Genomic DNA, 57671 nt, shown 5'->3' on the forward strand with positions numbered 1-57671 from the left:
CGGTGGACCGCGCTCCTCACCCGCTCGCCGTCGTGCAGCCCTCCACCCCCGTGGTCAGCGTCGCGCAGGCCTTCGCCTCGTCCGCGGTCGCCACCGCGACCATCGGGGTGTACGCGTCCTTGTCGGCGTTCACCGTGCCCGTCTGGGGCTTGCCCTCGCCCTGGTCCGCCGCGATTTCCACCGTGTCGCCGGGCGCCGCGTCGGTGATACGCGCCCACGCCACCCCGCACGTCTGGCTGTAGCGGACCTCGACCACCGCCGTACCGACCGTCGCGGTCGTCGCGGTCTCGGCGAACTCGCCGCCGCAGCCCATGAGTTCGGGGTCCTCGCCCGTGCAGTCGTCGCCGGAGCACTTCACACCGGCGGGCAGTTCGGACGTACTGGCGGTCGGCTCCGGCGACGGGGACTGGGCGACCTTCCCCTTGCCGTCGCCGCCGCCGCCCAGATCGGTCAGCAGCACGGCCCCGGCTATCAGCGCCAGTGCGCCGACGAGGGCCGCCACGAATATCGTCGTACGGCGCCGGCCGCGCCCGCCGCCCCCGCCACCGCCCCCGCCACCGCGCCCGCCGCCGCGGCCGGGGGGCCGCACGGGCGCCGACGGCGGGAAGCCGGACGGAGGCCCTGCGGGGGCGCCTGCCGAAGGGCGGTTCGCGCCCGCGTACTCGGGGCCGTTCCAGCCCCCGGAACCCGCGCCCGTACCCGGGCCTGCGCCCGCGCCCGCCCCCGTACGGGAGTTGGGCCCCCTGCCCGCACCGGGGGGTGTCGCCGTACGTCCGCCGGGGCGGCTGCTCCCCGCACTGCCGGGACCGCCGACCGGGTCGCCGCCGAACTCGCCGAGCGCGTCCCGCGCCTGGGAGATCCGGATCGCTTCCATCGTCATGTCGTGACGCATCTCGGAACGGCTCCACGCCCGCTCCGACAGCTCCCACATCGTCGTCAGGTGCAGCGGATTGGTACCGGTCACCTCGGCGAGCGCCATGATCGCGCCCCTGGGCGGGAGCAGCCGGCCGTTGAGATACCGCTCCCACGACGTCTTGCTGTAGCCGGTGCGGTCGGAGACGGCGGCGATGCTCAGGCCACTCTTGTCCACCAGCCTGCGCAGCTGCGTCGCGAACTCTCTGACCTGTGGGTCGAGCTCCTCCGGTAGTGCCTTCCAACGAGGCATTGCTTCCCCCTTGTCCCCCCGCACGTTCCTGATGTGCTCCGCCCTGCCGCGCCCCCACGCCGACCGACGACTACCCCAAGGGATGCGCGGATCCGGGATGTCAGTTCCAGAAGTGGGAGTGCACCGGAGCATTCGGGACAGTCCCCGCGCCCCCTCGCGCGCCGCCGCCGATTCCGTCCCACAGTCTCCCACCCGTTGCCCGACGATCACACCATGGCGGAATGGTCACCTCCGTGCCACAGCCACCTGTCTGCCCTTGATCCCGTTTGGCGCGTCCATGACGCTAGCCACATGCCGACGGCGCCCGTCCTGACTCGGGGGAGGGGATGGGCGCCGTCTTGTCGATCCGTACGGGATGCGGCCGGGCCTACGGGACCGTGGAGTGGACGACATCCTCCAGGAAAGGGATCTCCAGCCACGGCTTCGGCTGCGTCATCAGCGACAACAGCACGATCGCGATGCCGAGCAGTCCGTACGTCACCATGTCCGTGAAGCGCGACCGTACGGCCAGCATGCCGACCGACGGCATGACCCGCCGCAGGACCGCGCCGGTGATCAACGCCACACCGATCAGGATCGTGCCGTAGCGGAACGACTCCTCGAACGGCGCGATCCCGACGATCAGCAGCCCGAGACCGGTCGCGCCCAGCACCGTGAGCAGCGGCCACTGACGGGCGGGCGCGGGAGCGTCACTGGGAGCCGCACGGCCGCCGCCCTCGGGGCGCGCGGTGTCCTGCGTGACGGTCGGGAAGCGCCTTGAGGTGCTGGGGGCCGCCGCCTCGGCGTCCCCCGCTCCGGCCGCCTCCGCGTCCGTCTCCTTCTCCCCCACGAACGCGGCCGTGCCCGGCCCGCCGTCCGCGTGCACGGGCTCACTCACCGCGCGGCCACCGTCGGCGCCGACGCCGTCACCGCCTCCGGGCTCGGCGGCCGCGGCCGCGTCGGCACCCGCACTCGTCCCAGCACCCATGGGTGCCCCTTTCACGTTCCGCTTCCGCTTCCGGCGCGCTCCGCCGCCTCGACGACGTTGACCAGCAGCTGCGCGCGCGTCATCGGGCCGACTCCACCGGGGTTCGGTGAGATCCAGCCTGCCACTCCCGCGACGTCCGGGTGGACGTCGCCCGCGATCTTCCCGTGCTCGTCGCGGCTGACGCCGACGTCGAGCACCGCCGCGCCCGGCTTCACGTCCTCGGCCTTGATGATGTGGCGCACACCGGCCGCCGACACGATGATGTCGGCCTGCCGCAGATGCGAGGAGAGATCACGCGTGCCGGTGTGGCACTGCGTCACCGTCGCGTTCTCGGACTTACGGGTGAGCAGCAGCGGGATCGAGCGGCCCACCGTGATCCCGCGACCGACGACCACGACATGCGCGCCCTTGATCTCGACACCGTGCGCGCGCAGCAGCTGGATGATCCCGTACGGGGTGCAGGGCAGCGGCCCCGTCTCGTTGAGCACCAGCCGGCCGAGGCTCATCGGGTGCAGCCCGTCGGCGTCCTTCTCCGGGTCCATCAGCTCCAGGACGCGATTGGTGTCGATGCCCTTGGGAAGCGGGAGTTGGACGATGTAGCCGGTGCACTCGGGGTTCGCGTTGAGTTCGCGTACGACGGCCTCGATCTCCCCCTGCGTCGCGGTGTCGGGCAGCTCACGCTGGATCGAGGCGATGCCGACCTCGGCACAGTCGCGGTGCTTGCCGTTCACGTACCAACGGCTTCCCGGGTCGTCCCCGACGAGCAGGGTCCCGAGTCCGGGGGTGATGCCCTGCGCCTTGAGGGCCGCCACGCGGGCGGTCAGGTCGGACTTGATCGCGGCTGCGGTGGCCTTGCCATCGAGAATTTGGGCGGTCATGGGCCCATCTTCGCGGATGACCCCACCGCTGTTCCAATCCGAGGCCGGCCACGAGGTCCGACGGGAGGTGGGACCGACGGCCGGCGCCGGCGCGGGAACCAAGATCAACCGCGTGTGTCCAGGTTGCACTTGCACAACACATACGGATACCGACTGGACAAAAAGTCAGCGCCAACCGCACGATGAGCCGCGCAGTGCGCGGGCAGTGTTGGGGGGCAAACCGCTCGGTTGTGTGATGTTTCCTCCTTCGGCTCCGCGATGTCCCCGCGTCACCAACGGAGGAAACCCGCCATGAGCTTTGGCGACCCGAACAACCCCTACGGACAGCAGGGCCAGGGCCAGCCCCAGGGCCAGCCGGGATACGGCTACCCCCAGCAGGGCCAGCCCCAGCAGCCCAACTACGGCTACCCGCAGGCGCCCCCGGTCCAGCCCTACGGCGGCTACCCGGGCGGCCCCATGGGCGGCGGCCCGCAGACGATGCCGGGCGGTGTGTCCGCGTCCCGTGTCTTCCTCTGGGTTCTCTCCGGGCTCAGCCTGATCGGCGCCGTGATCTTCCTCCTCGCCGCGATCGCGCTCAACGCGGCGAAGGACAGCGACGAGCTGGCCGACGACTCGCAGTTCCAGAGCCTGGTCGACCAGTCGAGCGGTGTCCTCTGGTTCATGACCTTCATCGCGGTCGTGTGGACCGTCGCGTCGATCGTCCTGGCGATCAAGATCAGCTCCGGCGGCAGCGGACTGCGCACCGTGCTGATCGTCTACGGCGCCCTGACCATAGTCCTGGGCATCTACCCCTTCGGCGGGATCGTGGGCATCGTCCACATCGTCCTCAGCATCCTGCTGATCGTCTTCGTGTCGAAGGCGGACGGCGCGGCGTGGTTCAAGCGCCCCCGTTACTGACCCGCACCACCGCCCCGCGACACCGACCCGAACAGGGCCGGCGCACGGCGCGTATGCCGGAAGGCCGTAACACCCGTCCTGTCGACGGGGTTTACGGCCTTCCGCCATGTCTCAGCTCATCCGGTGGCGGCGGCGGGCTCAGTGGAAGAAGTGCCGCGTCCCGGTGAAGTACATGGTCGCGCCTGCCTTCTTCGCGGCCTCGATCGTCAGCTCGTCCCGTACCGAACCACCCGGCTGCACCACGGCCTTGACGCCCGCGTCCAGCAGGATCTCCAGACCGTCGGGGAACGGGAAGAAGGCGTCCGAGGCCGCGTACGACCCACGGGCCCGCTCCTCGCCGGCGCGCTCCACGGCGAGCTTCGCCGAGTCCACGCGGTTGACCTGCCCCATGCCGACGCCGACGCTCGCGCCGTCCTTGGCGAGCAGGATCGCGTTGGACTTGACCGCGCGGCACGCCTTCCACGCGAAGGCCAGCTCGCGCAGCTCGGCGTCCGACAGGGCGTCACCGGTGGCGAGGGTCCAGGTCGACGGGTCGTCGCCGTCGGCCTGGAGACGGTCGGTGACCTGGAGCAGCGCGCCGCCGTCGATGGGCTTCACCTCGACGGGGGCCGAGGGGCCGCCCTCGCAGCGCAGCACCCGGATGTTCTTCTTGCGGGCCAGCACCTCGACGGCGCCGTCCTCGTAGCCGGGCGCGACGATGACCTCGGTGAAGATCTCGGCGACCTGCTCGGCCATCGCGACGGAGACCGGCCGGTTGACGGCGATCACGCCGCCGAACGCGGACAGCGGGTCGCACGCGTGGGCCTTGCGGTGCGCCTCGGCGACGTCGTCGGCGATCGCGATACCGCACGGGTTGGCGTGCTTGATGATCGCGACGCACGGCTCGGTGTGGTCGTACGCGGCCCGGCGCGCGGCGTCGGTGTCCGTGTAGTTGTTGTAGCTCATCTCCTTGCCGTGCAGCTGCTCGGCGTCCGCGAGGCCGCCGCCGGAGCCGCCGGTGTAGAGCGCGGCGGGCTGGTGCGGGTTCTCGCCGTAGCGCAGGACGTTCTTGCGCTCGTACGTCGCGCCCAGGAAGTCCGGGAGACCCGAGTCGTCCGGGGCGGCGTAGTCGTCCGCGAACCAGGAGGCCACGGCCACGTCGTAGGCGGCGGTGTGCTGGAACGCCTCGGCGGCGAGCCGCTTGCGGGTCGGCAGGTCGAACCCGCCGTCCTGTACGGCCGCGAGGACATCGCCGTACCTCGCCGGGCTGGTGACGATGGCGACCGACGGGTGGTTCTTGGCGGCGGCGCGGACCATGGACGGGCCGCCGATGTCGATCTGCTCGACGCACTCGTCGGGGGTGGCCCCGGACTCGACAGTCTCGCGGAAGGGGTAGAGGTTCGAGACGACCAGCTCGAAGGGCTCGATGCCGAGCTCGGCGAGCTGCTCGCGGTGCGAGTCGAGACGCTGGTCGGCCAGGATGCCGGCGTGGACGCGCGGGTGCAGCGTCTTGACGCGGCCGTCGAGGGTCTCGGGGAAACCGGTCAGCTCCTCGACCTTGGTGACGGGCACTCCGGCCGCGGCGATCCTCGCGGCCGTGGAGCCGGTCGACACGAGCGTGACACCGGCCGCGTGGAGGCCACGGGCCAGCTCTTCCAGGCCCGTCTTGTCGTAGACGCTGACCAGCGCGCGGCGGACGGGCCGCTTCGTACCCTCGGCGGCGGCCACTGCTTCGTCGGGCTTCTCGACGCTCACTGGATTGTTACCTTTCGTCCCTCAATGCGGTAGCCGTGCCGGGCGAGACGCCCCACGACATCGACGAGCAGCCGTCGCTCGACGTCCTTGATGCGCTCATGGAGAGCGACGCCACCGTCCTCGTGATCCTCGTCCCGCACCTCCACCACGCCTTGCGCGATGACCGGGCCGGTGTCGACGCCGTCGTCGACGAAGTGGACGGTGCAACCGGTGACCTTCGCGCCGTACGCGAGCGCGTCACGCACCCCGTGGGCACCGGGAAAACTGGGCAGCAGGGCGGGGTGGGTGTTGATGAACCGGCCGCCGAAGCGTGCGAGGAACCGCTTCCCGACGATCTTCATGAAGCCTGCCGAGACGACGAGATCGGGCTCGTACGCGGCGGTGGCCTCGGTCAGCGCGGCATCCCACTCCTCGCGCGTCGCGTGGTCCCTGACGCGGCAGACGAAGGTCGGCAGCCCGGCCCGCTCGGCACGTTCGAGTCCGGCGATGGAGTCGCGGTCGGCGCCGACGGCGACGATACGGGCGCCGTACCCCCGCGGGTCGGCGGCGACGGCGTCGAGCAGGGCCTGGAGGTTCGTACCGGAGCCGGAGACGAGGACGACGAGCCGGGCCGGGGAGCCGAATACGACCGGGGAGCCCGGTTCCGTCGGGGTGACCGGGTCGTCGGGGGCGGGCGGGGACGGCGGGGAGGCCACGGCGGAACGCCTTTCTGGAAGCGAGCACAGCCTCGCGGGTCGTGCGGGTCGTACGGCTTTGTGTGGTCGTAGATACGAATCGTGTCTCCCGTTTCGGGGAACTCTACGAAGGAGCCGACCGTCAGCAACGATACCGGCACACCGAACGGCCCCCGGGGGACGGGGGCGCGGGCGGGAGGTAGCGTCTGGGGACACGGACCTGTCTCCAGGACGGGCCATACGACACAAGACCCCTTGCGCCAAGGGTCTGAGGGGAAGACGTTCACCAGATGCCGGACCGACGACACCGCACGGCACTTCATGTCCCGCAGCCCACCGGGCCGGTGCTTCTGATGCGGGAACGCCAGTCCTCGTCCGCCGGGTCCTCGGGGCCGGAGGACTCTTCCGGGTCCTCGGGTTCCTCCGGGAGTCCGGGCAATTCGGGGAGTTCCGGGACGGGCGGCGATTCGGGGGCCTCCGGGTCGTCCGGCTCCTCCGGTTCGTCCGGCTCCTCGGGGTCCTCCGACGACAATCCGTTCGCGCCGCCGCCGGAGGACAGGCCCGACCAGCCGTGGCAGCCGCGCCATCCCCAGAACGGGGGCGGGACGCCGGACGACCAGTCGGGCGGTGACCGCTCGTCCTGGGGCAGCCAGTGGAGCAGCCGGCAGCCGGGGCGCTCGTCGGGCGGGTTCGGCGGAAGGCCGGGCGGCCAGAGTGGACCGGGCGGCGAGCGGAACGGCCAAGGTGGCCGCCAGGACGGTCCGGACGGCCAGCCCGGCGGCCGGGGCGGCCTGCGCTGGGACCCGACCGACCCGTTCCAGCGCCGTGCCCGGTACTCGCTGCTCTCCGGCATGTGGGCCTTCTTCTTCGCCCTCTTCGACTTCCCGGAGATCGCGCTGCTCCTCGGCGCGCTCGCGCTCTACTGGGGCATCAGCTCGCTGCGGGCCAAGGCGCCGCTGCCGCGTCCCTCGGGCGAGGGCCAGGCGGGGGCCCGCCGTTCGGACGTGGGTACGACCTCGGCCTCCGGTCCGGATTCGCCGTCCGACTCCGGTACGGCCTCTCCCGCGCCGACCACCACGGCGCCGCCCGCACCGGGTACGCCGCCGGGGGCCCCGGCGCAGGGCACGACGGCGCACAAGCCGCAGACGACCGCCGCGGTGAGCGGGATCGTCACGGCGGCGATCGCACTGCTGGTGGTGGCGGCGACGTTCACCGTGCAGTTGGTCTACCGCGACTACTACACGTGCGTGAACGACGCGCTGACGAAGACGGGCCAACTGGCCTGCAACGACAAGCTTCCCGACTCGCTGGTCCCCGTCTTCGGCGTCCAGAAGTAGCCGAGGGGCGCACACACCATATGACGGCGGCTTTCGGTTCGGGCTCGGCCTCGGACTCAGGCGCGGACGTGGTTTCGGGCCCAGGCGTGGGCTCGGGCTCGTGCGTGGAATCAGGCCCCGCCTCGGGCCCGGATTCAGGCCCGGATTCAGGCCCGGATTCAGGCTCAGTCTTGGTTTCGGGCTCAGTCTTGGTTTCGGGCTCAGTCTTGGTTTCGGGCTCGGACGCGGTCGGCGGGGACCCGGTCGTCAGGTCGCCGGACGCCTGCTTGACCGCCGACCCGCGTGCGTCCCGGGTATCCGGGTCGTGCCAGGCGCCCATCGGCAGGAAGTCGTACGTGTCGTCCACCTGTTCGGCCCCGTCCAGCGTGGGCAAATGGTCCTCCGCGCCCCCGGCCGCCCCATCGCCGTTCCCGTTGCCGGGCTCCCGCGGCCCTCCGTCCGCGCCCTTCCGCGTGGCCTCTCCGCGCCGCCACGGCATCCGTCGCGCCCAGGAGCCTTTCGACGGGGAGGCGTCGTCCGGGGCGTCCGGGGCGTCCGGCGGGACCGCCACCGACCCCGCCCCCTCCTCCACCGTCTCCGTCTCGCTCACCACGTCCGTCTCTCCCTCGTCGTCCGCCTCGTCCAACTCGTCGACCTCGTCGGTCTCGCGTCGCTCGCGCAGCCGCCAGAGCCGTACCACCAGCGCCGCCGGTACGCCGATGCCCACCGTCCAGACCAGCGCCGCCGCCCCGGTCAGCCACCACACCGGCCCGAACTCCACCAGCCGCCCGGTCCCCATCGGCCCGCCCGCGACGGCGGCCAGAGCCGCCATCAGCACCGCGCACCCGGCCCCGGCGAGCGCCGTCGCGAGTGCGGTGTCGCGAGCGCTCCAGGCCTCGTCCCGCTCGGCGTAGGGCGGGGCGGCGACCCGTAGCGTGAACCAGGCGACCGTCAGCCCGGCCGCCACAGGCACGACGCCCGCCGCCCAGGTCACGACCATTCCCGGCCCCTCGCCGGGGACGGCGGCCAGCAGCGGGAAGGGCGGCAGCGCGGGGCTTCCTGTGACCGCGAGCGGGGCGACCGTCGCCGACGTACCGAGCGCGAAGCCGGGGCCGAGGGCGTACGACGCGCCCCAGACCGCCGCGTTGGGGAGCAGCGCGATCGACAGCATCAGGACGGCGATCCGCCCGGACCAGCCCGCCGACAGATGCAGGAGCGATTCCTGTGCCGCGCCCGCGTGCCATGTCAGCGAGCAGGCGACCAGGAAGAACCCGCCGATCAGCAGGGCCGCCGCCCCGGCCGTCGCCGACCGCATCACCACGATGGCCCGGCGGCGCCTTCCGGCGGCCCCCGCGGCGGCCGCGGTGGCGTCCGTGTCCGAGGCGCCCCCTCCGGCGCCGTCCCCTTTCAGGCCGGGCAGCCGGTCGAGCAGCCTGGTGAGCGGCCGGCCGCTCCCCACCCACACTCCGGCGGCGGACGACAGCACCGGCACGAGGGGCAGCGTGAGCGCCGTGACGAACGAGTCGGTGGAGAGCGGTCCGCCCCGCGCGTAGATCACGACGGCGATGCCGACCAGCAGGTATCCGCCCGCGACCGTGCACAGCGCGCCGAGTGCCGTGAGCTGCGGCCGGCCCTCTTCCGGTTCCAGCGCGTCGCGCGAGGACCGGTAGACGAGCCACACCGGAAGCGCCACGACCAGCAGGGGTACGAGTCCGATGGGGGCGGGCACCCCTGACAGCGTGTCGGGCCGTACGAGCTCGGCGCCATGGGCCAGGAGCCAGAGCGCCGCCGCGATGTGCAGGGCTCCCCCGGCGCCGCTGTCGGGGTACGGCGAGCTGATCCATGCCGCGATGACCAGCACCGCGAGGCCGCCGAGGCCGAGGCCCGCGGCGAGCCCTCCCCGGAGGAACGCGGCGGTCAGCGCCGCGGCCCGGCCTCGCTCGGTGGCCGAGGCCGAGGACAACGTGGTGCTGCGCTCGCTCACTTGAGTCACGCCGCCATGCTGCCAACGACACGCGCTTAAACCGCGTAACGGGCGGATAGCCGCTGTGTCGCTCAATATACGTTTATGTACTTTTTCGGCCGGTACAGTGCCAGGGGGAGTTCTTCATGACCCAGAGCACCACTCGTACCTCCTCGGAGCCCCCGCTTCCCTCCCCCGGGGAACGGCGCAGGCTGCGCGAGGCGAAGGCCATGACCGAGAAGGAGATGGCGGCCGCGCTGGGAGTCACCAGGACGACTCTCAGATCCTGGGAGACCGGGCGCACGACCCCGCAGGGGCGTAAGCGCGAGGCGTACGCGCGGCTGCTCGCGCAGTACGCGGCGGAGCTCGACGCGAAGAAGCCCGCGAGGCGGGGGCGGCGGTCGAAGGAAGCGGGGGATGCCGTGGACGAGCGGCGGCCGGCGACGCGGCCACCGCTCACCGCGGCGGAGCCGGCGCGGGAGACCCCGGCTACCGACAGCGCCCCGCCCCCGGCGGCTCCCGCCGAGGAGCCCTCCCCGTCCCTCAAGAAGCCGCTCAACAGCCGTCCGGTCCGCACGGTCCAGGCCGACAGCCGGGCCCGGCAGAACGCCCAGCGGCGTATGGAGAAGGCCGAGGCCCTGGCGGGAGCGGCGGCCGCCGAGGCCGCGAAACTCACGCCCGCCCAGGCGTTCGACGAGCTGTACGCGCACTCCTCCCCCGCCCTCGTACGCCAGACGTATCTGCTCACCGGGCGCCGCACCCTCGCGCAGGAGTCCGTCGAGCGCGCCTTCCAGCTCGCCTGGCACCGGTGGCCCGAGGTCGCCGTCGACCGCGACCCCGCGGGCTGGGTACGGGCCGCGGCGTACGACTACGCGACCTCGCCCTGGCACCGGTTCCGCCGCGCCCACCGGCACCCGGACCCGGCCAACGGCGAACGCGACGGCCGGCCGCTGCGCCGGGCGCTGCTCGACCTGCCGCCGGTGTACCGCCGCGCGCTGCTCCTCTACGACGGTCTGGGCCTCGGCCTGCCCGACACGGCAGCCGAGACCGAGGCGACCACCGGGGCCGCCGCGAACCGGGTGCTGCACGCCCGCGAGGCGGTCGCCGAGCGGCTGCCCGACCTCGATGACCCGGAGGTCCTGCACGAGCAGCTGAGCGAACTGGCGGAGACCGTGTCCGCTCCCGCCGTCGCGTCCGCGTCCGCCGTGCGGATCGGCAGCGAGCGCCGCGCCAAGTTCTGGACGCGGGCCGTTATCGCCGTCACCGTCCTGATCATCGGGGCGACGGCCTTCACGGTCGTCACGGCGCCGACGCGGTACGAACCGACGCCCGCGCCGGGCCGGCGGGTCGGCGGTGTCCCCGCGCCGCACGGGCCGCAGAAGCTCAGCGAGCAGGACCTGAAGCTGCGTGCCGAGCTGCGCGCCGAACCTCTGAACGGGCCGGGGCGGCTCGTGCCCCGCATCCCCTGAACCGCCCCGCCGTCGCACGAGAACGCGCGTGGGCCCGCACCACCTGAAAGGTGCGGGCCCACGCGCGTTGTTCAGCAGGACAACTGCTGTACTCCGTAAGACCGTACAGCCAACAATCAGCCCGCGAGAATGGCCCGGGCGAGACCGGCCGTCTCGGTCGGCGTCTTGCCGACCTTGACGCCCGCGGCCTCAAGGGCTTCCTTCTTCGCGGCAGCGGTGCCCGACGAGCCGGAGACGATGGCGCCGGCGTGGCCCATCGTCTTGCCCTCGGGCGCCGTGAAGCCCGCGACGTAGCCGACGACCGGCTTGGTCACGTGCTTGGAGATGAAGTCGGCCGCGCGCTCCTCGGCGTCGCCGCCGATCTCGCCGATCATCACGATGAGGTCGGTGTCGGGGTCGGCCTCGAACGCCTTGAGGGCGTCGATGTGCGTCGTACCGATGACCGGGTCGCCGCCGATGCCGATGGCGGACGAGAAGCCGATGTCACGCAGCTCGTACATCATCTGGTAGGTGAGCGTGCCCGACTTGGACACGAGACCGATCCGGCCGGGCTTGGTGATGTCGCCCGGGATGATGCCGGCGTTGGACTGACCGGGCGTGATGAGACCGGGGCAGTTCGGGCCGATGATCCGGGTCTTGTTGCCCTTGCTCGACGCGTACGCCCAGAAGGCGGCGGAGTCGTGCACCGCGATGCCCTCGGTGATGACGACGGCGAGACCGATCTCGGCGTCGATCGCCTCGACGACGGCGGCCTTGGCGTGGGCCGGGGGCACGAAGAGGACGGAGACGTCGGCGCCGGTCTTCTCGATCGCCTCCTTGACGGAGCCGAAGACCGGGACGTCGGTGCCGTCGAAGTCGACGGACGTACCGGCCTTGCGCGGGTTGACTCCGCCGACGATGTTGGTGCCGTCAGCGAGCATGAGCTTGGTGTGCTTCATGCCGGTGGCACCGGTCATCCCCTGGACGATGACCTTGCTTTCCTTGGTCAGGAAAATAGCCATGGTGTTGGTGACCTTTACCTTTACTTCGCAGCCGCGAGCTCGGCGGCCTTGTCGGCCGCGCCGTCCATGGTGTCCACGCGCTGTACGAGCGGGTGGTTGGCGTCCGACAGGATCTTGCGACCCAGCTCCGCGTTGTTGCCGTCGAGGCGAACGACCAGGGGCTTGCTGACGGTCTCGCCCTTGGACTTGAGGAGCTCCAGGGCCTGCACGATGCCGTTGGCCACCTCGTCGCACGCGGTGATGCCGCCGAAGACGTTGACGAAGACAGACTTGACGTCCGGGTCGCCGAGGATGATCTCCAGGCCGTTCGCCATGACCTCGGCCGACGCGCCGCCGCCGATGTCGAGGAAGTTGGCGGGCTTCACGCCGCCGTGGGCCTCGCCCGCGTACGCGACGACGTCGAGGGTGCTCATGACGAGACCGGCGCCGTTGCCGATGATGCCGACCTCGCCGTCGAGCTTGACGTAGTTGAGGTTCTTGGCCTTGGCCGCGGCTTCGAGGGGGTTGGCCGCGGCCTTGTCCTCAAGTGCCTCGTGGTCGGGCTGGCGGAAGTCGGCGTTCTCGTCGAGCGAGACCTTGCCGTCCAGCGCGATGATCTTGCCGTCACCGGACTTGATCAGCGGGTTGACCTCGACGAGGAGGGCGTCCTCCTTGATGAAGACGGTCCACAGCTGCTGGAGGACGTCGGCGACCTGACCGGCGATGTCGGCCGGGAACTTGGCGGCGGCGACGATCTCGGCGGCCTTCTCGGGGGTGCAGCCCTCGTTGGCGTCGACCGCGATCTTGGCGAGCGCGTCGGGGTTCTCCTCGGCGACGACCTCGATCTCCACGCCGCCCTCGACGGAAGCCATGGCCAGGAAGGTGCGGTTGGTGCGGTCGAGGAGGAAGGAGACGTAGTACTCCTCCGCGATGTCGGCCGTCTGCGCCAGCATCACCTTGTGGACCGTGTGGCCCTTGATGTCCATGCCCAGAATGGCGTCGGCCTTGGCAACCGCGTCGGCCGGGTCGGAGGCCAGCTTCACGCCGCCGGCCTTGCCCCGGCCGCCGACCTTGACCTGCGCCTTGACGACAGCCTTGCCGCCGAGACGCTCGGTCACCTCGCGCGCCGCCTCAGGCGTTTCGATGACTTCACCGGCCAGCACCGGTACACCGTGCTTGGCGAAGAGGTCCCTCGCCTGGTACTCGAACAGGTCCACGCGCGTCCGTCCCTTGTCTGTCTTCTAAAATTCGCAGTATCGCGGTTCGTAATCTGCGTGGGCGTGCCGCGATGGGCAACGTGACTGCACTTGTCACAAGGAAGGCGCAGACGGAGTCCCGGAGCGCGGCATGTCCGTCTCGCAGGTTATCCCCGAGTGCCGTGGACCCCTAAATCACGGATCACCCCTGAGCGGTGATACCTGTCACAGACACCGAGTCCACGGGGCGCCGACTCCCTTCTAGGGGGTGTCCTGTCGATCAGGCGGGGTCCGGTATCGGCAGGGGGCGCTTCTCGATCGCCGCCGCCATCACCTCCGGGAAGAGGTCCGGGGTGCAGGCGAACGCCGGGGCGCCGAGGGCGGCGAGGGCCGCCGCGTGGTCGCGGTCGTAGGCGGGCGCGCCCTCGTCGGACAGCGCGAGGAGCGCCACGAACTGCACGCCCGACGCCTTCATCGCGGCGACGCGCTTCAGCATCTCGTCACGGATCCCGCCCTCGTAGAGATCACTGATCAGGACGACGACGGTGTCGGCGGGCCGGGTGATCTGCGACTGGCAATAGGCGAGGGCGCGGTTGATGTCCGTGCCGCCGCCGAGCTGTGTACCGAACAGGACGTCGACCGGGTCGTCCAACTGGTCGGTGAGGTCGACGACCGCGGTGTCGAAGACGACGAGCCTGGTGGAGAGGGAACGCATCGAGGCGAGAACGGCGCCGAAGACGGAGGCGTAGACGACGGACGCGGCCATCGACCCGGACTGGTCGATGCAGAGGACGACCTCCTTCTTCACGGACTGCGAGGCGCGCCCGTATCCGATGAGGCGTTCGGGGACGACCGTCCCGTACTCCGGCAGGTAGTTCTTGAGGTTCGCGCGGATCGTGCGGTCCCAGTCGATGTCCCGGTGGCGCGGCCTGCTGATGCGCGCGGAGCGGTCGAGTGCGCCGGTGAGCGTGGCTCTGGTACGGGTGGCGAGCCGCTTCTCGATGTCGGCGACGACCTTCCTCACGACGGCGCGCGCCGTCTCCTTGGTCGTCTCGGGCATGGCCTTGTTGAGCGACAGGAGAGTGCCCACGAGATGGACGTCCGCCTCGACGGCCTCCAGCATCTCCGGTTCGAGCAGGAGCGCGGAGAGTCCGAGCCGCTGGATCGCGTCGCGCTGCATGACCTGGACGACGGAGGTGGGGAAGTACGTCCGGATGTCGCCGAGCCAGCGGGCGACCGAGGGGGCGGAGGCGCCGAGCCCCGCGGAGCGGTTGCCCCCGCTCCTTCTGGACGTGCCGCCGCCTCCTGCGTACAGAGCGGTCAACGCGCCGTCCATCGCCGCGTCCTGGCCGGTGAGGGTGCGGCCGGTGCCGTCGGCGGAGTCGCCGCCGAGCACCAGCCGCCAGCGCCGCAGACGCTCGTCGGCCGCGTCGCCCGTCAGGTCGTCGCTCTGCCCGGCCGTGGTCATCGGGCCACCCCCGCGTGGTCGTTGTCGTTGTCGTTGTCGTTGTCGTGCCCAACCGGCGGCGGGCCGCCGAGAAGCAGCCGAAGCACCGGGAGCACGGCGTCCGCGCGGCTCTCGTCGATGCCGGTTCCGAAGCCGGGGATCCCCGCCTCGGGACGGTCGGGCCGCGGCCCGCCACCCGCCGGTCCGCGCCGGACCAACTCGCCGAGTGTGCGGCGCACTCCGGGCTCGTACGCGGAGAACGTACGGCGCAGAAGGGGCAGCACGTCCGTGAACGAACCGGCGGGCACCCCGGTCAGCCAGGTGTCCACGAGGGCGAGCAGCCGTTCGTCGTGGACCAGGAGCATTCCGCCGCCGGAGGCTCCTCCGACGAACCCCTCGATCCAGGCGGCCGCGTCGGCCGGCGGGGCGCCGGGCGACAGGGCGAGGCCCATGAGGCGCGCGGCCTCGTCCTCGGGGAGGCGCCCGTCGTCCAGGAGCAGCCGGGCGGACCGGCCCCGGATGACGCCGGGCACCGTGTCCCGCGCGGCCAGTTTGCGCAGCACCGCGCCCCAGCGCCCGGCCAGATCCCCGGCGGGGCGGTCGGGGGCGTCGGGCAGGAGGCCGATCGCGGCGTGGACGCCGTCGAGATGGCCCCTCATCTCGGCCGCGCCGTCCGCGTCCAGCGCGGCGCAGGCGGGCGGCAGTCCGACGCAGATCCGCTCGGCGAGCCCGGAGGCGACCTCGCCGAGCGCCGCCGTGTCGGTGGACCGTACGTCTCCGTAGCGCAGCGACCGCGCGAGTGCGGGCAGGGCCTGGGCGAGATGGCCGACGTCCGCGTCCAGTGCGGCGCGGTCCGCCAGGGCACTCATCACCACGGGCAGCGCGTCGGTCAGTTCGGCCAGGAGGCACTGCTCGGCCAGGGCCGTGACGTCGGAGAGCGCGGTCGCCGACACCGCGCGGGACTCGGCCTTGGCGGTCGCCGCCGAGTGGACCGTGGTGCCCCAGACCCCGGCCTCGGCGACCCGTACGTACAGCTCGGGCTCCCAGCGCAGCCGCCACGTCTCGCGGAACGTGCCCGTGCTGCCGCGGCCCGCCGACGCCTCGCCCCAGCCGATGCCGAGCAGCCTCAGCCGGTGCAGCATCCTGCCCCGTCCCGCGTCGGTCTCCTTACGGAGGTCGAGTTCCAGCTCGCGCTCCAGCGCTTCCGGCTTCAGCCGCAGCGAGCGCTGCAGCCGGGTCAGGTCGCGCTGGAGCGGTACGGCGGGCGCGGAGTCCGGGACCTCGCCCAGGACGTCCCCAACGATGAGCCGGTCCCTGATGAGCCCGAGCGGCACATCCGACCCGTCGCACATGACGGCACGGATCGCGTCGGTCGTCTCCGTCAGCCCGGCGAGCGGCCTGCCGCGCATGGTGGCCAGGGTCTCGGCGAGCCGGACGGCTTCGATGACATGGGCGGAGGAGATGGGCTGGTCCTCCTCGCGGAGCAGACCGGCGACCTTGGTCATCCAGCGCTCCACGGGCCGGTCGGGGGCGCCGAAGAGGTGTCCGTACCAACCGGGAGAGTCGATGCCCGCGCCGTATCCGCTGTGTCTGGCCAGCCGGTGGTGCGTCCACGGCACCCAGGTCATCTCGGACTTGACCTTGGGCAGTCCCTTGAGGAGCGCGCGGTCGGCGGTGGCCGTGGTCCGCGCCCCGAGCGCGGGCACATGCCAGGCACCGCAGACGACGGCGACCCGGTCGTCACCGAACTCCTTGCGGGCGGAACGGAGTTGGAGCCGCATGTACGCCTCGCGGACCAGGTCGCGGCGGTGTCCGCCGTCCCCGTACTCCTCGCGCAGGGCGCCCATCGCCTCGCCGACGGCGGCGAACGGCGCGAACGGGTCGTCGGCGGCGGCGCGGTGCTCCACGACGTCTTCCCACCAACGCTCGGCGTCGTCGTAGCCGGCGGCCTCGGCGAGAACGGCGAGCGGGTCGATCCGCAGGGCCTGGACACGGGCCTCGGGATCGAGATCCGTGCCGGCGCCTCCGTCGTCCGGGTCGGTCTCACCGTCCGGCCTGCCGTCCCCTTCCCCGTCCCCTTCTGTGAAGGCCAGGGAGTGCGTCGCGGGAAGGTCGATGAAGCGGACCGGGACGTCGTGCGCGAGCGCCCAGCGGATCGCGACCCACTCCGGGGAGAAGTCGGCCAGCGGCCAGAACGCCGCGCGCCCCGGATCGTCCACGGCGTGGGCGAGCAGCGCGACGGGCGGGCGCATCTGGGGATCGCCCGCGAGGGACACCAACGCGTCGCCCTCGGGCGGACCTTCGATCAGGACGGCCAGCGGCGACGCGGCGTCGAGCGCGGCCCGCACGGCGCGGGCGGACCCGGGCCCGTGGTGCCGGACGCCGAGAAACAACGGCCCGCTCCCCGCCGGCCACGCCGGGGCGGCGTCCTCGGCAGGGCTCGTCATGCGCCGACCTCTCGGCACGCGCGGTAGAAGTCCTTCCAGCCGTCCCGCTCCCGCACGACCGTCTCCACATACTCCTGCCAGATCACCCGGTCGGCCGCCGGGTCGCGGACGACGGCGCCGAGGATGCCGGACGCGACGTCGCCGGGGCGCAGCACACCGTCGCCGAAGTGCGCCGCGAGTGCCAGGCCGTTGGTGACGACGGAGATCGCCTCGGCCGTGGAGAGCGTCCCGGACGGGGACTTGATCTTCGTACGACCGTCGGCCGTGACGCCGTCGCGCAACTCGCGGAAGACCGTGACGACCCGCCGGATCTCGGCGATGCCTTCGAGACCGCCGGGCAGATCGAGCGAGCGTCCGATCTGGTCGACGCGCCGCGAGACGATGTCGACCTCCGCCTCGGCCGTGGCCGGCAACGGCAGGACAACGGTGTTGAACCGGCGGCGCAGGGCGCTCGACAGGTCGTTGATCCCCCGGTCGCGGTCGTTGGCGGTGGCGATCACGTTGAAGCCGCGGACGGCCTGGATCTCCTGTCCCAACTCCGGGACCGGCAGGGTCTTCTCGGACAGGATCGTGATGAGCGAGTCCTGCACGTCGGCCGGGATACGGGTGAGCTCCTCGACCCGGGCGGTCATGCCCTCGGCCATGGCCCGCATGACCGGGCTGGACACGAGCGCGTCCCGGCTGGGGCCGTGGGCGAGCAGCTGCGCGTAGTTCCACCCGTACCGGATGGCCTCCTCGGGCGTGCCCGCCGTCCCCTGCACCAGCAGCGTCGAGTCACCGCTGACGGCGGCGGCCAGATGCTCGGAGACCCAGGTCTTCGCGGTGCCGGGAACGCCGAGGAGCAGCAGCGCGCGGTCGGTGGCCAGGGTGGTGACGGCGACCTCGATGATCCTGCGCGGACCCACGTACTTCGGCGTGATGACCGTGCCGTCCGGGAGCGTGCCGCCGAGCAGATACGTCGCGACCGCCCAGGGCGACAGCCGCCACCTGGGCGGGCGGGGACGGTCGTCGGCGCCGGCCAGCGCCGCCAGTTCATCGGCGAAGGCGTCCTCGGCATGCGGTCGCAGGACCTCGGCACCGGCCGTCCCGCCGACGGTCCCGCCGACCGTCCCCGCGGTCGTCGCACTCGTTTCGGACATGGTCATGGCTCCCCCTCCAGATCGTTCGACCGGGTAGGGGACCACCGTGCACCATGCCACTGACAATCGACCGTTTCCGCAGGTCGGAGCCGATTGTCAGTGGGGCCGCCTAACGTCTTGGACATGGATAACGCGGGGGTGCGCTGGACGACGGAACAGGTGCTGGCCCTGGCACCTGACGATGCGTCACGCAAGGCCGGGGCCAGGCTGAGCGCGGCCGGGCCCTGGTCGGACGCGGGCAGCAGCGGCGAGGGGGCCGTGTGGGGGCTGTGCAAGGGAAGCGGGAAGAAGCCGTATCAGACGGTGATAGATACGAAAGGCCCCGCGTACAGGTGCAGTTGCCCGAGCCGGAAGTTCCCGTGCAAGCACGCGCTGGGGCTGCTGCTGCTCTGGGCGGGCGAGGGGACGTCCGCGGTCAGGACCGTCGTGGACGTGGGGGACGGGCCCGCGCCCGACTGGGCGGAGGAGTGGCTGGGGGGCCGCAGGAAGCGGAGCGGGGAGCAGGAGGAGAGAGCGAAGGCCGAGGCCGGCGGGGCGGCCGGGCAGGCCGATCCGGAGGGGGCCAGGCGCCGGGCGGAGCGACGGGCGGCGCGGATCACCGGCGGGGCGCAGGAGCTTGAGCAGCGGCTGACGGATCTGCTGCGCGGCGGGCTGGCGGCGGCCGAGCAGTCCGGTTACGGGCTGTGGGAGGAGACGGCCGCGCGCATGGTGGACGCGCAGGCGCCGGGACTGGCCGGGCGTGTGCGGGAGTTGGGCGCGATCCCGGGCTCGGGGGCGGGCTGGCCGGTGCGGCTGCTCGAAGAGTCGGCTCTCCTGCATCTGCTGGATCAGGGCTGGCTGGGGATCGACCGGCTGCCCGCGCCACTCGCGACGACGGTCCGTACGCGGGTCGGTCTGCCGTCGCCCGCCGACGGCCCGCCGGTCAAGGACCACTGGCTGGTCCTCGCGCAGTACGACACGTCGGACGGCAAGATCACCACGCGCCGGATCTGGCTGTACGGGCGGGAGTCGGGGCGTACGGCTCTGGTGCTGGGATTCGGCGCGGCGGGCCGTTCGCCGCAGCCGGCGCTGCCGGTGGGCCTGGTGATCGAGGCGGAGCTGACACCGCACGCGGGGGCGGGTCAGCTGCGTGCCGATCTCGGCGCGGAGGTGGACGTTCCCGAGCCGACCGGGACGCCACCGCCCGGCGGGACGACCACGGCGGCGGTGGAGGCGTACGGCTCGGCGCTGCGGGAGGATCCGTGGCTGGACTCCTGGCCCGTGACACTGACCGGCGTCATACCTGTCCCCGACGGAGGGGACGGGGGCGGGTGGCAACTGGCCGACGCCGACGGGAAGTCGGCCCTGCCGATCGCGCCGGCCGCGCTCTCGCGCCCGGGACTGTGGAAGCTCGTGGCGCTGTCCGGCGGCGGCCCGGTCACCGTCTTCGGCGAGTGCGGGCACCGCGGCTTCACCCCGCTCGCCGTCTGGTCGGCGGGCTCCTCGGAGACGGTCCAGCTGACATGACCCGAATCCGGACCTGAGACCGGCCGGCCTGCTCGGGCGGAGATGCCCGTCCGACCGTCCCTCGTCCCATCCAGCCCGTCCTCTATCTCTACGTCTCTATCCATACGTACGGAGGCATCCGATGACCGGCACCACCCTCCCCGTTGGCGCGAGCGCCGCGACCACCTCCTGGGAAGAGCTCGTCACATCGGCCCTGCTCGGCACGGACCGCCGCACACCGCCGGCGGATGTCATGGCTTCCGGCCAGGACGCGCCGGTCGCGCTGCTGGACGCCGCGGCGCTCCACACGCTCCGGCGCCGCGCGGGCCTGCTCCCGGCGCGCGCCGCCGCCCTGCCTGAGCCGGCGCCCGAGGACCACCGCCGCGAACTGCCGGAGCCCGCGCGCCGGCGCCTGTCGCAGTTGCTGGCCGACCGCTCGGCCCCGGCCGGTACGGGAGGCAGGCGCGGTACGACCCCCGACCTCACCGAGCTGCTGCCCCAGTGGCTCACCGCCGCCAACGACCACGGCTACCGCGCCCCCGCCGCCTCCCTGCCCGCGCTGCTGGACGCCGCGCGCGGGCGCAACGACCTGCGGCCGCACGCTCTCGCGTTCGCCGGGCCGCGTGGGCTCTGGCTCGCACGCTTCAACCCGGACTGGAAGTTCGCCCTGCGCGGCGCGTCCGGCGGCGCGGTCCTGCCGGGCGTCCAGGACTCCGATGCGGTACGGCAGTTGTGGGAGCAGGGACTGTTCGCCGAGCGGGTCGCGCTGCTCGCGGCCGTACGCGCGCGGGACGCGAACGCGGCGCGGGCGCTGCTGGGCACGACGTGGCCGACGGAGCGCGCCGAGGACCGGCTGATGTTCCTCGACTCGCTGCGCGCCGGGCTGTCCGACCTCGACGAGCCCTTCCTTGAGGAGGCGCTCTCCGACCGCAGCCGCAATGTCCGCGCGACCGCGGCCGAGTTGCTGTCCGCGCTGCCGAACTCCGCGCTGGCCGCACGGATGGCGGCGCGCGCGGCGACGTGCGTGAGCCTTGACCGCGCGGGCGGCCCCACGGGTCCGACAGTCATCGTCGAAGCGCCGCACGAGTGCGACGCGGACATGCAGCGGGACGGGGTGAGCCCGACACCGCCCAGCGGCCGGGGCGAACGGTCCTGGTGGCTGGGGCAGTTGGTGGAGGCGTCACCGCTGTCGATCTGGCCGGAGCGGCTCGGGGGGCATACGCCCGAGGAGATCGTGACGCTGCCGGTCCTGGACGACTGGACGGACGAACTGCACGCCGCCTGGTGCCGGGCAGCCGTCCGGCAGCGCGACGCCCGCTGGGCCCGCGCCCTGCTCGGCCCGCCCGCCGTGTCCCCGGCCGCCGGGCCGGGAGCGTCGTCCCTCGCGGAGCGCGCGAAGCTGCTCGGCACCCTGCCGGTGGCGGAACGGGCTTCCTGGGTGGCCGAGTTCATAGCCGCGCACGGTCTCTCGGAGGCGTTCCAGTTGCTCGGCGTCTGCGCGGTGCCCTGGTCCGGGCCGCTGGGCCGGGCGGTCGTCGACGCGCTCGACATCGCGCGGGACGGCGGGAGTTACCCGTGGAGCTTCAGCGGTGTGATGGGCCTCGCCGAACGCTGCCTGGACCCGGCGGAAGCCCCCCACCTGGAAATACTCACCGCCACCCCGGACGAAGCGGAGGGCGCGTCACCGGGAGCGGGTGGCTACTGGTCGGAGGCGTTCCAGCGGCTCGTCTCCACGCTGCGGCTGCGCGCCGCGATGATGTCGGAGCTGGCGGGTGCCCCGGGCCCTCAAGCGCCGGACGAGCGGTCGAGCCCCGCGCAGGCGCCCGCGCCCGTGGACACCACCCCGGCCGAGGACTGAGGACACCTGCCGCCCCGCGGGTGGGCGGCTACGCGCCCGCCGGCTGGGACACGTTCGCGTTCACCCATTCCACGATCGACGTCGTCGTCGCCCCCGGCGTGAAGATCTCCGCCACGCCCAGCTCCTTCAGCGGCGCGATGTCCGCCTCCGGGATGATGCCGCCGCCGAAGACCTTGATGTCGAGCGCGTCGTGCTGGGCCAGCAGATCGATGACCTTCGCGAAGAGCGTGTTGTGCGCGCCGGAGAGGATCGAGAGACCGATCGCGTCGGCGTCCTCCTGGATCGCGGTGTCCACGATCTGCTCGGGCGTCTGGTGCAGCCCGGTGTAGATGACCTCCATACCAGCATCCCGCAACGCTCGCGCGATGACCTTGGCCCCGCGATCGTGGCCGTCGAGACCCGGTTTCGCCACCACCACACGGATCGGACCGGTCACACCCATCACTGCCTCCACATACCGACTTCGTCGTCATTGGCACGGGTCCCCGTACCGGCGAGGGACGGAGAGTGAACGAACGTTATCTCCAGCATCTCGCACGCCGCTGTTTCGCGGCGGCCGGGGAGGGGGAAATCACACGTGGGGATATGTTCACTCTGCTTCGTGTCGGCCCCACCCGGCACGGGAGCCGCAAGGGAATCGCTTCCCGTGCGGCGTAGGGAGGTAGGTCAATGAAGATCCCGCCTTTCTCCGAGCTCTTCTCGCCGTTCCCGTCTGTCGTACGGCGGCCGGCGGCCTGGGAACTGCCCGTGACGCTGCTGCGGGCCTCAGTCCTCGAGATGGCCATCCTCGCGGGACACATGGTCCTCTATCCGGGTGGCATCGCCAATGAGCGTCCGGCACCCGACCTGCCGCCCGAGGCCGAAACACTGCCCACGGAGGGCCGATCCCGGCCCCCGGTCCTGCTGCTGCACGGTTTCGTGGACAATCGCTCCGTCTTCGTGCTGCTGCGCCGCTCCCTGGCCCGACATGGCTGGACCCACCTCGAATCGCTCAATTTCTCCCCGCTGACCTGCGACATCCGGCTGGCCGCCGAAGTGCTCGGCCGCCACATCGAAGAGGTCTGTGCCCGTACGGGGCACCGCGAGGTCGACATCGTCGGCCACAGCCTCGGTGGCCTGATCGCCCGGTATTACGTACAGCGACTGGGCGGAGACGTACGGGTACGGACTTTGGTCACCATGGGCACACCCCATGCGGGTACCGGCGCCATCCCGTTCGCCAGCGCGCACCCGGTCGTCCGGCAGATGCGACCCGGCTCGGACCTGATCGAAGAGCTGCGGGAGCCGGCGCCCGGCTGCCGGACCCGGTTCGTCAGCTTCTGGAGCGATCTCGACCAGGTCATGTCACCGGTGGAGGCCGCTCGTGTCGAGCACCCGGACCTCGTCGCGCAGAACGTGGGCGTGACCGGTATCGGCCACCTCGCCCTGCCGGTGCACCCGGCCGTCGCCGCGGGCATCCGTTACGTCCTGGAGCACGACGACAGCGAGGAGCTCGCGAAGCTCATCGAGTCGGCCGAGTGGGCGGGAAGCGCCGCGCAGCGGGCCGAGGATCAGGCCGACGGGGCGATATCGGTGGCCTGAGGGTCCCAAGGCAGTCCAAACGCAGGCGGCGGAAACTGGTTGCGGCCAGAGTCGATTCGATGTCGCTTCGACACCTCACCGAGACTCTTGAAATCGAACGAATATCGAACGTACGGCCAAAGGTGTGCCCACAGTCCGCCGAAAGACGGCCGAATGCCCGTTTCCCGAGCGCCCGGAAGCCGCCGAAGATTGTCGCCGTCGCATACCGCCGGGTACAGTCGCGGCCACTGCTTTCCCTTCTGGGTCCCTCCGTTCGTCAAGGCGGCCCCAGGAACCTGGTCCTGCTGCCGAGGCGAGAGAGAAGTTGGTGAACGACCAGCACCCCCACGCCGGATATGCCACTCACGACGGCTACTCCTCAGGCAGTTTCGACAGTGACCCGCTCTTCGGGGCGCTTCCGGGCACGAGCCCGGTGGGCACGGTCACTTACGACGCGGATCAGAGCGGCCAGTACGACTCGGCCCAGTGGAACGCGGGTTACGACCCCTACGCGACGCACGCGCCGCAGGCACCCCAGGTTCAGTACGAGGCGTACGACGCGTACGCCGCACAGCCCCAGCAGCCTCAACAGCCCCAGCAGTCGTACGACGCGACTGGTCAGTGGGACGCGAACGCCTGGAACGAGGCGAACCAGGCGGCGAGTTACGGCTACGACCAGACCGGTCAGGGCGTCCAGGCCGACCAGTGGGCGGCGCCCGTCGCCGACACCGGCGCCTACGACGCGACCGCCTGGAACTCGGGCGCGCCCGCCGCGGGGCCTGACGTACCTCTCCAGGCCGAGGCCCCGTACTACGGCGACAACGCGACGTACGAGTCCTACGAGTCGGCGCCGTACGAGCCCGCCGGCTACGAACCGGCGGCGTACGAGCCCGAGACCGAGCACCAGCACGAAACCGACTACGCGCAGGCGGAGTTCGCGCCGACCGAGTTCGCGCGGTCCGAGTACGAGACGCCGGAGTACGAGCAGTCCACGTACGAGGCGTCGGCCTACGGTGACCAGCACGAGTACGACGCGCCAGGTCCGGAGCCTGAACAGGTGTCGGAATCGGAGCTGGAGCTCGATTCGGACTACTCCGAGCACTCCGAGCACGCGGACCATCTCGTCGGGGCCGCCGCCACCGTCACCGCGGCGACCATCACCCCGCGCCCCGTCCGCCGGTCGGCCGGAGGCAGTCGCGGCAGGCGCCGTACACCGGCGAAGCGTTCGGCTCTGCTGACCGTCGCCGTCCCCTCCGCCTGTGTGATGGGTGTCGCCGGTATCGCCGCCGCTTCGGTCGGCGGACTCGGCGCCGCCGACGAGACCAAGGACGACTCGACGACGCTCACCGCGTCGGACGCGGCAGCGGTCAAGCCCGCCGCGGTGAACAACAAGCTCGACACCCAACTCGCCGCTCTCAACGCCGACGCACGTGACTTCGGGGACCGCGCCAGCCGCACCCAGGAGCGCATCGACCTCAAGGAGCGGCAGGCGGCGGAGAAGAAGAAGCGCGACGCGCTGGCCGCCGCCCGCGAGGCCGCCCGCCCCAAGTTCGCGATTCCCGTGGCGAATCACGCCCTCAGCGCGTACTACGGCCAGGCCGGCGTCAACTGGATGTCCATGCACACGGGCATCGACTTCCCCGTCGCGTACGGCACACCGGTGATGGCGGCGACGGACGGCACCGTCCGTACGCAGTGGAACAGCGCCTACGGCAACATGGCGATCGTGACGGCCGCCGACGGCACCGAGACCTGGTACTGCCACCTCAGCAGCACGAAGATCCGTTCCGGCTCGGTCAAGGCCGGTGACGAGATCGCGTACTCCGGGAACTCGGGCAACTCCACCGGTCCGCACCTGCACTTCGAGGTACGGCCCGGCGGCGGCGCGGCGATCGACCCGCTCCCCTGGCTCCGGGGCCACGGCCTCAACATCTGACCACCGGCCGCCAGCCGGACCTCTTCATTCCGCCCGCCCGCGCGGTCGCCCGCTCGCGGGTCCGCGCGTCCGCGCGTTACAGCTTGTCGACGGGCGCGTACCGCAGCAGCAGCCGCTTCGGCTTGGAGTCGCCGAAGTCGATCGTGGCCTGCGCGTCGGCGCCCGATCCCGTCACCGTGACGACCGTCCCGAGCCCGAACTGGTCGTGGGTGACCCTGTCCCCCACCGCGAGCGAGATGACCGGCTTCTCCGTCGCGCGCCGCGTGGCGAAGCCCGCCGGGCCCGACCGGGCGCGGGAGGTGGACAGCGAGGACGTGATCCCCGAGGTAGGGCCGGCCGGGGCGGACATCGGACCGGTGCGCTTCCACTCCAGATGCTCGCCCGGGATCTCCTCCAGGAAGCGCGACGGCGGATTGTACGAGGGCTGGCCCCACGCGCTGCGCATCGAGGACCGGGTCAGATAGAGCCGCTCCCGGGCGCGTGTGATGCCGACGTACGCCAGCCTGCGCTCCTCCTCCAGCTCCTTCGCCTGACCGAGCGCGCGCATGTGCGGGAAGACGCCGTCCTCCAGGCCCGTCAGGAAGACGACCGGGAATTCGAGCCCCTTCGCCGTGTGCAGCGTCATCAGCGTGATGACACCGGAGCCTTCCTCGTCCTCGTCGGGGATCTGGTCGGAGTCGGCGACGAGCGCCACCCGCTCCAGGAACTCGGCGAGCGTGCCGGACGTCGTCGCGGCGGGCGCGTCCGGAGCGGGTGTATCTACGGCAGACTCATCCGCGGCAGGAGCGTCGGGAGCGGGTGCGTCGGCGGCGGGCGCCGTCGCGTCCGTCGCCCCCGCCGCCTGGGCCCGCTCCTGCTCGAACTCCAGGGCCACGGCGGCCAGTTCCTGCAAGTTCTCGATCCGCGTCTCGTCCTGCGGGTCGGTCGACGCCTGCAACTCCGCGAGATAGCCGGTCCGTTCGAGCACGGCCTCCAGGACCGTCGCCGGACCGGCGCCCGACTCGACGACCGTACGCAACTCCTCCATCAGCGTGTTGAAGCGCTTCACCGCGTTCGACGAACGGGCCGCCATGCCGTACGCCTCGTCGACCCGGCGCAGTGCCTGCGCGAAGGAGATCCTCTCCCGCACCGAGAGCGCGTCGATCATCGCCTCGGCGCGGTCGCCGATGCCGCGCTTGGGCACGTTGAGAATCCGTCGCAGCGGGACGCTGTCCTCGGGGTTGGCGAGCACCCGCAGATAGGCCAGCACATCGCGGACCTCCTTGCGCTCGTAGAAGCGCACGCCGCCGACGACCTTGTACGGGAGGCCGACGCGGATGAAGATCTCCTCGAAGACACGTGACTGCGCGTTCGTCCGGTAGAAGACGGCGACGTCGCCCGCCTTGGCCTCGGACGCGTCCGTCATGCGGTCGATCTCGTCGGCGACGAACTGCGCCTCGTCATGCTCGGTGTCCGCCACATACCCCGTGATCAGGGCGCCCGCTCCGGCGTTCGTCCAGAGATTCTTGGGCCGCCGGCTCTCGTTGCGCTCGATGACCGCGTTGGCCGCGCTGAGGATCGTCTGCGTGGAGCGGTAGTTCTGCTCCAGCAGGATCGTCGTCGCGTCCGGGTAGTCCTCCTCGAACTGGAGGATGTTACGGATCGTGGCGCCGCGGAACGCGTAGATGGACTGGTCCGCGTCACCGACGACGCACAGCTCCGCCGGGTCGTGTCCCTCGCCCGAGGGGCCGACCAGCTCACGTACCAGGGTGTACTGCGCGTGGTTGGTGTCCTGGTACTCATCCACCAGGACATGGCGGAAGCGGCGGCGGTAGTGCTCGGCGACGTCGGGGAACGCCTGGAGCAGATGGACCGTCGTCATGATGATGTCGTCGAAGTCCAGGGCGTTGGCCTCACGCAGCCGCGCCTGGTACATCCGGTACGCCTCGGCCAGCGTCTTCTCGAACGGGTCACTGGCCTGACCGACGAAGGTCTCCTCGTCGATCAGCTCGTTCTTCAGATTCGAGATCTTGGCGCTGAAGGACTTCGGGGGGTGCCGCTTGGGGTCGAGGTCGAGATCGCGGCAGACCAGGGCCATGAGCCGCTTGGAGTCGGCCGCGTCGTAGATCGAGAACGACGACGTGAAGCCGAGCCGCTTCGACTCACGGCGCAGAATCCGCACACAGGCGCTGTGGAACGTCATCACCCACATGGCGGCGGCACGCGGGCCGACGAGCTGCTCGACGCGCTCCTTCATCTCGCCGGCGGCCTTGTTGGTGAACGTGATCGCCAGTATTTCGCCGGGATGCACCCGGCGGGTCCCCAGCAGGTGCGCGATCCGGTGGGTCAGCACCCTGGTCTTGCCCGAGCCCGCGCCGGCCACGATGAGCAGCGGCGATCCGGTGTGCACGACGGCGGCGCGCTGCTCCTCGTTCAGCCCTTCGAGCAGCGCGGCCGGGTCCACGACGGTGCGCGGGGCGCCGTCGCGATGGTGCGGATCCCTGGGCGGGGGCACGTCGAACTTCCCTCCGAAGAGATCGTCGGGCACCTGTTCCGGAGCGGTGTCCTCGGGCGGCGGCGGGGGCTCCTCGGCCGAGGGCTGGAGGTCCGCCAGGAAGCTGTCGTCAAAGAGGCTGCTCATCGCTTCCTGAGTCTAGAGTGCCGCACTGACAGCGGACCGCCACCTGCCTCACGGGGGCGCCGACGGGCGTTTATGCGAAAGGTCACGAAAACGTATCGGGCATATCGGCCATCAACCTTCACAGCAGCACCACGGATTGGCTAGCGTGCTCGCCGAGACGTTCCGTACTCCATCGGTGATCAGCGCCGAGCGGACGGCCTCCGCCGAATCCGGGCTTCCGCGAAGGAAGTTCGGAACCGGGGACCCACACGTTCCACCGGGGTGAATCGGGCCGTCTTCCCAGGCCCGTAGGGCAGCCTTCCGTTCCGCCCGAACCCGACAGCTAACCCGGTAGGCGGTCCACGGAAGGAATGCCGACCTTGGCATCGCATCGCAAAGCGCGCACTCGTACCGGAATACGCGCGAACACCCCCGCCGTCGGTTTCACGACCGCCGCCCTCGCCTCGGTCACCCTGCTCTCGACGCAGAGCGCCACCGCCGCGCCGGCCGACCCCAAGCCCTCCGTGGAAGAGGTGCAGAAGAAGGTCGACGACCTGTACCGGCAGGCAGGTACGGCGACGCAGCAGTACAACAAGGCGAAGGAAGCGACCGACACCCAGCGCAAGTCGGTCGACCGGGTCCTGGACGAGGTCGCCAAGAGCGCCGACAAGGTGAACGAGGCGCGGCGCGCCCTCGGTACGTATGCCGCGGCGCAGTACCGCGCGGGCGCCGTCGGTCCCACGGCCGCCCTGATGTTCGCCGACAGCCCCGAGTCGTACTTCGAGCAGACCCAGCTGATGGACCGGCTGACCGAGCGCCAGCAGGGCGCCGTCGAGGACTTCCAGAAGGAGCAGCGGTCCGCGGCCGAGCAGCGCACGGAGGCGACGAAGAGCCTGGAGACGCTGACGGAGTCGCAGGCCTCGCTCAAGGCGGGCAAGCAGAAGGTCCAGAACAAGCTCGCGGCGGCGCGGTCGCTGCTCTCCGAGCTGACGGCCGAGGAGAAGGCGCGGCTCGCCGCCCTGGAGCGGGAGAAGGAGCAGGAGGCCCGCCGCAAGGCCGAGGCGAAGGCCAAGGAGGAGGCCGCCGAGCGCGAGCGCCAGGAGGAGGCTCGCAAGGAGCGGCAGCCCGCGACCGGCGACACGGGCACGGGCACCGGTGCGGGAACCGGCACCGGCTCGGGCGCCACGGACGGTACGTACGCGGCCAAGGCCGAGAAGGTCCTCGCCTTCGCCCGCGCCCAGATCGGCAAGCCGTACGTGTGGGGCGCCACCGGCCCCAGCTCGTACGACTGCTCGGGGCTGACGGCCGCGGCCTGGAAGGAGGCGGGCGTGCAGCTGCCCCGTACGACCTGGGACCAGGTGAAGGTCGGCAAGCGCGTCGCCACGGCGGACCTGCTCCCCGGCGACCTGGTGTTCTTCTACGACGACATCAGTCATGTCGGCATCTACAAGGGCGACGGCAAGATGATCCACGCGCCGAAGCCGGGCGCGAACGTCCGCGAGGAGTCGATCTACTACATGCCGATCTACGGCAGCGTGCGCCCGGCCTGAGCCCGCTTCCCGGGGCGGCCGCCCCGCCAGGACTTTCTGGGAATCCCCGTGCGATCATGCGACAGATGTCCCTGGGGAGGGGCCTTCGCGGTGGTCCAGACACCGCGGAGGTGAAAGAAGGAGTCCGGCGTGAACGCGGGTGGGGATCAGGGCGGTTCGTCGGTGTCCGACGAGGAGTGGGAGCGGTTCCTGCGGGAGTCCGCGCAGGGCGTGCCCGACGCGCCCAAGGAGGCGTCCGCACGCGCCCGGATGGTGACACAGCGGCTGCGGGAGGAGCCCGCGCCCCCGCAGGGATGGCGTACGCACCAGCCGCCCCGTAGGCCGCGGCGGCCGAAGGTCCGGTACGTCGTGGGGCTGCTGGCCTCGGTCGCGCTGCTGGCCGTGGCGCTGGATCCGGGGCGGGTCACCGGGTGGTTCGGCGACGACGGGGCCGGAGGCGGAGGCCCGCTCGCCGCGGAGTCGCGGCGCCCGGACCAGGCACCGCCCATGGAGCCGGCCCGGCTGCCCACGCTCGACGAACCGTTCAAGGGGTCGCCCGCGGTGCGCTGGGAGAGCGGGACGGCCGGGATCACGGTGCCCGTGGCCAGAGCGACCGGGTGGATGACCAAGGCGCAGGTGGAGGACGCGCTCGACAAGAGCCGTGACTTCCTCGCCGCTTCCAGTCTGGATCCGGCGGTGCTGCGGGGCGCGCACCCGGCCGAGGCGATCGCGCTGATCAGCCCGCACCAGAAGGACGTCCAGGACTTCCTGGCGACCGCGTTCCGCGCGCCGAGCGAGCAGAACGACCCGCTGATGCTCTTCAGCCGGTTCGACGAGGCGCACACCCGCGTCGTCGGGGATGTCGTCAAGACGCGGGGGCGGATCAGCTACCGGGAGGGTGGGCGCGGCGCCCTCCAGGTGACCGCCGATGTCACGTACGTCTACCCGGTCACGCGGGCGGCGGACGGCGGCGGTGACGAGGTCGCGCGCACGATCGTGCGCCGCGAGACGGTGCTGAGCTGGGACGATCCCTCCAAGGTGATCACCGAGCGGGGGACCTTCTCGCTCGTTTCCTACAAGGTCCACATCACCAACGGCGGCTGCGGCGCCCCCACCGGCTACCTCGTCCCCAGGTACGCCGACGAACGGAGTCCCGCCGGGGCGGACGGCGGACCGGGGGTCGACCCGTACGACCGCAGCACGTCGGTGACCGAGCAGACGGAGCGCGCGGACGGGGAGTGCGGGACGGCGACGCGGTCGTAGCCGGACGAGACCCGCGTCGGTGGCCGGTGAGCGGCCGTTGTCGCGGGATCGGTCATGTCCTGCCGGGAAGTGACCCGCGGGGCGTAAGGGAAGCGGGCACATTCCGCCGGTGATCTTCCACCTGCGGGCAATAGCGGCCATGGCGGCGCGCGTCCGTGACCCGCGCGCCTAGCGTCCTCTCCCGTACGGGCCATCCGGGCCCGCGTGGAACAGAGGATGTGGACGCCCCCGTGGCAGCGCACCGCCGACCCCGATTCAGCGTCAGGCCGTTCAGCGGGCCGTACGGCCGTACGGCGGCCACTCTCGCCCTCGCGGGGGCGGCGACCGCCACCGGTCTTGAGGCGCCCGCACACGCCGAACCCCAGCTCACCTCGGCCCAGGTGAAGGCGAAGGTCGACAAGCTCTACCACGAGGCGGAGGTCGCCACCGAGAAGTACAACGGCGCCAAGGAGAAGGCGGCGGACGCGAGCGCCTCGCTGGAGAAACTGCGTGACGAGGCCGTACGCCGCACGGCACGGCTCAACGTCTCGCGCAACGCGCTCGGTTCGATCGCCTCCGCGCAGTACCGCGCGGGCGGCCTCGACCTCGCCGTACAACTCGCCCTCAGCTCGGACCCCGACGCATACCTGCGCGGGGCCGCGATCGCCGAACGCGCGGGCTTCCAGCAGGCCCAGGCCGTGGGCAGGATGCGCGCACAACTCGGTGATCTCGGCCGCTTACACAAGAAGGCCGACAGGAAGGCCGACGAACTGGGGAGCCGCCAGGCCGACCTGGCCACACACAAGTCGACGGTCAAGAAGAAGCTCGCGGACGCCGAGAAGCTGCTCGCCCGGCTCACCGCCGCCGAACGCGCCCGGTACGCCGGGAGCACCGGTTCGGCCGATCCACGCGCCGACCGCGCCCAGAGCCGCGCGGGTGCCCTGCCGGCGCCCAACGGCCGCGCGGCCGCCGCGATCGCCTACGCGCGCGGGGCGCTCGGCAAGCCGTACGTGTGGGGCGCCACCGGGCCCGACGGGTTCGACTGCTCCGGGCTGACGCAGGCCGCCTGGCGCGCCGCCGGAGTCTCCCTCCCGCGCACCACGTACACCCAGATCAACGCGGGCCGAAAGATCGCCCGCTCCCAGCTCGCCCCCGGTGACCTGGTCTTCTTCTACTCCGGGATCTCGCACGTCGGGCTCTATGTCGGCGGCGGGCAGATGATCCACGCGCCCCGGCCGGGAGCCGGGGTACGGATGGCCCCGATCGACCAGATGCCGTTCGCGGGCGCCACCCGCCCCGCCTAGCGCCCCCCCCCGGAGGCCCACCCGGCCCAGGCCCGGGTGCCGCGTCGCCCCCGCCGCACGACGATGAACGCCATGAGACACACGCGGGTCCGCGCGGGCGTTCTCCCCCTCGGCCTCACCCTCGGCTCGCTGCTCGTCCTCGCCCCGGTCGGCGTCACTCCCGCGGGCTGCGGCGACCTCACCGGCGGCCGGCTCTGTGTGGCCGGCCCGGTGGGCGGCAAGGGCGCGTTCACGACGCGTTACGTACGGCACGGCACCGGCGCGCACACCCGCCCCCCGTCCGCCTTCCGGCTCGGGTACCAGCGCAGGGACGCACGGGTCACCGCGTTCCCCGGCTGGTTCGGCACCCTCCGTACGGAGGACCGCTCGGCCGCGCTGACGGGCAGGCTCGACACGGCACGCGGCGAGTGCGTCCGGGGCCTGCTCCAGTACGCGGGCCGGGACTACGTCACCGAGTGGCTCTGCTCGCGCGGCTGACGGACAGCGGCTCAGACCAGCCTGCGTGCCGTCGCCCACCGCGTGAGTTCGTGCCGGTTGGAGAGCTGGAGCTTGCGCAGCACCGCCGAGACGTGCGACTCGACCGTCTTCACCGAGATGAAGAGCTGCTTCGCGATCTCCTTGTACGCGTAGCCGCGCGCGATCAGCCGGAGCACCTCGCGCTCGCGCTGGGTGAGGCGGTCCATGTCCTCGTCCACCGGCGGCGCGTCCGTCGACGCGAACGCGTCGAGCACGAAGCCCGCCAGCCGTGGCGAGAAGACGGCGTCGCCGTCCTGGACGCGGAAGATCGAGTCCACCAGATCCGTGCCGGTGATCGTCTTGGTGACATAGCCGCGCGCGCCGCCGCGGATCACGCCGATGACGTCCTCCGCCGCGTCGGAGACCGAGAGCGCCAGGAAGCGCACCGGGTCCTCGGCCGCCGCCATCAGCGGGGCACAGCGGCGCAGGACCTCCACGCCGCCGCCGCCGGGCAGGTGGACGTCGAGGAGGACGACCTCGGGGCGGGTCGCCGTGATGACCGTGACGGCCTGGTCGACGTCGGCGGCCTCGCCGACGACCTCCACGCCCGTCGTCGCCGTCTGCCCGATCTCGGCCTGTACGCCGGTGCGGAACATCCGGTGGTCGTCGACCAGCACCACGCGTACCCGCCTGGTCCCGGCCTCTCCCCCGCCGCCGTCACCGCTCGTCCCGCTGATACCGGTCATGCGTCCGCCGCCCTCTCCATCTCAAGCTCCACTTCCGTACCCCCGTCGGGCGCCGAACGCACCCTCGCCGTACCGCCGTTGCGTTCCATCCGGCCGAAGATCGACTCCCGCACGCCCATCCGGTCGTCCGGCACCGAGTCCGGATCGAACCCGGGTCCGCGGTCCCGTACGGAGATGAAGACCGTGCGGCCCTCGACCTCCGCGAAGACCTGCACAGCGCCTCCGCCACCGTACTTGGCGGCGTTGACCATCGCCTCGCGTGCTGCCTGCATCTGTGCGGTCAGTTTCTCGTCGAGCGGGCAGTCCCCGACCACGACGACCTCGATCGGTACGCCGTGGTAGTCCTCGACCTCGGCGGCGGTCGCCTTCACGGCCTCGGCGAGGGTGTCCGGTTCGTTCTCCTCGTCCTTGCCGGTGCCCTCCGGCTTGTAGAGCCAGGCGCGCAACTCCCGCTCCTGCGCGCGGGCCAGGCGGCGGACCTCGCCGCCGTCGTCCGCGTTGCGCTGGATCAGCGTGAGAGTGTGCAGGACGGAGTCGTGCACGTGCGCGGCGACCTCGGCGCGCTCCTGGGCGCGGATACGCATCAGGCGCTCGTCGGACAGGTCCTGTGTCATCCGTACCAGCCAGGGGCCCGCGAGCAGCGCGACTCCGGCCACGACGGCGATGGCCGCCGTCAGGACGTTGCCGAGCTGGGCGGCCGAGCCGCGTACGACCATGAAGACGGTCAGGCCCATGCCGACCAGGGCCACGCCCGCGAGCCCGCGCGCCAGTTGGAAGACCCTGCGGCGCCTGCTGTCCGTGGAGAGCGACGCCCACTGCGCGCGGCGCGCGTTGTCCGCCTGGCGCCACACCAGGACAACACCGGCGCCGATGAGCAGCGTCGGCCAGATGTAGTGGCCCGCGCCGCCGCGGCCGAGATCCGCGCTCCCGACGAAGACGGATCCGACGACGAACAGCGCGATGATCGCGAAGGTCTGTCCGGTGTCGGGCTTCCGGAGCCTTCGCCGACCCTCGCCCGTCGTCTCTATGAGCGGGCGCGAGGCGGTGGGCATGCCGCCGAAGCCGAGCGGGACGACGATCCAGAAGATGGCGTACAGCATCGCGCCGAGCCCCTGGGCCAGGAACAGGCCGAGGAAGACCAGCCGTACCCAGCCGACCGGCAGCCCCAGATGCCCCGCGAGGCCGCGTGCGACGCCGCCCAGCAGTCTGCCGTCGGCGCTGCGGTAGAGCTTGCGCAGCGGCTGCTCGTCGGCCCCTGGGGCCGTCCCCGACGCCCGGCCGCGGCTCCGGGACGCGCCCGACGGTCCCGAAGGCGACCCCGCGGCAGGCCCCGTGGCCGATGACGACGACGAGGATGACGACGGGGGCGGGGTGGGCGTGGCGACCGGCATGCCATTGATGGTCACACGGACGGGTGCACCGTGGCATCAGGGCTGCGCCCTGAGAGCGGCCCCGAGAACGACCCTGACACCGGCCGGCCGGCCGCCGCCGAATATCAGGGACCGTCCAGGGTCGGGACGGGTGGAGACCGGGCGGACGGAAGGTCACCATGGTCGTATGACTCAGTCCGTGCCGCACACCTCGACGCAGCCGCCGCAGCCTGGGCCCCCTCAGCTGGTGCGCGCGCCGCGGCAGAAGGTCGTCGCGGGCGTCTGCGGCGGGCTGGGGCGCTACTGCGACCTCGACCCCGTCATCTTCCGGATCGTCGTCGTCGTACTCACGCTGACCGGTGGCATCGGCCTCATCTTCTACGGCTTCGCCTGGCTGCTGGTGCCGGTCGACGGCGAGGACGAGAACGAGCTGCGCCGTCTGCTCTCGGGCCGTGTGGACGGCGCGTCCCTGATCGCCGTGCTCCTCGCGCTCGTGGGCTGCGGCCTGTTCCTGTCGATGCTCAACAACGGCGGCACCCTCGGCTTCGCCACGATGCTGTCGATCGCCACGATCGGCGCTGCGGTCTGGTCGCAGCGGCGCAGCGCCACCCTCCAGGAGGGCGGCCCGCTCGACCCGGGTACGGCGGCGGCCGTGGCCGAGGCCCCCCCGGAGACGAAGGCCCCGCCGACCCCCGGCAGTCCGTCGTGGTGGCGCGACCCGATCGTCAAGGACGGCACGACGGGGCCGACGTCGCCGCCCGACTATCTGTGGGGCCCCGACGACGAGGCGGACGCGGCCCCGTCGGACCGGGGGAAGGGGAAGCGGAAGGGGTCAGGGTCCTCGTGCGGGCGCAAGGGCCGCCCGCGCGGCATCGGCGGCCTCGTCTTCCTGCTGGCGATGGCCGCGGGCGGCCTCGGCCTCGGACTGTCGTGGGAGGAGCAGCCGCTCGGTACGAGCCTGCAGATCGCCTTCGCCGCCACGCTCGGGGTTTTCGGTCTCGGCCTCGTCGTGAGCGCCTTCCTGGGGCGTACGGGCTTCGGCACGATCTTCCTCACGATCCTCACGGCCGGGCTGCTCGCGGGCTCGGCGGCCGTCCCGAAGGACATCGGCACGGACTGGGTCCGCACCACATGGCGCCCGGCGACGGTCGCCTCGGTGGCGCCGGCGTACGAACTGGGCACCGGCGTCGGGACGCTCGACCTGACCCGGGTCGACATCGCCGCGGGCAAGACCCTCCGTACGAAGGCGGAGGTCGGCGCGGGGAAGCTGAAGGTCGTCGTGCCGCACGATGTGACGTTGAAGGTGCGCGCGGAGGTGGGGCTGGGCGACCTCCGGCTCCCCGGCGAGCCGCCGAACGACATCGACCTCTCACCGGCCCAGGAACGGACGCGTACCGTGGCCCCGCCCAAGGGTGTGAAGCCCGGGGGCACACTGGACCTCCGGCTCGAAGCCGGTGTCGGACAGGTGGAGGTGACCCGTGCTGCGGCATGAGTTCAAGCCGGGCAAACTGGTGGCCGGCCTCGCCGTGACGGGCGCGGCCACCGTGTTCGCCGGAGACGCGGGGGGCTGGTGGGACACCCCCTGGTATGTGATGGTCCCGATCATCTGCGGCGGCCTCTTCCTGGCCTCCGCCGTGTCGATGGCCGACTACAGCATTCGGCGCCGCCTGTCGGCCAGGGCCGCGTCCAGGGAGAACACCGAGGCGCCGGCGAGCACGAGCGGCAGCCAGGCCATGAGGTAGGCGAGGTCGTTGCCGTAGTAGTACGGGTCCGACTGCCAGCTCACGGTCAGCCACAGGCTCAGGGAGATCAGCGCGCCGCCGAACGCGGCGAGCCGCGCCAGCAGCCCGACGAGCGTGCCGAGGCCGACGGCGAGTTCGCCGATGGCTATCGCGTAGCCGAAGCCCTCGGGGTTCTTGAGGGAGAGGTCGACGAGCGCGGGGATCGCCGAGCTGTCCCGCACGCTCCGCATCAGTTCGCCGACGGAACCGGGCCCGTTCGCCGACATGAAGGCGCTGTCGGTGAGTTTGTCGAGTCCGGCGTAGATGAAGGTCACTCCGAGGAAGATCCTCAGCGGCAGCAGGGCGTACTTCGTCGCCGAGTCCTTCCAGCCCCGCTGCTCACCTCCGACCGTTCCGAAGGTCTCTGTCCGGTATCCGTGCGTCATGGCACGTCCTGCCTTTCCGCTGCCCACGTCGCTCGCAGGGCTCGATTGTCCCTGCGTGCCTCGTGCATGCATACGGATACGACGGACCCGGCGCTCAGCGGCCCGCCCGCTTTGTCGCCGTCCGCCCGCGGTGTACCGGTCCGGACTCGGGGTCTGTCGTCCGGATCAGCCCGGGGGCCCGTCCGGCGGATCTTCCCGGGACCCGAGAAGCCTGCCTAGTCCACGACGTCGATCGGCACCCGGTTCGTCTCGACCCCGGCCGCCGTCACCACCTGGACGTCGAGACGGCCCGGCTCCACGTCGACCGGGACGGGCACGGTGAGCACGGTGTCCGACGGGTTCTGGAAGCCGCCCGGGACCGGGACCAGCGGTACGTGGATGTGCACCGGCCCGATCCGTACGACCATCCTGGCCAGCCGGTCCGGCGTGCCGGCGCCCGGCGGCACGAAGCCCGTCCCCCGGATCTCGATGTCGTCACCGGTGCGGATCGGCGCGTCCAGATCGCCGGCCTCCCTGGCCCGGACCACGGACAGCACCACCGGGCGACCGCCCTCGGCCCACTTCGCGGCGAAGTACGTCGCGGCGGAGACGATCACCAGCAGGGCGAGCGCCCACGGCAGGTCGGGCAGCTGCTCGGGGCGGCGCGCCAGCCGTACCGCCGAGAAGAGCACGGCGACGGCCGTGACCAGCGTGTACTGGACGTCGGCGAAGCTGCCGCGCCCGCCGTCGTCGCAGAGCAGGTCGGCGAGGCGCGGACGCTCGGCCCGTACCTTCTGCAGCCGCCGGTCCCCGACGCGTACGCCCACCACCCGGCGTACGACGACGGCGGTCGCGCACACCACGGTCACCACGGTCAGCATGCCAACGCCACGGGCGAGTTCGAGCCCCGCGATCAGCGCGTCGCGCGCCCGGTTGTCGGAGGCCCCGGCGAGCTGGAGCGCGAGCACCAGCACGGCGAAGACGACGAGCAGCACCCACGCGGAGGCGACGGTGCGGGAGGTCGACAGCCGGTTGTCCTCGCCGATGAGCGGGGCGAGGAGGCCGCCGCGCGTACGGTGCAGCGTGGCGGCGCCGGTGAGCAGCCCGGCCACGACGAGGGAGGCGATCAGCCCCGCCGTACGGGCGCCGGTCCAGCCCGCGCCGATCGCGGTGACGGCCAGCCCCAGCACGAAGACCACGACGGCCCCCCACACCAGGAGCAGCGTGTGCCGCCAGACCGCGTGCAGCCAGGCGTCCCCCGCCTCGCGGCTGCGGTCGGCGACGGCGCGCGCGGACTGGGTGAGTTCGTCGGACACCCACTGCCTGGACGCGCCCGGTGAGTGCGCGAGCGCGGCGGGCAGACCCTGGCCGGCCGCGAACTCCTCACGTTTCGCGACGAACGCCGCGACTGCCCGGCGGTGCCCCTCGGGAGCCCCGCTCGGGCAGTTCCCGCAGGTACAGCCCCCGCCGTGCGTGCCTTGCCCCGTCACTTGCACCGCCACACCGAATGCCGCCTTCCCCGCTCCGCACCCGTCGTTGTCGCTCCGGGTGAACTTCCTTGCTGTGACTGGGAATTGTGCCGTATCCGGGAGGGGGTCAGACGCCGAGGACCAGATACGCGAAGCCCATGTACCCCCGGTAGCCGCCGAGATAGCCCGCCCGGTGCCGGGCCGCGGTGGCCCGGGCGGCGTCGCGCAGGGGGTGATCGGGGTGGTCCAGGGCCCACCGCTCGCCCCAGCCGGCCCGGCCGTTGGACTCGAAGACATCCCATTCGCGCTGGTCGGCGACGGTGGTACGGAGCGGTGCGAAGCCGGCGTCGGCGGCGGCCCGGACCAAGTCGTCGAGCGAGCCGACGAATTCGTCCTCGACGGCGCCGAGTCCCGTCAGCGCGGCGCCGGTCGGCGGGACTGTCCAGAATCCGTCCGCGAACAGCACGTGCCCGCCGGGCTTCACGGTCGCGCGCAGGGCGCGCAGCGCCTCGCGGGTCGAGCCGGGCCAGGCGTGCACGGCGCCGATGCATACCGCCAGGTCGTATCCGGTCCGCGTCCACGCGTCGGCGGAACTCTCGTGGAAGGTGACCCGGCTGTCGAGCCCCCGCTCCCGGGCGAGCCGTCGCCCGCGCCCGACGGCGACGGGATCCTTCTCCACGCCGTCACCGGTGCTGCCGGGAGCACCGTCGACCATCCGCAGCAGCAACTCGCCCCAGCCACAGCCGAGATCGAGCACCTGCCCGCCGTCGGGCAGCGAACAGGCGTCGACCAGTGAGCGGGCGTGTTCGTCGGAGAGGGGTGCGTTCCAGGTCAGGAGGGGGTTGTTGGGGGCGGCGAGGATGGCGTTCAGTTCGTCGTCGGACATGGGGGGAGACGCTCGCACAGACGAGCGGCCGGTGCGAACGAATTGCGGGGGCTCAGAGGTGGTCGACGTCCGCGAGATCGATGTCGATGTCGAACGGGACGGAGAGCTTCAGCCGCTCGTGGAAGATACCGACCAGCGCATACGACTGCGTGACCTCGGCCAGCTCGTAGACCTGGACGACCGGGTGTTCGTCCGCTCCCGCCATCTCCACCAACCAGAAGTTCTTGATGCCCGCGCGCGCGTATTTGTGCGGCTTGGTGTCGCGGTCACGTGACTCGGAGTCCGGCGAAACCACCTCGACGGCGAGCGAGACGTCCGCCGCCTGAAAACGCGTCTGCTGTCGGCTCCCCAGGGCTTCGGCACGTACGACGGAGATATCGGGCTCGGGGGCATTGCGCTCGTCGAGTTGGACGGTCATCTCGCGCCGTACACGCACTTCCGGTGGAGCGGTGCGGCGCAGTCCGGCCATCAGCATGTCGATCACGATGCTGTGGAAATCCCGCTGCGGACTCACGAAAACCAGGCTCCCGTCGATCAGCTCTGTGTGCGGCGGGAGCCCGGGCAGCGTCAGCAGATCGTCCACGGTGTAACCGTCCTGCGGCGGCACCGGCCACGAGGTGGTGCGCAGCGGCTCAGCGGTCATGGTTCCTCCCATGGACGGGATTCCGGTCCGTGCGGCAAGCCTACCCAGGGCATATGGCGATGCCGCCGCCCAAACGAGTGAGCGACGGCATCGGCGTTGACCTGGGAGGAGCGGTCACTCCCACTCGATCGTGCCCGGCGGCTTGCTCGTCACGTCCAGGACCACGCGGTTCACGTCCGGCACCTCGTTGGTGATGCGGGTGGAGATCTTCGCCAGTACGTCGTACGGCATCCGCGTCCAGTCCGCCGTCATCGCGTCCTCCGACGAGACCGGGCGCAGCACGATCGGGTGGCCGTACGTGCGGCCGTCGCCCTGCACGCCCACGGACCGGACGTCCGCGAGCAGCACCACCGGGCACTGCCAGATGTCGCGGTCGAGACCGGCCGCCGTCAGCTCCTCGCGGGCGATGGCGTCCGCCTCGCGCAGCAGGTCGAGGCGCTCGCGCGTGATGTCTCCGACGATACGGATGCCGAGACCCGGCCCGGGGAAGGGCTGGCGGTGGACGATCTCGTCCGGCAGGCCCAGCTCCTGGCCGACCATCCGGACCTCGTCCTTGAAGAGCTGGCGCAGCGGCTCGATGAGGGAGAACTCCAGGTCCTCGGGGAGTCCGCCCACGTTGTGGTGCGACTTGATGTTGGCCGTGCCGCTGCCGCCGCCCGACTCGACCACGTCCGGGTAGAGCGTGCCCTGGACGAGGAATTCGACCGGCTCGCCGGGCTCGGCCTCGGCGATGATCTCCGCCTGCGCCTGCTCGAAGACCCGGATGAACTCGCGGCCGATGATCTTCCGCTTCTGCTCGGGGTCGGAGACCCCGGCCAGCGCGGCCAGGAAGCGCTCCTGTGCGTCGACGACCTTCAGCTGCACACCGGTCGCGGCGACGAAGTCCTTCTCGACCTGCTCGGTCTCGCCCTTGCGCATCAGACCGTGGTCGACGTACACGCAGGTCAGCTGCGAGCCGATGGCCTTCTGCACGAGGGCGGCGGCGACAGCGGAGTCCACTCCGCCGGAGAGACCGCAGATCGCGCGGCTGGAGCCGACCCGCTCGCGGATCGCGGCGACCTGCTCCTCGATGACGTTGCCGGTGGTCCAGGTCGGCTCGATGCCGGCGCCCCGGTAGAGGAAGTGCTCAAGAACCTGCTGGCCGTGCGTGGAGTGCATCACCTCGGGGTGGTGCTGGACCCCGAACAGCTTCTTCTCGTCGTTCTCGAAGGCGGCGACCGGCACCACGTCGGTGGAGGCGGTGACGGTGAAGCCCTCGGGGGCGGCGGAGCAGGCGTCGCCGTGCGACATCCAGACCTGCTGCTCGTCCGGGGTGCCGCCGAAGAGGGTGGAGTCGGCCTGCGAGACGTGCAGTGCGGTACGGCCGTACTCACGCGAGCCGGTGTTGTCGACCGTCCCGCCGAGTGCCGTCGCCATCAGCTGGAAGCCGTAGCACATGCCGAAGACCGGGACCCCGGCCTCGAAGAGGGCGCGGTCCACGGAGGGGGCGCCCTCCGCGTACACGGAGGACGGGCCGCCGGAGAGGATGATCGCCTTGGGGTTCTTGGCCAGCATCTCGGCCACCGGCATCGTCGAGGGGACGATCTCGCTGTAGACCCGGGCCTCGCGGACGCGGCGGGCGATGAGCTGGGCGTACTGCGCGCCGAAGTCGACGACGAGTACGGCGTCGGGGGCGGCGGGGGGTACTGCTGGCACGGGCGCGGCCTTCCGGCGGTGAAGGGGTTCGGTACCCCGATTCTAACGGGGGCCGAACACAGCTTTTCGTCTCAGCATCCGAACCCGCGGGGGGGCTCCCGGCGGCCCTCGGGCATACTGGCTGCCATGCGCGAGCACTCGACCTTCGTCTTTACCTATGGCACCGGCCCGTCCGGCTGCCATGGTCGTGCCGCTTGAGCTGACAAGCGACTTCCCAGGCGCCCCGGGCCGACAAGGCCCGGGGCGTCCTGCGTTGTCCGGGCCGGATGTTCGCCGCTCGGGGTCTCCCCCTTCGTACAGAGGAGCCCTTCATGACCGTCACCGACCGCACCGGAGCCCGTACCGACGAGGCCGCAGGGGTGATCGACGGCGCGCGCGAGCGCATCGACGCGCTGGACGACCGGATCATCGGTCTCGTACAGGAACGGATGGCCGTCTCGGCGGTCATCCAGAACGCCCGCATCGCCTCCGGCGGACGCCGGGTCAACCTCTCCCGCGAGAACGAGATCCTGGGCCGCTTCAGCGACGCGCTCGGCACCCCGGGCACCGCGCTCGCGATGACGCTGCTGGAGCTCTCACGCGGTCGGATCTGAGCGGGTACGGAGGCGGTACGGCCCCAAGTCCCCAGGGCCGTACGGACATGGGTTCGGGCGCATCCTCACCCGTACGGCGCGTGACCGGACCCGCCGGGCCTTCGTTGGTCCCGATGTCCGTGCCAGCCAGGGGCGGGCACGAACAAACCACGCGTGGCTTCGCTGGGGCGTGTGACGTACCGCTGGTGCGTCGTGGGACCTCGTCCCAGCGCGAGTGACCGGTCGGCAGGGGACAGCATGCCCGGTCACCCCAAGAGCGGTCGGCACCGGGGACGCCCGGGGCCGACCGCATACGGATACGGATCCCCCCGTGCCCGGCCGTCCGACCGCTCCTCAAGCCCTTCCGCCTCTTGCGTCACCGCCCACCAGTCCACCGTCCCGAACTCGCGGCGCTCACCCCCCCCAGCGCCGCGATCCGGCACCGCGCGCCGCCCTGACGCCGCGGTGCCGACGACAAGGGCCCCGCAGGCGCCCCTCCGATTCGCTTCGGACCGGGCCCGCGGGGCCCTTGTCGCGCGCGGCCGGACATCGACGCGCGGGATGTGACGGCCGTCACATAAGAATTCTGTGAAGAAGTGGGCAACTATTTGCCCAGGTCACAGGTCCATCATGCGAAACAACGGTCTCCCCTGCCCCACGTCGGAGCGCCCGTAGACTCCGCACCGCCCGTCCCGCGGTGCCCGGACTTCGCTGAGGTCTTCATGAAGCTCCGCCGCGCCATGGCCGTCGCAGCCGCGACCGCCGTCATGGCCCCCGCCGCCTTCCTGGCGGCGCCGGCCGCGTACGCGGCCGATGGTGACACCGGCGCCACCGGCACCACCCAGAACCCGCCCGACGAGAACCCGCCGCCGCCCTCGGACGACGGGGACGAGACCCCGCCCTCGGACGACGAGTCCGAAGTCCCGCCCGCGGACGACCAGAGTCCGCCGTCCGGCGACGACGGAGTGGTGACCCCGCCCGCGGACGAGCAGAGTCCGCCGCCCGGTGACGACGAGGTCGTCACGGCGCCCGGCAAGGCCGAACCCCCGGCGGAGGACGACGAGCCCGCGACCCCGGGCGGCGAGGACGACGACGCGGACGACGGGGACGAGAACGGGGAAGAGGAAGAGCCCACGCCTCCCGACGAGGAGTGCGCGGACGCCGACTTCCACGCCACGCTCTCCGGTCTCCCCAGCGCGATCGTCGCCGGTTCGGGCTGGAAGAAGTTCGATCTGGACCTCGACAACACCAACGGCGAGGAGGCCGTGTCGGTCGACCTCGGCGCCGTCGTTCTCTACAAGAAGGACGCCCATGGCTCCTTCGAGTCCAGCCTGACCTCCACGTACGCGCGGTTCGAGTACTACGACGGCGAGAAGTGGGTCAACGAGCTCTCCGAGGGCGGCTCGATCGCCGGGAGACTCCTCGACGTCGAGGCGGGCGAGACGTACTCGCTCCGGCTCCGTCTCAAGATCGCGGCGAAGGCCCCGGCCGGTTCGGCCGTCGCGATCGCCTTCGCGGTGACCGTCGACAAGGGCAAGTGCGCGCTCGACGAGAAGTGGTACAGCTTCCAGGTCCTGGCCGCCGGCACGGAGCCTGTCGACGTCCCGCCGGCCGAGCCCGAGAAGGGCGAGAGCCCCGCGGACGTCAAGCCGCAGGGCGGGGCGGAGCCACTGCCCGCCGCCGCGAACGGCAGCCTCGCCGAGACCGGCTCCAACTCCCTGCTGCCGGCCGTCGGCACGGCGGCCGGACTCGCCGTCGTCGCGGGCGGCGGCCTGGTGTTCGCGCTCCGTCGCCGGGGCGGTGACGCCGCCGCGTAACCCGCGGCCGGCAGAGCCCGCTGACGCGGGCCGCGAGACCGGAGGCGCTGCACTCGGAGGGGGGTGCAGCGCCTCCTTGCCGCCCGGACGCCCGACGGCGCTACGACGCTCTCTTCGGCGGCACCGTCGGCAGCCCGAGGAACGGCAGCTTCAGCGCCCCGAAGGCCGACGCCGGGACCGCGGGCGACTTCGGCGCGACCGCCTCCTGCCGTACGTACGCCGCCCCCGCCGACTGCTCCGGACGCGGGTCCCTCTCGCCCTTGTTGGGCCAGAACGACATCGCGCGCTCGGCCTGCGCGGTGATGGTGAGCGACGGATTGACGCCGAGGTTCGCGGAGACCGCCGCGCCGTCGACGACCGAGATGCCGGGGTGCCCGTACAGCCGGTGGTACGGGTCGATCACGCCGTGCTCCGCGTCCGCCCCGATCGGGCAGCCGCCGAGGAAGTGCGCGGTGAGCGGAGTGCCCATCAGCTCACCGACGTTCGAGCCGGCGAAGCCGTTGATCTCCTCGGCCAGCATCGTCGCCGTACGCGTGCCCTCCGCGATCTGCTTGGGGTTGGGGGCGCCATGCCCCTGACGGGCCGTCAGCAGTCCTTTGCCGAGGCCACCTTGTCTGCGGTACGTCGTCAGCGAGTTGTCGACGGACTGCATGACCAGACCGATGATGGTCCGCTCCGACCAGTGCCGGTTGGAGAGCGAACGGGCGGCGCGGAGGGGGTGTCTGGCCATGTTGCCGAGCCAGCCGGCTATCCGGCGTCCGTTCTCGCTGTACGGGACCTGGAGGATCGAGAGCGAGCCCATCGCGTTGGAGCCCTTGCCGTAACGGACGGGCTCCACATGGGTGTCGGCGTCGGGATGGAAGGAGGAGGTGATGGCGACACCACGGGTGAAGTCCGCCCCGCCCCGGCCACCGGCGGCGGCTCCGTGCTTCTTCCGGTAGCGCCGGTCGGTGGTCTGCGCGCCCACCAGGGCCTCGGAGTTGGTACGGGTCAGCTCACCGAGCCGGTCGGACAGCCGGGGCAGCCGGCCCCGGTCCTTCATCGTGTGCAGCAGGGTCTGCGTCCCGTACGTCCCCGCCGCGACGACCACATGGCGGGCCCGCAGCACCCGCGGCGCGGACTTACGCCGGTGGGTGGGGACGGTCGCGACGCGATGGCCGCCGGCCGGGTCCTCGGCGATGTCGACGACGGTCGTCATGGGGCGGATGACGGCCCCGGCCTGCTCGGCGAGGTGGAGATAGTTCTCGTTGAGCGTGTTCTTGGCGCCGTGCCGGCAGCCGGTCATGCACTCGCCGCACTGGGAGCACGCCGTCCGGGAGGGGCCCGCGCCGCCGAAGTAGGGATCGCCGACGGACGCGCCCGGCTCGGCCCGCTCCTTTCCGTCGGCGTCCTTGCCGTCGCCGAAGAAGACCCCGACCGGCGCGAGATGGAAGGTGTCGCCCACGCCCATCGCCTGCGCGGTCGCCTTGAGATGGACGTCGGAGGGGGTCATGGTCGGGTTGAGCCGTACGCCGAGCATGCGCTGGGCCTGGTCGTAGTACGGGGCGAGTTCGGCCTGCCAGTCGGTGATGCCGGCCCACTGCTTGTCCTCGAAGAACGCCTTCGGAGGGACGTACAGCGTGTTCGCGTAGTTGAGCGAGCCGCCGCCGACACCGGCGCCCGCCAGGACCATCACATTGCCGAGCAGATGGACCCGCTGGATGCCGAAGAGGCCGAGGGCCGGGGCCCACAGATAGTTCTTGATGTCCCAGGAGTTCTTGGGGAGGGTGCCTGGCGTGAAGCGGCGGCCGGCTTCGAGGACCCCGACGCGGTAACCCTTCTCGGTCAGCCGCAGCGCGGAGACCGCGCCGCCGAAGCCCGACCCGACGACGATGACGTCGTAGTCGTAGCCGTCACCGGTGTCGTCGGCGTCCGCCGGCTCGACCTCGTCCTCCGGGCCCCGGGCACGGGTGTCCCCTGACATCGGCTCTCCTTCTTCGAATCAGCGCAGCCGGAAGGCCTTGAGCGCGCGCAGGCTCCTGGTCATGAACGCCGCGTATTTCTCGTCGTCCATGCCCATCGACGGTGCCATCGGCAGCACGCGCTGCTGCGCGACGGTCTGTACCTCGGTGAATTTGAGAATGCCCTCGGAGCCGTGCCTGCGGCCGAGGCCGGACTCCTTCATGCCGCCCATCGGCGCCCGGACGCTGCCGTACGCCGGGGCGTAACCCTCGTTGATGTTGACGGTGCCGGTGCGCAGCCGGGCGGCGATCGCGTGCCCGCGCCTGCCGTCACGCGTCCAGACGCTCGAATTGAGGCCGTACGGCGTGGAGTTGGCCAGCTCGACGGCCTCGTCCTCGTCGCCGAACCGGTAGATGGAGACGACCGGCCCGAAGGTCTCCTCGGTGCAGACCGACATCGGCGCCTCGACGCCCTCCAGGATGGTGGGCTCGTAGAAGTACGGCCCGATGTCGGGGCGCGCGACGCCGCCCGCGAGGACCGTGGCGCCCTTGGCGACCGCCTCCTCGACATGGCTGGTCACGGTCGTGAGCTGGCGCTCGCTGATGAGGGAGCCCATGTCGGCCCCGTACGCGAGCGCGCTGCCCAGACGCATCGCCTTCGTGCGGGCGACGAACCGCTCGACGAACGCGTCGGCGATCGACTCGTGGACGTACAACCGCTCGATGGAGATGCAGAGTTGGCCGGCGGTGGAGAAGCAGGCGCGCACCGCCCCGGCCGCCGCCTTCTCGACGTCGGCGTCGTGCAGGACCAGCATGGCGTTCTTGCCGCCGAGTTCGAGGGAGGCGCCGACCAGCCGGCTCGCCGCACGCTGGGCGACCTCGCGGCCGGTGCGGGTGGAGCCGGTGAAGGAGATGTAGTCGCCGCGCTCGACGACCTCGGGCCCGATGACCGGTCCCTCGCCGAGCACCACCTGGAACAGCCCGGCCGGCAGCCCGGCCTCCACCAGCAGGTCACGCGCCCACAGTGCGGTGAGCGCGGTCTCGGTGTCGGGCTTCATCACCACGGCGTTGCCCGCGACGAAGGCGGGCAGGGCGTCGCCGACAGAGAGCTCCAGCGGGTAGTTCCAGGGCGCGATCTGGCCGACGACACCGCGCGGCTGACGCTGCTCGGTGACCTTGGTCAGGACGGGTACGGCGCCGGTGTGCCGTCTCGGCCGCAGATACGAGGGGGCCTTGCGCCCGTAGTGGCGGGCGGCGACGGCCACGGCCTGGACCTCCTCGTGCGCGTGCAGCCTCGCCTTGCCGGTCTCCAGCTGGATGAGGTCGAGCACCTCGGCCTGGCGCTCCAGCAGCAGGTCGTGGAAGCGGAGCAGGACGGCGGCGCGCTCGCGTACGGGGGTGGCCGCCCAGACGGGCTGTGCGGCGCGGGCGCGCGCGAAGGCCTCGGCGACGTCCTCGGGGGTGGACTCGGGCAGGTCGGCGAGTTTCTCGCCGGTGGCCGGGGTGTGGTTCGAGGTCTGCCCGGAACCCACGACGCCCCTGATGAGCTGGGCGAGCACTTCGGGAGTGACCACGTTGGCGGCGGTGCGCACGCCGGCGGGCACCGGAACCACGGGATTGGTCGTGGGGGCCTGTGAGTCCGTCATGAGGGCGAGGGTATGCCGCATCCGGACCTTTCGGTACCCGCGGGTAACACCTTTTCACCGGTCGCCGCCCGGCCGTCCGCCGCTCGGACGACGAGCACCCGCCGGCCGGCGGGACGGCCCGCGACGAACGCGCCGGTGATCGCTGGCGGATAAGCCCTGATCAGGCGCTCAGGGCAGGTAGTCGCTGTCGATCACGACATTCTTGACGACGTTCGAGAAGAGTTCCTCGCCGTCCTTCATGGCGTCGCCCTGGGCGGGCATGCTCACGCGCAGCCGCCAGTACACATCCTCCTCGCCGGGGACGACCAGCTCGTGGTAGCGGTGGCGGACCGGCTCCTCGGACGAGTCGGAGTACGACGTGAAGTCGACGACGTTCTCGAAAGCCTTGTCCGAGCCGTCGAACGACGACCGCCGCGTCGAGTACTTCGCTTCCTTCATCTCCGTACCGCTCTCGCCGCCGCCGTAGTAGTGCGCCTCCCAGACTTTCGGCTCGGGCGCCAGTATCTGGTTGTCCGGCCGCTTCTGGACCTGTTCCATCGATATGTGGAAGACCCCGCTCGGATCGGCGAAGCTGACGCGCGTCTCCTCGGTCTGGGGCTCCTGGGAGCGCCGGTAGTCCTTCGGGACGGCGATCTCGGCCTCCAGGATCTCCGCCTCCGGGCGGACCCCCCAGCCCTCCGGCAGCCCCTCGGACGCGAACGGGTTGAAGAAGATCAGCACCAGCGCGAGGACCACCGCGAGCAGCCCGCCGCCGAGGCCGTACTGCGCCGGACGGTTACCGTGCAGGACCGGCGGGAGCCACTTGCTGCCGCCGCCCGGTGCGCCGTTGCCCTCGCCCTGGTAGAGCCTCGTCGCCTCCGGGGAGAGCTGCGGCGGACGCGCCACCGACTCCAGCACCGCGCGCACCTCGGCGGCGGTCGGACGTGCCGCCGGGTCCTTGCGCAGGAGCTGCATCACGACCGTGCCGAAGGCGCCCGACCCGCGGGCCGGTATCTGGGGCTCGGCGGAGAGCACGGCCTGGAGGGTGGCGGGGATGTTCGAGCGGCGGTACGGGGACATCCCCTCGACCGCCGCGTACAGCACGACGCCCAGCGACCAGAGGTCCGACTCGGGGCCGGGGCGCTGCCCGAGCACCCGCTCCGGGGCGATGAACTCCGGTGAGCCGACGAAGGCTCCCGTCTCGGTGAGCCCCTGCTGGCCCTCGACCTGGGCGATGCCGAAGTCACTGAGCACGACGCGGTCGGCGCGCCCGAGCAGGACGTTGTCCGGCTTCACGTCGCGGTGCAGCACACCGGCCTCGTGGGCGGCGTTGAGCGCGTCCAGTACGTCGAGCCCGATCCTGGCCGCCTCGCGCGGGTCGAGCGTTCCCTCCTGAAGACGGTCGGCGAGCGACTGGCCGCGTACCAGCTCCATGACGATCCACGGCTTGGCGTCCTCGACGACCACGTCGTGCATCGTGACGACCGAGGGATGGTCGATCCGCGCGGCGGAGGTCGCCTCGCGCCGCATCCGCCGGTGGACGGTGTCGCGTTCCTGGGCGCTCAGATGCTCGGGCACCCGGGGCTCCTTGACGGCGACGTCGCGGTCCACGACCTCGTCGTGCGCCAGCCAGACCGTGCCCATGCCGCCGTGCCCGAGCCGCGAGACGAGCCGGTAGCGGCCGCCCAGCAGGCGTCCGGCCGACGGGTCGGGCGCGGTGGGGCTCTGGGGGCTCCGCTGCGTCGGCTGGTACGGGGAGTCCTGAGCGCTCTGAGGGGCGGTCTGGGGCGGCACCTGCGGGGGCTGCCCCTGGTGCGGCGGATACGGCTGAGGCGCCTGCGGCTGTGGGTGCGGCGGTCGAAGTCCGTAGCTGGTGGGCTCGTTCGCCCGTCCCCCGTCGTTCGTCATGACCACATCCTTACGGAAAGCACATCTCGATGGCCACCACGGGGTGGCAGCGGGTGCAGAGCCGTGACATCACGGTCTCAGTCATGCGTCGTAAGGGCTCGTGCGCTCGTGCGGGCCCGCCCTCACTCGCCCGTGCTGTCCGACCTGCCCTCGCCGTCCGGCTGCCAGCCGCCGAGCACGATGTCGAACTGGGACCGGGTGGTGGACCAGTCGCCGACCGGACCGGACATGTAGATCGCGTACTCGGTCGAGCCGTCGGCCGAGTAGTACATCTGGTCGATCGCGCGGCGCTCCCCCTTGTGACCCTGTCGCTCGGTCCAGGTGAACTCCCAGAGCGCGGCCTTCGTCTGGCCGCGGAAATTGTTGGGACGCATCTTGACCCGGTCGTACAGGGGCAGTTTGCCGACCTCCAGCTCCATGTTCTTCATGTGCTGGTACGGATTCTCGAAGTCCGGTGTGGTGTCGACGGCGATACGCAGGAGGTGGAGGCCGTTGTCGGGGGTGTAGTCGATCTGGTCGCCGTCCATCTGGCGCTGCCAGCCGTCGGGGACGATGAGGCTGAAGCCCGCCGGATCGTCCACCCGCACCCAGCCGTCGGGGACGGCGTCGCCGTCGGTGCTCTCGCCGCCGGTGCTCTCCTCTCCTCCGTCACCGTCCTCGCTGCCGCCCGTGCCGTTGTTCGGGCTCGGCTCCTTGCCGTCGTCGGAGGAGGATCCGCTCGGCTCCGGGTTCGCGCCGGCGCTCGTGCCCGGGTCGTCATTGTTCCCGGCCTCGATCGCGAAGTAGCCCGCGACGCCGCCGATCAGCGCGGCGGCGACGACCGCGACGACCACCACGGGCCAACGGCGCTTCGCGGCGGGCGTGGGGACGGTCTGGGGGCTGGTCGACTGCGGGTACGCGTGCGGCGGAGTGTGCCCGTACGGGGAGGGGTACGGCGTCGCGGTGTGCGGCGGCGGGGTGTGGAGGTGCTGGGGCTGGGGCTGGAGAGCCTGTGGGTGCTGGGCCTGGGGCTGTGAGGTCTCCGGCTGCTGGTCCTGCTGATGCGGTGTGTGGGGCGGCACCGGAGCGGTGGCGGCCTCCCGCCGTGCCGCCTCGGGCTCCCGCCCCTCCAGCACCTCCCGCAGCATCCGCTCGACCTCGGCCGAGTCCGGGCGGGCCTCCGGGTCCTTGTGCAGCAGCGCGGTGATCACGGGCGCGAGCGGCCCGGCACGTAGCGGAGCCGGGGGGTCGTCGGTGATCACGGCCTGCATGGTGGCCACCGCCGACGTACGGCGGAACGGTGACGTCCCTTCCACCGCCGTGTGCAGTGTCGCGCCGAGCGACCACAGGTCGGAGGCCGGTCCCGGATCGCTGCCGCGCACCCGCTCGGGGGCCAGGTAGTCGATGGAGCCGACGAGTTCACCGGTCCGGGTGATGGCCGAGTCGCCCTCGATGGCGGCGATCCCGAAGTCCGTCAGCAGCACCCGGCCGTCCCGCGCGAGCAGGACGTTGCCGGGCTTGACGTCGCGGTGCAGCACCCCCGCCGCGTGCGCCGCGCGCAGTGCGGCGAGCACCTGGAGGCCGATGCGAGCCGCCTCCCGCACCACGATGGGGTCGGACGTGAGCGCGTCGGCGAGCGAGGGGCCGTCCACGTACTGCATGACGATCCACGGCCGGCCGCCGTGGTCGAGCACGTCATGGACCGTCACCACGGCGGGATGGCTGATCCGGGCCGCGGCTCTGGCCTCTTTCTGGGTGCGGGCGTGCAGCACGGCGCGGTCGGCCGCCGAGACGTACAGCGCGGCCGTCAACTCCTTGACCGCGACTGTCCTGTTGAGCAGTTCGTCGTAGGCCCGCCAGACCTGGCCCATGCCGCCTCTGCCGATGGCTTCACCGAGCTTGTAGCGCCCGGCGAGCGTCTGGCCCTCGCGCGTTTCCTCAGAATGTTCCACGTGCCCCCGCCTGTGCCCCCGCCTGTTCCTCGGAATGACAGATTACGGAGCGGAGGCGCGGACGCGGAACCTGGGCCCGCGCATGAAACCGCACCGTGACACGGAACGTCGGGACCCGACGGCCCGTCAGCGGCCCCCAGGCGGGGGGCCGGTGGGGGATTCAGCGGCCGGTCGGTGGCCGGTCGCGGCTGGTCGGCCCCGGCCCCGCCGGCCGGTGGCCGTCAGCGGGTGATCCGGTAGGAGCCGGTGGCCTGTTGGTAGATCTCTGAGACCTTGTCCCGCTCGTTCTCCGGGCCGATGACCTGGATGATGTGGTAGCTGTCCTTCACGATCATGACGAGATTCCGGACGTAGACTTCCTGCCCGCTGCTGTTCTGCCAGGTGAACTGGCCCTCGGCCATGGGCTGTTGTCCGACGTCGATCCGGCGCAGGCCCGACGAAGTGGCCCACGACGAATCCCGGAAGGGCTGCAACTCCCGCTCCTTGTCGGCCTGATAGGCCATCGGGTCGTCGCCGTTGTCGGCCACGGTGTCGCGTCCCGGCACGACGATGAGCGTGTAGTCGCCGCGTACGTAACGGACTTGGCCGCTGTCGTTGATCGGCCTGCGCTCCCAGCTCTTGTCCACGCCGATCTCGAAGCCCTCGGTGTCCTTGCGCAGGACATAGCCGGCCGCGAGGTCGGCCGGGGAGCCGGAGGTCTGCGGTGTCGAGGAGTTGGGATCCGCCGGCTCGTCGGCGCCGTTGTCCGCGGTCGTGTCCGGGTCCTGCGGTCGCGGCGTCGCCGGCGCGCTCGGATTCGAACCGGCCCCGGTCCCCGACTGCTTCTCGTCGGCCTTCGGCAGGAACATCACCGCGAAGGCGATGGCCGCGGCCATCAGCAGGAGGATCACGACGAGCAGGACGCGCCCGAGCGAGCGCGGCGACCCGCCGCCCTTCGGCCGCTGCCTGGGCTCGCGGTACTCCCTGTCGCCGAAGTCGTCGTCCCGGTGGTCCCGTTCGGGGTAGGAGCGGTCCGGCTGCTCGCGGCGCGGCTCCACATAGGTCTCACCGCGCGACGCGTGCGCCAGACCGCGCCGCTCGGAGGATCTGCCGCCCCTCTCCTTGCGCTCCTTGACCTTTTTGTGGCGGTGCCGGCCGTCGCCGCCACGGCCGCGGCCCCGGCGCTTGCGGACCAGCTCGCCCCTGCGGCGCACTATGGGCAGGCGTTCGTCGACGGAGGGCACGGCGACGACGTCGAGGCCCGCGTCGGGCTCGGGCGCCGAGCGCACCAGCGAACGCAGCCAGCCGCGCAGCTCCTCGAAGTCGGGGCGCTCCGTGGGGTCCTGCCGGAGCAGCGACTCGACGACGGGACGCAGCGGGCCGCACTCCTCGGCGAACGCGGGCGGTTCGGCGCAGACGAGCTGGACCAGCTCGGCCGCGCTCTCCTCCGGATACGGGGCGTGGCCCTGGACCGCGCGGTAGAGCAGCGCGCCCAGCGCCCACAGGTCGGTGGACGGGCCGATGGGCGGGGCGAGCTGCCAGTTCTCGTGCACCGGGCCGGCCTGCTCGGGCGCCCACCGCTCGGTGACGGCGCCGACAACGGCTATCCGGGCCTGGCGCGCGCGTTCGGCGGCGAGCGGGGTGGCGGGGCCCCGGTACGCGGGGGTCGTGCCGCCCGCGACGACATCGTCCCAGCGGCCCGCCGGTGCGGTCGAGCCGGGGACGGCGGGCAGGTTCGACGACTGCCGCTGGGCGTCGGCGCGCATGGCGTCGCTGGTGCCCGAGCCGTGCCAACTGCCGCCGCCACCGCCGCCGGTCCCCGAGCCGCCCGCGCTCTGCTGCGGGAGATACGGGGACGAGCCGCCGGCCGGGGGCAGCGCCGGTACGCCGCGACCGCCCGTCGCCCGGTGGTACGGGTCGCCGCCGCCGGCGGACAGCGGGGCGGAGCCGTCGCCGGGGGCGGACGGACCGTCGTGCCAGGTACCGGCCAGCTGCACGCGGCGGGGCCGGCCCGGGTCGTCGTCGTCGGGGTCGTCGGCGTCAGTGTCGGTGTCGGTGTCGTACCTGCCGCGACCGGCGTCGATCTCGCGGGGCGGCAACGCCCACCAGTCGGGGTCGCGGTTGTCGCTCTGGGAGGGTCCGGCCGTTCCGGCCCCGCCCGGGGGGCCCTCCGGGGCGCCGCCGCGCCCGGCGGGGGCCGAGGGGTCCGACAGATGCACGGGGCGCTGTGCGGGCAGGGTGCCGCTGTCGCGCTGCTGCTGGTCCTCGGTGACACGGGCGGCGGCGCGTGCTCCGGCACGGTAGGCGGCGATGGCTCCCGCGCGCGCGGCGCGGGTGTCCGCCGGGCCGCCGCGGGAGGGGTTGGCGGGCAGGGCGGGCCTGCCCGTGTACGGGAGGACGGGTGCCGCTCCCGTACCGCTGTCGGCGGCCGTGCCCGGACCGCCATGGGTGTCCCGGCCGTCGGCGTCTTCCGCGCCGCCCTGGCCGCTGTCGGGGCGGGCGCCGGTGTCACCGGTGTCCGGGCCGCGGCCCACGCCGGGCAGCCCGGACGCGTCGGTCCCGTACGGGCCCTGGTCGTAAGGGACTTCGCCGTAGGACCGGCCGCCGTACGTGCCGTCCCCGTAGGTCGCCTCGCCGTACGGGCCGTCCGCGGAGCGGGCTGTCTCCAGCGCGGCGCGGCCCGGCGAGGCCGGCCCCACGGGCACGCCGAGCGCGGTCCCGGGCGGCAGCGCCTCGGAGGCGCCCGTCCGTCCGGCCGGGATACCCGCGGCGCCCGGGCCGCCGCCCGGCACGCCCGCCATGTCCGTACCGCCGCCGAGGCCGAGGCCCGTCTGCGGCTCCGGCGCCTGTTCGGTGCCCGGAACGGGCCCCGGAATCTCGCCGACGGGCCGGTAACCGGCGTCGAAACCGCCCTCCTCGGGCGATGCCGGCACCGGCATGTAGCCGCAGAGCGCCTCCTCGGCCGCGCCTGCCGCGAGGCCGGTGAGCACCACGCGCCCGTCGTCGCAGACGAGCACCGTGCGGATGGTGATGTTCCGGTGGGTCCAGCCGTGGGCGTGCAGGACCCGCACGGCGGTGAGCACGTCCGAGGCGATCTCGGCCGCGCGGTAGGGGTTGAGCGGCTTCTCGGCGAGCAGGGCGGCCAGCGGCCTGGCCGCGACCAGTTCACTCACTATCCACAGCGAGCCGCCCTCGGCGAAGACGTCGAAGACCTGGTCGAGCCGGGGGTGGTCGGGGATCTGCGCGGCGCTCTGGGCGGCATCGATGGCACGGCGCACCGCCGGGTCCGTGGGCCTGCGTGTCGTACGGCCCGAGACCCGCCGCGTGGCCGCGGCGCCGTCCGGGTCGACCATCTCGGCGTCCACGACCTCCGGCAACGGCACCTGCCTGACGAGGACTTCCTGCCCGCTGTAGGTGTCGAACGCACGTGTCTCGACGAGATCGAACTCGTCCGACGGAGGCAGGGGCAGGCGGTAGCGGTCGGCAAGCACCCGTCCCGCGTAGTCGTCCACGACGCCTCCCACACGCGCGCTGTCCCTGGGTCTCCGGATCGTCGGAGACCTCGCGAAACCGCCAATTCCGGTCGTTTACCGGCCCATTGTGACTGCGTACGGTCCGCGAGCTCTCACGATACGTGGCCGCACACAAATATGCCGCCGGGTCACCGCAACACAGGTCTTAACCTTCCCGGCAACCCGCGCCCGTACGCCCCGGCGCACCGGGCCACCACCCGCCGTGGCCCGTTCCGGTCATCGTGCGCGCCGCTCCACAGACAGTCGCATCAATCACCGGAACGGGTGGTATCGCCCACCAGTTCACGCCATCACGACGCGTTCACGCCGCGCCCCGCTGTCAGCCCGACGGCTTGAAAGTGCTGTGGGCCGTCTCACGGAGCGTCCGGCACTCGTCGTCGTCCCACTCGCTCGCCTCACAGGTGATCATGATCGCGTAGCCGTGCGTGGCGTCGACCTTGAAGCCACGGTTCAGCACACGCACCCGTTCGCCCCTCTGGTCGCGTTCGAACTCCCAGTCGGCGGTGGTCGGATAACCGTTGAACTCCACCGACTTGAGCCCCAGACGCTTGTAGTTGCCGAGGGTGCCCCGTATCTGGGCTTCGAGCTGCTCCCAGGCGCGCTTCGCGTCGTCGGTCGGGCTCGGGCTGAAGTCGACCTGGATACGGGGGAATCCGTTGTCCTCGCTGTAGATCCCGCCCGAGTTCTGGCCCGCCGTGTCGGTGAGCCGGAAGTCTTCGGGCATCGCCATGGAGAAGCGGAACTGCTTGTCCGTGATCACCTTGAAGTCGTCCGGCAGCCCCTTGCCGCCCGACCCGGCGTCGGAGTCGCCGGAACCCGGCCCCGAGTTGTCCGTGCCGGAGTCGTCCGAGGGCGTGGGGTCCGACGATTTGCCGTCACCGCTCTCCTTGGCCGAATCCGGCTGCTTGTCCTTGTCCTTCGTGTCGTCGGTGCCGCCCTTGGCGCCGTCACCGGCGGTGGCCCCGGCCGACGCGGCGGTGTCGTCCTTGCCCGTGTCGCCGCCGGCCGTCTTGTCGGAGTCGTCGCTCAGGGTGACGGCCAGGACGACCGCGAGGATCGCCAGCACGACGACACCGGCGATGATCATCAACGTGCGGCGCGGGACGACATCGGTGAGCGACGCCCTTGTGGCCGTGGTCCGTGCGGTGCCGGGGTCCGGTGTGGACGCGGGCGCGGACGGGGACGCCGCCGCAGCGCCCGTGCCGGCGCTTCCCGCACCGGCGCCCTTCGCGCTGCCCGGCCGCTGTGCGCCGCCGGCGACGCTCGCGCTGCCGACCGGTTCCTTGGTCCTGCTCTTCGACCGCGGCGCGGGCACCGGGGGGAGCGGCACGACCCGGGTCGCGCTGGCGGCCGGTTCGGGCAGTGCCGAGGGGTCGGGGGCGTCGATGACGTCCTGGAGCAGGGCCCGCGCACCCGGCTCGTCGAGCCGTAGCGCCGGGTCCTTGGCCAGCAGTCCGTAGATGACCTCTTCCAGCGCGCCCGCGTTCTTCGGCGGGTCGAGCGGCTCGGTCATGACGGCGGTGAGGGTCGCGATGGCCGACCCCTTGTCGTACGGCGGGCAGCCCTCCACCGACGCGTAGAGCAGTCCGCCCAGCGACCACAGGTCGGCGGCGGGGCCGGGCTTCTTGCCGCGGGCGCGCTCCGGCGAGATGTACGAGGGGGCGCCGACGAGCATGCCGGTCGAGGTGACCGACGGGTCGCCCTCGACCTGCGCGATGCCGAAGTCGGTGAGGACGACGCGTCCGTCGTCGGCGATCAGCACGTTGGACGGCTTCACGTCCCGGTGCAGAATGCCCTGACGGTGGGCCGAGCGCAGCACGTCGAGAATCGCGAGCCCGACCTCGGCGGCGCGTCTCGGGGTGAGGATCCCGTCCTCGCGGACGACATCGGCGAGGGACTTGCCCTCGATGAGTTCCATGACGATCCACGGCCGGTCGTCCTCGTCCACGACGTCGTAGACCGTGACCGCCCCGTTGCTGCGGATACGGGCGATCGCCTTGGCCTCGCGCAGTGTACGCGTGATGAGGCGGCGCTTCTCGTCCTCGTCGATGCTGGTGGGGAAGCGCAGCTCCTTGACGGCGACGGTACGGCCCAGCGTCTCGTCGACAGCCCGCCAGACCGTGCCCATTCCACCGCGGCCGAGCACCTCACCGAGTCGGTACCGTCCGGCGAGGAGGCGCCCCTCGGAGACCGGTTCGGCCTCGGAGGCCGATGGGGTCTCGGAGGCCGATCCGGCCTCTCGCTCCATGTCGTCCGTGTCGTTCCCGGGGTCCCGCGCCGTATCCCGCGACTGCTCCGCCTCCGCCATGCGTCCCCTCTGCGATCCCTGGTGTCCGCCCGCGCCTGGGCCTGACGTCAACTGTCGTCCGTCGGCCCTACGGGCGGGCGGGGCCAGTTCGAGGACAGGCCCCTATCGCCTGCCCGCGCGCGGCGCGGTAACGCGCCCTGACAGAGCCCTCATTGTCCCTCACTCCGGCGCATGCGATGCTCCCGGGTCCGCGGTCCGCCGCGACAATGTCCCAAGCGGAGTCCGGCGCGGGGCTGTTGGGCGGGACCTGGCGGATCGCGTCGCAGGTCATGCCCATGTTCGAGGCTCGAACAGGGGCGCCGGGAGCCGTTCGTCACAGGACCGCCCCAGGCGCCCCACCAGCCTCAAATCACCCCGGGAGCCCCGGCCACCTCGGACGAATCATCTCGGACATCGCCTCGACGACCCGGACACCCCGGACACCCCCGACGCCCCGGCACCTCACAGCGGCACGATGTCCGGCGCCCCGAGCCTCGCCGCGTCCGCCGTCAGGTCGTCCGGCTGCCGCTGCGACTCGCGCTCCGCCTCCACGCGCTTGCGGTAGTGCTCGACCTCCTTCTCGATCTGGTCCTTGTCCCAGCCGAGCACCGGTGCCATCAGCTCCGCGCACTCGGGCGCGGAGCGCGTCCCCCGGTCGAACGTCTCGATCGAGATGCGCGTCCGCCTCGTCAGGACGTCGTCCAGATGGCGCGCCCCCTCGTGCGACGCCGCGTACACGATCTCGGCCCGCAGATAGTCCTCGGCGGCGCCCAGCGGCTCGCCGAGCCCGGGGTCGGCCGCGATCAGGTCCAGCAGCTCCTCGACCATCGCCCCGTACCGGTTGAGCAGATGCTCCACGCGCACCACATGAAGTCCGGTCCGC

At 71.9% G+C, this 57671-nt stretch carries 40 protein-coding genes, 1 pseudogene and 1 riboswitch (1 of these 42 running past the window's edge); of the genes and pseudogenes, 14 read left to right on the forward strand and 27 right to left on the reverse strand.

Translation table 11 applies throughout. From position 1 onward, the window contains the following. Positions 1-16: 16 nt before the first annotated feature. From IEY79_RS12790 to IEY79_RS12800, 3 genes are all read right to left on the reverse strand, one after another. Entirely contained in the window at positions 17-1165 is a 1149-nt protein-coding gene (locus IEY79_RS12790) for an XRE family transcriptional regulator (protein ID WP_189107556.1), read from the reverse strand. Between the two features lie 367 nt (positions 1166-1532). Further along, positions 1533-2132: a DUF3017 domain-containing protein gene (locus tag IEY79_RS12795; RefSeq protein WP_189107557.1), complete on the reverse strand. Its 600-nt coding sequence runs from the start codon at positions 2130-2132 to the stop codon at positions 1533-1535. An 11-nt stretch (positions 2133-2143) separates the two neighbouring features. Further along, on the reverse strand, positions 2144-3010 hold the full coding sequence (locus tag IEY79_RS12800; protein WP_189107558.1) for a bifunctional methylenetetrahydrofolate dehydrogenase/methenyltetrahydrofolate cyclohydrolase: 867 nt from the start codon (positions 3008-3010) through the stop codon (positions 2144-2146). Positions 3011-3301: 291 nt separating this feature from the next. Here IEY79_RS12800 and IEY79_RS12805 point away from each other — a divergent pair, with 291 nt between their 5' ends. Further along, on the forward strand, positions 3302-3907 hold the full coding sequence (locus tag IEY79_RS12805; RefSeq protein WP_189107559.1) for a hypothetical protein: 606 nt from the start codon (positions 3302-3304) through the stop codon (positions 3905-3907). A gap of 138 nt (positions 3908-4045) precedes the next feature. Here the strand turns inward: IEY79_RS12805 and purH are convergent, their stop codons facing one another. Further along, positions 4046-5641, reverse strand: coding sequence for a bifunctional phosphoribosylaminoimidazolecarboxamide formyltransferase/IMP cyclohydrolase (gene purH / locus IEY79_RS12810; RefSeq protein ID WP_229700838.1), 1596 nt, complete (start codon positions 5639-5641; stop codon positions 4046-4048). Then, positions 5638-6336 carry a phosphoribosylglycinamide formyltransferase gene (gene purN, locus IEY79_RS12815; RefSeq protein ID WP_189107560.1) on the reverse strand — a complete coding sequence of 233 codons (699 nt, stop codon included), beginning with the start codon at positions 6334-6336 and terminating at the stop codon, positions 5638-5640. Before purN ends, purH begins: the two co-directional genes overlap by 4 nt. Before the next feature lie 269 nt (positions 6337-6605). On the opposite strand from purN, the gene IEY79_RS12820 reads away from it, so the two are divergent. Further along, on the forward strand, positions 6606-7652 hold the full coding sequence (locus tag IEY79_RS12820; protein ID WP_189107561.1) for a hypothetical protein: 1047 nt from the start codon (positions 6606-6608) through the stop codon (positions 7650-7652). Positions 7653-8337: 685 nt separating this feature from the next. On the opposite strand, the pseudogene IEY79_RS37335 reads toward IEY79_RS12820, so the two are convergent. Continuing rightward, a pseudogene (locus IEY79_RS37335) lies at positions 8338-9624 on the reverse strand (cell division protein PerM); the annotation flags it as partial. A gap of 116 nt (positions 9625-9740) precedes the next feature. Here IEY79_RS37335 and IEY79_RS12825 point away from each other — a divergent pair. Continuing rightward, entirely contained in the window at positions 9741-11063 is a 1323-nt protein-coding gene (locus tag IEY79_RS12825; RefSeq protein ID WP_189107562.1) for a helix-turn-helix domain-containing protein, read from the forward strand. Positions 11064-11179: 116 nt separating this feature from the next. Here the strand turns inward: IEY79_RS12825 and sucD are convergent, their stop codons facing one another. The 5 genes from sucD to IEY79_RS12850 form a co-directional block, all read right to left on the reverse strand. Next, positions 11180-12064 (reverse strand): succinate--CoA ligase subunit alpha, encoded by an 885-nt coding sequence (gene sucD, locus IEY79_RS12830; protein ID WP_189107563.1) that lies wholly within the window; start codon positions 12062-12064, stop codon positions 11180-11182. 20 nt (positions 12065-12084) lie between these two features. After that, positions 12085-13260, reverse strand: coding sequence for an ADP-forming succinate--CoA ligase subunit beta (gene sucC, locus IEY79_RS12835; RefSeq protein WP_189107564.1), 1176 nt, complete (start codon positions 13258-13260; stop codon positions 12085-12087). 259 nt (positions 13261-13519) lie between these two features. Next, entirely contained in the window at positions 13520-14707 is a 1188-nt protein-coding gene (locus IEY79_RS12840; protein ID WP_189107565.1) for a VWA domain-containing protein, read from the reverse strand. Further along, entirely contained in the window at positions 14704-17133 is a 2430-nt protein-coding gene (locus tag IEY79_RS12845; RefSeq protein WP_189107566.1) for a DUF5682 family protein, read from the reverse strand. Before IEY79_RS12845 ends, IEY79_RS12840 begins: the two co-directional genes overlap by 4 nt. Beyond that, positions 17130-18278 (reverse strand): ATP-binding protein, encoded by a 1149-nt coding sequence (locus tag IEY79_RS12850; protein WP_373292531.1) that lies wholly within the window; start codon positions 18276-18278, stop codon positions 17130-17132. The genes IEY79_RS12845 and IEY79_RS12850 overlap by 4 nt, the downstream gene beginning before the upstream one ends. A 117-nt stretch (positions 18279-18395) precedes the next feature. On the opposite strand from IEY79_RS12850, the gene IEY79_RS12855 reads away from it, so the two are divergent. Together IEY79_RS12855 and IEY79_RS12860 are read left to right on the forward strand one after the other, a co-directional pair. Next, on the forward strand, positions 18396-19778 hold the full coding sequence (locus tag IEY79_RS12855) for an SWIM zinc finger family protein (RefSeq protein ID WP_189107568.1): 1383 nt from the start codon (positions 18396-18398) through the stop codon (positions 19776-19778). A 121-nt stretch (positions 19779-19899) separates the two neighbouring features. After that, positions 19900-21615 (forward strand): DUF5691 domain-containing protein, encoded by a 1716-nt coding sequence (locus tag IEY79_RS12860; protein WP_229700839.1) that lies wholly within the window; start codon positions 19900-19902, stop codon positions 21613-21615. A 28-nt stretch (positions 21616-21643) separates the two neighbouring features. On the opposite strand, the gene icmB is transcribed toward IEY79_RS12860, so the two are convergent. Further along, the gene (gene icmB, locus IEY79_RS12865; RefSeq protein ID WP_189107569.1) at positions 21644-22057 is read right to left on the reverse strand and encodes a coenzyme B12-dependent isobutyryl CoA mutase small subunit; all 414 of its coding nucleotides are present in this window, start codon (positions 22055-22057) and stop codon (positions 21644-21646) included. 227 nt (positions 22058-22284) lie between these two features. Between icmB and IEY79_RS12870 the strand changes: the two genes are divergently transcribed. Beyond that, a complete protein-coding gene (locus IEY79_RS12870) occupies positions 22285-23196 on the forward strand; it encodes an esterase/lipase family protein (protein ID WP_189107570.1) in 912 nt (303 codons plus the stop codon). Positions 23197-23503: 307 nt separating this feature from the next. Further along, on the forward strand, positions 23504-25111 hold the full coding sequence (locus tag IEY79_RS12875) for a M23 family metallopeptidase (RefSeq protein WP_189107571.1): 1608 nt from the start codon (positions 23504-23506) through the stop codon (positions 25109-25111). A gap of 76 nt (positions 25112-25187) precedes the next feature. Here IEY79_RS12875 and IEY79_RS12880 read toward each other — a convergent pair whose 3' ends face one another. Then, the gene (locus tag IEY79_RS12880) at positions 25188-27731 is read right to left on the reverse strand and encodes an ATP-dependent DNA helicase (RefSeq protein WP_189107572.1); all 2544 of its coding nucleotides are present in this window, start codon (positions 27729-27731) and stop codon (positions 25188-25190) included. A gap of 191 nt (positions 27732-27922) precedes the next feature. After that, a riboswitch (cyclic di-AMP (ydaO/yuaA leader) is annotated at positions 27923-28083 on the forward strand. Between IEY79_RS12880 and IEY79_RS12885 the strand changes: the two genes are divergently transcribed. From IEY79_RS12885 to IEY79_RS12900, 4 genes are all read left to right on the forward strand, one after another. Then, positions 28082-29260 (forward strand): C40 family peptidase, encoded by a 1179-nt coding sequence (locus IEY79_RS12885; protein ID WP_189107573.1) that lies wholly within the window; start codon positions 28082-28084, stop codon positions 29258-29260. Its footprint overlaps the riboswitch before it by 2 nt. Before the next feature lie 129 nt (positions 29261-29389). After that, complete coding sequence (locus IEY79_RS12890) at positions 29390-30502, forward strand: hypothetical protein (protein ID WP_189107574.1); 1113 nt, start codon at positions 29390-29392, stop codon at positions 30500-30502. 230 nt (positions 30503-30732) lie between these two features. Further along, positions 30733-31785: a C40 family peptidase gene (locus IEY79_RS12895; protein WP_189107575.1), complete on the forward strand. Its 1053-nt coding sequence runs from the start codon at positions 30733-30735 to the stop codon at positions 31783-31785. A 72-nt stretch (positions 31786-31857) separates the two neighbouring features. Further along, entirely contained in the window at positions 31858-32262 is a 405-nt protein-coding gene (locus IEY79_RS12900) for a hypothetical protein (RefSeq protein WP_189107576.1), read from the forward strand. A gap of 11 nt (positions 32263-32273) precedes the next feature. Here the strand turns inward: IEY79_RS12900 and IEY79_RS12905 are convergent, their stop codons facing one another. Further along, entirely contained in the window at positions 32274-32987 is a 714-nt protein-coding gene (locus IEY79_RS12905; protein WP_189107577.1) for a LuxR C-terminal-related transcriptional regulator, read from the reverse strand. Then, positions 32984-34378, reverse strand: coding sequence for an ATP-binding protein (locus tag IEY79_RS12910; protein ID WP_189107578.1), 1395 nt, complete (start codon positions 34376-34378; stop codon positions 32984-32986). The genes IEY79_RS12905 and IEY79_RS12910 overlap by 4 nt, the downstream gene beginning before the upstream one ends. A 166-nt stretch (positions 34379-34544) precedes the next feature. On the opposite strand from IEY79_RS12910, the gene IEY79_RS12915 reads away from it, so the two are divergent. Continuing rightward, positions 34545-35849: a PspC domain-containing protein gene (locus IEY79_RS12915; RefSeq protein WP_189107579.1), complete on the forward strand. Its 1305-nt coding sequence runs from the start codon at positions 34545-34547 to the stop codon at positions 35847-35849. A 156-nt stretch (positions 35850-36005) separates the two neighbouring features. On the opposite strand, the gene IEY79_RS12920 is transcribed toward IEY79_RS12915, so the two are convergent. From IEY79_RS12920 to guaA, 5 genes are all read right to left on the reverse strand, one after another. Then, positions 36006-36524: a DoxX family protein gene (locus IEY79_RS12920; RefSeq protein ID WP_189107580.1), complete on the reverse strand. Its 519-nt coding sequence runs from the start codon at positions 36522-36524 to the stop codon at positions 36006-36008. Positions 36525-36739: 215 nt separating this feature from the next. Then, positions 36740-38005, reverse strand: coding sequence for a hypothetical protein (locus IEY79_RS12925; RefSeq protein ID WP_189107581.1), 1266 nt, complete (start codon positions 38003-38005; stop codon positions 36740-36742). A 94-nt stretch (positions 38006-38099) separates the two neighbouring features. Beyond that, a complete protein-coding gene (locus IEY79_RS12930; RefSeq protein ID WP_189107582.1) occupies positions 38100-38858 on the reverse strand; it encodes an SAM-dependent methyltransferase in 759 nt (252 codons plus the stop codon). A gap of 52 nt (positions 38859-38910) precedes the next feature. Beyond that, the gene (locus IEY79_RS12935) at positions 38911-39501 is read right to left on the reverse strand and encodes a Uma2 family endonuclease (RefSeq protein WP_189107583.1); all 591 of its coding nucleotides are present in this window, start codon (positions 39499-39501) and stop codon (positions 38911-38913) included. Between the two features lie 114 nt (positions 39502-39615). Next, the gene (guaA, locus tag IEY79_RS12940) at positions 39616-41196 is read right to left on the reverse strand and encodes a glutamine-hydrolyzing GMP synthase (RefSeq protein WP_189107584.1); all 1581 of its coding nucleotides are present in this window, start codon (positions 41194-41196) and stop codon (positions 39616-39618) included. Between the two features lie 311 nt (positions 41197-41507). On the opposite strand from guaA, the gene IEY79_RS12945 reads away from it, so the two are divergent. Together IEY79_RS12945 and IEY79_RS12950 are read left to right on the forward strand one after the other, a co-directional pair. Beyond that, on the forward strand, positions 41508-41789 hold the full coding sequence (locus IEY79_RS12945; RefSeq protein WP_189107585.1) for a chorismate mutase: 282 nt from the start codon (positions 41508-41510) through the stop codon (positions 41787-41789). Positions 41790-42490: 701 nt separating this feature from the next. Continuing rightward, positions 42491-43585, forward strand: coding sequence for an LPXTG cell wall anchor domain-containing protein (locus IEY79_RS12950; RefSeq protein WP_189107586.1), 1095 nt, complete (start codon positions 42491-42493; stop codon positions 43583-43585). A 100-nt stretch (positions 43586-43685) separates the two neighbouring features. Here IEY79_RS12950 and IEY79_RS12955 read toward each other — a convergent pair whose 3' ends face one another. The 7 genes from IEY79_RS12955 to IEY79_RS12985 all read right to left on the reverse strand — a co-directional run. Next, complete coding sequence (locus IEY79_RS12955) at positions 43686-45548, reverse strand: GMC family oxidoreductase N-terminal domain-containing protein (RefSeq protein WP_189107587.1); 1863 nt, start codon at positions 45546-45548, stop codon at positions 43686-43688. Positions 45549-45566: 18 nt separating this feature from the next. Next, positions 45567-47171 carry a succinic semialdehyde dehydrogenase gene (locus tag IEY79_RS12960; RefSeq protein ID WP_189107588.1) on the reverse strand — a complete coding sequence of 535 codons (1605 nt, stop codon included), beginning with the start codon at positions 47169-47171 and terminating at the stop codon, positions 45567-45569. 168 nt (positions 47172-47339) lie between these two features. Beyond that, positions 47340-49058 carry a serine/threonine-protein kinase gene (locus IEY79_RS12965; RefSeq protein ID WP_189107589.1) on the reverse strand — a complete coding sequence of 573 codons (1719 nt, stop codon included), beginning with the start codon at positions 49056-49058 and terminating at the stop codon, positions 47340-47342. Positions 49059-49180: 122 nt separating this feature from the next. After that, a complete protein-coding gene (locus IEY79_RS12970; protein ID WP_189107590.1) occupies positions 49181-50989 on the reverse strand; it encodes a serine/threonine-protein kinase in 1809 nt (602 codons plus the stop codon). A gap of 221 nt (positions 50990-51210) precedes the next feature. Further along, positions 51211-54480, reverse strand: a complete 3270-nt coding sequence (locus IEY79_RS12975; RefSeq protein WP_189107591.1) for a serine/threonine kinase C-terminal domain-containing protein — start codon at positions 54478-54480, stop codon at positions 51211-51213. 340 nt (positions 54481-54820) lie between these two features. Further along, positions 54821-56749, reverse strand: a complete 1929-nt coding sequence (locus IEY79_RS12980) for a serine/threonine-protein kinase (RefSeq protein WP_373292536.1) — start codon at positions 56747-56749, stop codon at positions 54821-54823. A gap of 501 nt (positions 56750-57250) precedes the next feature. Next, positions 57251-57671 carry the end of a glycerol-3-phosphate dehydrogenase/oxidase gene (locus IEY79_RS12985; RefSeq protein WP_189107593.1) on the reverse strand. 1286 nt of this gene lie beyond the right edge of the window, so 421 of the gene's 1707 nt are visible here — the last part of the coding sequence; its start codon lies off the right edge, out of view; the stop codon is at positions 57251-57253.

The organism is Streptomyces camponoticapitis (genome assembly GCF_014646115.1).
Classification (GTDB): Bacteria; Actinomycetota; Actinomycetes; order Streptomycetales; family Streptomycetaceae; genus Streptomyces; species Streptomyces camponoticapitis.

Bases quoted from the DNA above. Each gene is read 5' to 3' on its own strand.
- icmB (WP_189107569.1), bottom strand. From the start codon at position 22,057: ATGGGTGTGACCGGTCCGATCCGTGTGGTGGTGGCGAAACCGGGTCTC.
- IEY79_RS12905 (WP_189107577.1), bottom strand. From the start codon at position 32,987: ATGACCGGTATCAGCGGGACGAGCGGTGACGGCGGCGGGGGAGAGGCC.
- IEY79_RS12910 (WP_189107578.1), bottom strand. From the start codon at position 34,378: ATGCCGGTCGCCACGCCCACCCCGCCCCCGTCGTCATCCTCGTCGTCG.
- IEY79_RS12860 (WP_229700839.1), top strand. From the start codon at position 19,900: ATGACCGGCACCACCCTCCCCGTTGGCGCGAGCGCCGCGACCACCTCC.
- IEY79_RS12870 (WP_189107570.1), top strand. From the start codon at position 22,285: ATGAAGATCCCGCCTTTCTCCGAGCTCTTCTCGCCGTTCCCGTCTGTC.
- IEY79_RS12805 (WP_189107559.1), top strand. From the start codon at position 3,302: ATGAGCTTTGGCGACCCGAACAACCCCTACGGACAGCAGGGCCAGGGC.
- IEY79_RS12980 (WP_373292536.1), bottom strand. From the start codon at position 56,749: ATGGAGCGAGAGGCCGGATCGGCCTCCGAGACCCCATCGGCCTCCGAG.
- IEY79_RS12800 (WP_189107558.1), bottom strand. From the start codon at position 3,010: ATGACCGCCCAAATTCTCGATGGCAAGGCCACCGCAGCCGCGATCAAG.
- IEY79_RS12790 (WP_189107556.1), bottom strand. From the start codon at position 1,165: ATGCCTCGTTGGAAGGCACTACCGGAGGAGCTCGACCCACAGGTCAGA.
- IEY79_RS12920 (WP_189107580.1), bottom strand. From the start codon at position 36,524: ATGACGCACGGATACCGGACAGAGACCTTCGGAACGGTCGGAGGTGAG.
- IEY79_RS12915 (WP_189107579.1), top strand. From the start codon at position 34,545: ATGACTCAGTCCGTGCCGCACACCTCGACGCAGCCGCCGCAGCCTGGG.
- IEY79_RS12845 (WP_189107566.1), bottom strand. From the start codon at position 17,133: ATGACGAGCCCTGCCGAGGACGCCGCCCCGGCGTGGCCGGCGGGGAGC.
- IEY79_RS12960 (WP_189107588.1), bottom strand. From the start codon at position 47,171: ATGACGGACTCACAGGCCCCCACGACCAATCCCGTGGTTCCGGTGCCC.
- IEY79_RS12840 (WP_189107565.1), bottom strand. From the start codon at position 14,707: ATGACCACGGCCGGGCAGAGCGACGACCTGACGGGCGACGCGGCCGAC.
- IEY79_RS12935 (WP_189107583.1), bottom strand. From the start codon at position 39,501: ATGACCGCTGAGCCGCTGCGCACCACCTCGTGGCCGGTGCCGCCGCAG.
- IEY79_RS12955 (WP_189107587.1), bottom strand. From the start codon at position 45,548: ATGTCAGGGGACACCCGTGCCCGGGGCCCGGAGGACGAGGTCGAGCCG.
- IEY79_RS12950 (WP_189107586.1), top strand. From the start codon at position 42,491: ATGAAGCTCCGCCGCGCCATGGCCGTCGCAGCCGCGACCGCCGTCATG.
- IEY79_RS12945 (WP_189107585.1), top strand. From the start codon at position 41,508: ATGACCGTCACCGACCGCACCGGAGCCCGTACCGACGAGGCCGCAGGG.
- sucD (WP_189107563.1), bottom strand. From the start codon at position 12,064: ATGGCTATTTTCCTGACCAAGGAAAGCAAGGTCATCGTCCAGGGGATG.
- IEY79_RS12795 (WP_189107557.1), bottom strand. From the start codon at position 2,132: ATGGGTGCTGGGACGAGTGCGGGTGCCGACGCGGCCGCGGCCGCCGAG.
- IEY79_RS12855 (WP_189107568.1), top strand. From the start codon at position 18,396: ATGGATAACGCGGGGGTGCGCTGGACGACGGAACAGGTGCTGGCCCTG.
- IEY79_RS12850 (WP_373292531.1), bottom strand. From the start codon at position 18,278: ATGACCATGTCCGAAACGAGTGCGACGACCGCGGGGACGGTCGGCGGG.
- IEY79_RS12880 (WP_189107572.1), bottom strand. From the start codon at position 27,731: ATGAGCAGCCTCTTTGACGACAGCTTCCTGGCGGACCTCCAGCCCTCG.
- IEY79_RS12825 (WP_189107562.1), top strand. From the start codon at position 9,741: ATGACCCAGAGCACCACTCGTACCTCCTCGGAGCCCCCGCTTCCCTCC.
- IEY79_RS12900 (WP_189107576.1), top strand. From the start codon at position 31,858: ATGAGACACACGCGGGTCCGCGCGGGCGTTCTCCCCCTCGGCCTCACC.
- IEY79_RS12820 (WP_189107561.1), top strand. From the start codon at position 6,606: ATGCCGGACCGACGACACCGCACGGCACTTCATGTCCCGCAGCCCACC.
- IEY79_RS12930 (WP_189107582.1), bottom strand. From the start codon at position 38,858: ATGTCCGACGACGAACTGAACGCCATCCTCGCCGCCCCCAACAACCCC.
- IEY79_RS12885 (WP_189107573.1), top strand. From the start codon at position 28,082: ATGCCGACCTTGGCATCGCATCGCAAAGCGCGCACTCGTACCGGAATA.
- IEY79_RS12965 (WP_189107589.1), bottom strand. From the start codon at position 49,058: ATGACGAACGACGGGGGACGGGCGAACGAGCCCACCAGCTACGGACTT.